This window comes from Streptomyces sp. NPDC096176 (genome assembly GCF_044763255.1).
GTDB lineage: Bacteria > Actinomycetota > Actinomycetes > Streptomycetales > Streptomycetaceae > Streptomyces.
Map to the genome: position 1 here is coordinate 1 of NZ_JBIWFV010000003.1, position 54,026 is coordinate 54,026.

Here is a 54,026-nt window from a genome sequence, read left to right on the forward strand (position 1 = left end):
CTTGGTCGAGAACCCGTCTACCAGGAGCTTCGTCGTTCCGTACAACCCAAGCCCACCAACGCCCCCGCACTGCAGTCAGGTTGGAAAGGGCTCACTGGCCGAGTACATCGAGACGCACTGGGCGCCAGGGCGCGGAGGTGCTCCGAAGACCCAGGACAGTCAGGAGCGGAGAACGCGTCTCCATATCGTCCCGCACCTGGGCCAGCTTCCGCTCAGGAGTATCGCCGCAACGGATCTGCGGGCGTTCATAACCAAGTTGGAGTCGACAGTCTCGTCAGTCGACTACCAGCGCAGCATCCTGTCCGAGCTCTCCTCCATTCTGGAAGCTGCCGTCGACGACAAGCGCCTCGCGCGCAACCCGATGCACGCGAAATCCGTGCGGTGGCCCAAGTCGCCACGGGAGCAGCGCCACGCGTGGCCGATGGATACGGCACTGCGAGTCCGCGATGCCATCAACGAGCGGAGCAGCATCGCCGTCGTAGTCGGCCTGGGGTGCGGACTCCGCCAGGGCGAGGTGTTCGGGCTCAGTCCGGAGGACGTCGACTACGAACGCGGCCTGCTTCACGTTCGGCGCCAAGTACAGGCGATTCACGGAAGGCTGTACTTCACCCTGCCGAAGGGGAAGAAGATCCGCACGGTGGATCTGCCCCGCTCGGTAGCCGAGGAGCTGAAGCGTCACATCGAAGCGTTCCCGCCGGTAGAGGTGGAGCTGCCGTGGGGGAAGCCGGAGGGGGAGAGGAAGAAGTCCTCCCTGCTGCTCACCACGCGCTTCGGCAACGCCGTCGCGGTGAACACATGGAACACCTACACCTGGAAGCCAGCCTTGGCGAAGGCCGGCGTCATCCCGCCACGTGCCGAGGGGGCGAAAGCCTGGCAGTGGGCGGCGGCCCCGAAGGACGGTTTCCACGTGCTTCGGCACACCTACGCCTCGATCATGCTGGAAGCCGGAGAGTCCGTCGTGACCCTGGCTCGGTGGCTCGGACACTCCTCGCCGGCGATCACCCTCGGTTACTATGCTCACTTCATGCCGGAAGCTGGCAGCAAGGGGCGCGGCACCATCGACCGTCTGCTTGGGGAGCGGGGAGACCGGCTCGCCGGCCGAAACTCCCCAGATTCTCCCCAGCGCCGTTGACCGGTGATTCCTGCCTCTACGCCCCGGAGAAGTCGTCCGTGGATTGTAAGGCTGAAGAGATGGGTGGCCTGGGAAAGTGCTGGAAGAGGTCGTAGCGACCCGCTATGTCACGCCTTTGCGTGAAGGCGGCTCGCTCCCCGGGATCGTCGAGGCCGACGATCTCGGCACGTACGTCATGAAGTTCACCGGGGCCGGGCAGGGCCGCAAGACCCTGGTCGCCGAGGTGATCTGCGGACAGCTCGGGCGACGGCTGGGACTGCGGGTGCCCGAGCTCGTCACCATCCAGCTCGACCCCGTCATCGGTCTCTCCGAGCCCGACCAGGAGGTGCAGGAGCTGCTCAAGGCCAGCGGCGGTCTCAACCTGGGCATGGACTTCCTGCCCGGCTCGCTCGGCTTCGATCCGCTCGCCTACGAGGTGGACCCGGCGGAGGCCGGCAAAGTCGTCTGGTTCGACGCGCTGATCAACAACGTGGACCGCTCGTGGCGCAACCCCAACATGCTGGTGTGGCACGGGGACCTGTGGCTGATCGACCACGGAGCCACGATGATCTGGCACCACAACTGGCCGGGCGCCGCCGCCTCCGCCGCCAAGCCGTACGACGCCTCCGACCACGCGCTCGCCCGTTTCGGCCCCGATGTCGCCGCTGCCGCCGCCCAACTCGCGCCGCTGGTGACCGAGGAGCTGCTCACCGAGATCACCGCGGAGGTACCCGGCGAGTGGCTGGTCGACGAGCCGGGCTTCGACTCGACGGACGCCCTGCGCCTTTCGTACGTGGAGGCTCTGCTGCCGCGCGCCGCCACCATCCACGAGCGCATCACCCTCGGCGCCCCCACGAAGTCCAGGCCTTCCCAGGCACCGGGCTGGCTGACCGACCACCTGGCCCCGTGGCCGCACCCGACGAAGCAGAGCACGAAGGACACCGCCCAGTGAGCGACCGCGACGTTTTCGAGTACGCCCTGCTGCGCGTGGTCCCGCGGGTCGAGCGCGGGGAGTGCTTCAACGCGGGCGTGGTGGTCTACTGCCGCGCGAAGTCCTTCGTGGCTGCCCGCACCCATCTGGACGAGACCAAGCTGAGGGCGCTCGACCCGCAGGCGGACGTGACCGGCGTACGGGCCGCCCTGCATGCGGTCGAGGGCGTCTGCCTCGGCGGAGAGGACGCCGGGCAGGCCGCCCGCGACGACGCCGGCCGCCGCTTCCGGTGGCTCATCGCGCCGCGCTCCACGGTCGTGCAGCCGGGGCCGGTGCACACCGGGCTCACGCTCGATCCGGAGGCGGAGGTGGAGCGGCTGCTCGACCTGCTGGTGCGATGAGGAGCCACAAGCGATCGGTGTGACATGCGCCGTTGATCCGCGGTGCCGTTGACACCGAGTGCCAGGGCTTCTAGCGTCCTGTCTGCCGAAGGTACTAAGCGGTTGCTCAGCGAAGGAGCCGTGAGCGGTCGCCGGCACAGGATTGACGGGCTTCAAGGGCGAGGAGAACCAGAATGTCCACCACCGAGCAGCGTGTGGCTGTCGTCACCGGGGCCGCACGCGGCATTGGCGCCGCCACCGCGGTCAGGCTCGCGGCCGAGGGCCGCGCCGTAGCCGTACTCGACCTCGACGAGGCGGCCTGCAAGGACACCGTGGAGAAGATCACCGCGGCCGGCGGCAAGGCCCTGGCGGTGGGCTGCGACGTCTCGGACGCCGGGCAGGTGGAGGCCGCGGTGGCCCGGGTGGCGGCCGAGCTCGGCCCGCCGACGATTCTCGTCAACAACGCCGGTGTGCTCCGCGACAACCTGCTCTTCAAGATGAGCGAGTCCGACTGGGACACCGTGATCAATGTGCACCTCAAGGGCGCCTTCCTGATGGCCAAGGCCTGCCAGAAGCACATGGTGGACGCCGGCTTCGGTCGTGTTGTCTCCCTCTCGTCGTCCTCGGCGCTCGGCAACCGCGGCCAGGCCAACTACGCGGCGGTCAAGGCCGGCCTGCAGGGGTTCACCAAGACCCTCGCCAAGGAGCTCGGCAAGTTCGGCATCACCGCCAATGCCGTGGCCCCCGGCTTCATCGTCACCGAGATGACCGCGCAGACCGCCGCCCGAGTGGGCATGGGATTCGAGGACTTCCAGTCCGCGGCCGCCTCCCAGATCCCCGTCCAGCGCGTCGGCCGGCCCGAGGACGTCGCGAATGCGATCGCCTTCTTCGCGGGCGACGACGCCGGCTTCGTCTCGGGCCAGGTCATGTACGTGGCCGGCGGACCGCTCAACTGAATCGGGGTACGACGGACATGGCAGCAGCACAGGCAGCAGGGGCCGAGCAGGCGCCGGACAGCGGCAAGGTCGCGCTGATCACCGGCGGCAGCAGGGGCATCGGATACGGCGTCGCCGAGGCGCTCGTCGCCCGCGGCGACCGGGTGTGCATCACCGGCCGCGGCGAGGAGGCGCTCAAGGAGGCCGTGGAGCGGCTGGGCGCGGACCGGGCCATCGCTGTGGCCGGCAAGGCCGCTGACGAGGCCCACCAGGCGGCAGCGGTCGAACGCACCATGGAGGCGTTCGGTCGCGTCGACTTCCTGATCAACAACGCGGGCACCAACCCGGTCTTCGGCCCCATGGCCGAGCTGGACCTGAACGTGGCGCGGAAGGTCTACGAGACCAACGTTATCTCCGCGCTGGGCTTCGCCCAGCAGACGTGGAAGGCCTGGCAGAAGGAGAACGGCGGTGCGATCGTGAACATCGCGTCCGTCGCCGGCGTCTCAGCGTCCCCGTTCATCGGGGCGTACGGAATGAGCAAGGCGGCCATGGTCAACCTGACCCTCCAGCTGGCGCACGAGTTCGCGCCGGTCGTCCGGGTCAACGCCATCGCCCCCGCGGTGATCAAGACGAAGTTCGCCGAGGCGCTGTACGAGGGCCGTGAGGCCGAGGCGGCGGCGGCCTACCCGCTGGGACGGCTCGGTGTGCCCGAGGACATCGGCGGCGCGGCGGCTTTCCTGACCTCCGCGCAGTCGGACTGGATCACGGGGCAGACGCTCGTCGTGGACGGCGGTATCTTCCTCAACGCGGGCGTGCACTGACGCCCAGCGGACCGTCGTGAGGCGGTTTGTTCCTGAATGATCCAAGTGCCCCGCCGGGCCACCACGTTGACCCGGCGGGGCACTGCGGTATGGTTCGCCGACCCATGGCTGAACGAGGAGCGTGCACGTGTTCTACCGGACCTGTCTGCAGGCCGCTGCAGCCCTAGCGTCCATATCTCTGCTGGCGGGATGCGGTCTTTTCTCGGACGAGGACGCCGAAGGCGAACAGAAGATCTCCGTCGGCACGACGAGCGAGCCGAGCACTCTCGACCCGGCCGCTGCCTGGGACGGCTCGTGGGAGCTGTACCGGAACGTCTTCCAGACCCTGGTCAGCTTCCCGACAGGGAGCACCACTCCGCAGCCGGACGCCGCCGACTGCCGCTTCACGGACACCGGCAGCAACAAGGTCTTCGAGTGCGAGCTGCACGAGGGTCTGACCTTCACCAACGGTGACAAGCTGGACGCCGCCGCGGTGAAGCACTCCATCGACCGCATCAGGACCATCGATGTCGCCGGCGGTCCCAAGGGCCTGCTGGGTGCGCTCGACAAGGTCGAGACGACCGGCGACCGCATCGTCACGTTCCGTCTCAAGACGTCCGACGCGACGTTCCCGTTCATCCTGGCCACGCCGGCCATGTCGATCGTGCCGCCCTCCGAGTACCCGGCCGACAAGCTTCGCGACGACGGCAAGCTGACGGGCTCCGGCCCGTACGCCCTGGAGTCGTACAAGAAGGGCGACCGGGCGGAGCTCACCCGCTTCGCCAACTACAAGGGCTTCGCGAAGATCAAGAACGATGCGGTCACCATCCGCTACTACGGCGACTCCGGCGTCATGATGACGGCGCTGAAGGAACACGAGATCGACGCGATCAACCGTGGTCTGACCGCGGAGCAGGTCGTGGAGCTTCAGGAGAAGAAGCCCGAGAACGACCATCTCCAGCTCGTCGAGACCGTCGGCGCCGACATCCGCTACCTCGTCTTCAACCCTGCAGACCCGAACGCCGGCAAGCTGGCCGTGCGCCGCGCGATCGCGCAGATCGTCGACCGCGGAGCGCTCGTCGAGAAGGTCTACAAGGGCACGGCGGAACCGCTGTACTCGATGGTGCCCAAGGGCATCGCCGGGCACACGACCGAGTTCTTCGACCGGTTCGGCGAGCCGAACGTGACCAAGGCGGAGGAGATCCTCACCGGCGCGGGGATCACCGAGCCGGTCGCGCTGACGTTCTGGTACACCACCGACCGGTACGGTTCCGCGACGGAACCGGAGTTCGCCGAGCTCAAGCGGCAGCTCGAGGCCACCGGCCTGTTCAGGATCACGCTCCAGGGCAAGCCGTGGGCGGACTTCCAGAAGGGCTACCAGAACGGGCAGTACCCCGTCTTCGGCCGAGGCTGGTTCCCGGACTTCCCGGACCCGGACAACTTCATCGCGCCGTTCGTCGGACCGAACAACGTCCTCGGCACCCCGTACGAGGCGCCCGAGATCTCCGAGCAGCTGGTGCAGTCCCGGCGCGAGAGCGACCGCGGAGCCGTCACCAAGCAGTTCGAGCGGGCCCAGGAGATCCTCGTCGACGATGTTCGCCTGCTGCCGCTGTGGCAGGGCAAGCTGTACGTGGCGGCCAGCGAGGAGATCGCCGGCGGTGAGCGCGCCCTCGATCCGCAGACCGTCATGCAGGTCTGGGAGCTGCACCGCAAGGCCAGCTGGTAGGCCGCCTGTCAGTGCCGCCGGGTAGGTTCTGAGATCTCGGATCCGAGATCTCGGAACTGACCATTCACCGGAGGTTGTTGACGTGACCGACACCGACATGCTGCCCGAGTCCTGGCGCGGCGTTCTCGGCGAGGAGCTGCAGAAGCCCTACTTCAAGGAGCTCACCGAGTTCGTCGAGAAGGAGCGGGCGAACGGACCGGTGTACCCGCCGAGCGCGGAGGTCTTCGCCGCGCTCGAGGCCACGCCGTACGACCGGGTGAAGGTGTTGATCCTCGGACAGGACCCGTATCACGGAGAGGGCCAGGGGCACGGCCTCTGCTTCTCCGTGCGTCCGGGCGTCAAGACCCCGCCCTCCTTGCGGAACATCTACAAGGAGATGCAGAGCGAGCTGGGGCACCCCGTCCCGGACAACGGCTATCTGATGCCGTGGGCGCAGCAGGGCGTCCTCCTGCTCAACGCGGTGCTCACCGTCCGGGCCGGCGAGGCCAACTCGCACAAGGGCAAAGGCTGGGAGAAGGTCACCGACGCGGTGATCCGCGCGGTGGCGTCCCGGCCCGACCCGGCGGTCTTCGTCCTCTGGGGCAACTACGCGCAGAAGAAGCTGCCGCTCATCGACGAGGAGCGGCACGCGGTCGTGAAGGGGGCGCACCCCTCGCCGCTGTCCGCGAAGAAATTCTTCGGCTCCCGTCCGTTCACCCAGATCAACGAGGCGGTGGCGGCCCAGGGGCACGAGCCCATCGACTGGCGGATCCCCGACATCGGCTAGCACCGCGTCTGTCGCGTGTCGAATGCGCGGGAAGTTCTCACACACCGTTTTCGCGTGTCGTTTCGCGCACCCGGCTGACAGGCTCGGGCACGTGCCCGAGCCTGTGGGGGATTGTCCTCGGTGACGGCTAGCGTCGGGGATCAAGGACATCCGCGCTTCGCCGTGTCGACGAGGAGGCCACAGTGATGGAGCAGCAGGAGGCGCCCGAGGATGTCGTCATGACCCGGATCGGTCAGGCGATGATGCTCCTGCACGGTGGCGACCGCGAGGAGGCCCGCAACCGCTTCGCGCTGCTCTGGGCGGAGATCGGGGAGCACGGGGACGCGTTGCACCGCTGCACCCTCGCCCACTGCATGGCGGATGTGCAGGACGACCCCGCGGACGAACTGGCGTGGGATCTGCGTGCCCTGTCGGTGGCCGACGGACTGAGCGAGGAGCGGCTCGGCCGGTACCCGCAGGCCCTCGCGGTGCGGGCCCTCTACCCCTCGCTCCACCTCAATCTCGCGGCGGACTACGTCAAACTGCACCGTCCGGCCGAAGCGCGCTGCCACCTGGAGCGGGCCCGCGCGTCGACGGACGCCCTGGTGGACGACGGATACGGCCATGGCCTCCGCGCCGCCATCGACCGGCTGGAGCGCGCGCTGCGAACCGGCTGACGGGGCTGACCGGCTGACCGGACGCGGTCGTCGTCACTCGCCCGTCGCGCCGTCGATGTGCTCGCGCAGAAGGTCGGCGTGGCCGTTGTGGCGCGCGTACTCCTCGATCATGTGAGTGAGGATCCAGCGCAGGCTGAACCGTTTGCCGCTGCGGCTGAGCGACGCGCTCACGTCGTCGAGACCGTGGGAGGCAGTGACCATGCGGGCGTCCGCGACCTGCGCGAGCCAGGTCGCGTGCGCCTCGGCCCAGGTGTCCTGGTCCGTGACGTGGAAGTCCCCGTCCAGGTCCTGCTCGGTGGAGTAGAGGTCCGGGAGGTCCTCGTCGTCCATGATCTCGCGGAACCAGTAGCGTTCGACCTCGGCGAGGTGGCGTACGAGACCCATGAGCGTGAGCTCGGACGGCGCCAGCGACGGTGTGCGCAGCTGTGCGTCGTCCAGTCCCTCGCACTTCATGATCAAAGTCTCGCGGTGGTAGTCCAAGAACCCTGTGAGCATGTCGAGTTCGGACGCGGTCGTGGACGGCTCGGTACGTACGTCGGTAGTCATGACGATCATCTTGGAGCACCGGCGCCCCGCACTGCCATGCCTTATTCGCTTCTCCGGAGCAGACAGGAGGGCCGGTGCCTCCGACCTTCGACGGCATCATCGGGCCGACGTCCACCGAGGCGCACGTATGCTGCCGGAGCACAGTCGGCGCACACGGAAACGGGTGCGCACGTCGGCGCACTCGAAAACGGGCGCGCACGAAAGACAGCCGGCTCGGCACCCGCCGGTCGGGCAGGCGAGGGGGACACAGTGAAGGTCGGCTGCATCGGGCTCGGCGACATCGCGCAGAAGGCGTACCTGCCGGTGCTCACCACCCTGCCCGGAGTCGAACTGCACCTGCAGACCCGGACGCCGGCCACCCTGATCCGCACCGCGGAGACGCACCACCTCCCCGCCGGGCGCTGCCACAGCGACCTCGACGCACTCCTCGCCGAGGGCCTCGACGCGGCTTTCGTCCACGCGCCGACCTCGGCACACGCCGAGATCGTCTCCCGGCTGCTCGAGGCAGGCGTCGCGACCTATGTCGACAAGCCCCTTTCGTACGAACTGGCCGAGTCCGAGCGGCTGGTGGCGCTCGCGGAGGAGCGCGGCACCGCCCTTGCCGTCGGCTTCAACCGCAGGCTCGCCCCCGGCTACGCCCAGTGCATCGAGCACCCGCGGGACCTGATCCTGATGCAGAAGAACCGTGTCGGCCTCCCCGAGGACCCGCGCACACTCGTCCTCGACGACTTCATCCACGTCGTCGACACCCTGCGCTTCCTGGTCCCGGGCCCCGTCGAACACACCGATGTGCGGGCGCGCATCGTCGACGGGCTGATGCACCACGTCGTCCTCCAGCTCTCCGGTGACGGCTTCACGGCCATCGGCACCATGAACCGTATGAGCGGCTCGACCGAGGAGATTCTCGAGGTGTCCGGGCAGGAGTCGAAGCGCGAGGTCCGCAATCTCGCGGAGATCGTCGACCACAAGGGCCAGCCCAGCGTCCGGCGGCGCGGTGACTGGGTGCCCGTGGCCCGCCAGCGGGGTATCGAGCAGTCGGTGCACGTGTTCCTCGACGCCGTACGCGCCGGCAGGGTACTCAGCGCACAGGACGCCCTGCGGACTCACGAGCTGTGCGAGAGGGTGGTGCTGCAGGCCCTGGAGCAGGCCGCCTGAGGGAACGCACGCCCCCCGCGGCCCCCAGCGCCACGAGCAGCGCCGCCGACGCGTACACCGGCCAGTCGCCGTACCTGACGTACAGCGTCTCGCCGGTCACGAGCGGGACCGCGTAGACCTCTGCGGTGCTGCGGTCCGTGCCGAGCGGACCGCCGACCTGTTCGCCCCCCGCCGCGTGCACCGCGCTCACACCGGTCAGCGTGGCGTGCACCGTCGGGCGGCCGCTCTCCGCCGCTCGCAGCGCCGCCAACGAGGCGTGCTGCTCGGGAGCCCAGCTGTCCTGGAAGGACGAGGTCGCCGACTGGGCGACCAGCACCTGGGCGCCGTCCCGGGTCAGCCTCCTGCTCATGTCCGCGAACGCCGACTCGAAGCACACCAGCGGGCCCAGCCGCAGAGCGGTGCCGTCACCGGGCAGCGTCATCACCACGGGCGTGCGCCCGCGCAGCCGGTCCTCACCCGCGGCTCTGCCGACCGACGTGACCCAGCCCAGCAGCGAGCGGGCCGGGATGTACTCCCCGAAGGGGACGAGCCGCATCTTGTCGTACCGGTCCCCGGTCAGGCCCTCCGGGCCGACGAGCATCGAGCTCTTGTAGATACCGGCCGGGCCCGACGCGCCCTCGCTCCGCGCGTCCACGTTGACGAGGACCGGTGCCCCCACCTCACGCGACAGGGCCGCAAGGCGCTCCGCGAGATCCGGCCGGAGCCCGAGATCCGCCCCGACGCTGCTCTCGCCCCACACCACCAGGTCGAGATCGCGGCCCGCCAGCTCGCGCGTGAGCTGCTCGCCCCGGTCGAAGCGCCGCTCCACGCTCCCGATGCCACCGACGACGCCGGGCTGGACCACCGCGATCCGGGCCCGCCCCGACTCCTGCGGCTGAGGCGCCCAGAGCCACGCGGAGGCCAACGTCGTCGCGCACAGAGCCGTGCCCGCAACCGCCGGCACCCGGGAACTGCGGACCGCCGCCAACAGCACCGCCACCGTGTTGACCGCGACCACCAGCAGGCTCACCAGCCATACGCCGCCCACGGACGCGAGCCGCAGGGCGGGCGGCACCTCCCACTGGCTGGCGCCCAGCAGACCCCACGGCCCGCCGAGCCCCTCCCACGACCGGGCCAGCTCGATCATGAGCCAGCCGGCCGGGACCACCGCGACGGCGGCCGCAGCGCGAGCCGTGGACGGTGTTCCACCGAGCATCGACCGCACCAGCGCGCCCCAGGGCGCCCACAACAGCCCCAGGAACGCGGCCAGCACAACAAGGAACACATGCAGGCTCGGCAGCAGCCAATGGTGCACGGTGATCATGAAACCGGCGCCGCCGAGCCATCCCTCCACCGCCGCTCGGCGAGCAGACGGCGCCGTACGCAGCAGGAGCATCCACGGGGCCAGGGCCAGATAGGCGAACCACCACAGCGACGGCTCCGGGAAGGCGAGCGACGGCAGGGCCCCGGCGGCAACTGCCGCGGCGCCGCGGGCTCGCCGCGAACGCAGGAGTCCCGGTGGCTGCCCGGCATGCTGCCGGGGCCCCTGCCTGCGCCGCAGTGCCTGGCCGGGTCCGGCACCGTGCCCGCGCCCCCGCGCGTGCCACGTCCGCCGCACCCGCCGGCCACCCGGAATCCGCATGGAGCGCCTCCTCGCCCGGCTCAAGGGGCCACGAGCCGTCCACCACCAGTGTGCGCGAGGATCCGCACGGGCGAACAGTGCGCCTCCTGTGCCTCAGGCGTCGTCCGGCCCCCCACCCGCCCGTCGCCACTTCTCCTCGATCACCACGGAACGCAGCCGCCAGCCGGTGTCCGTACGCGCCAGACCGAAGCCGTAGCGACCGCCCGAGACGAAGTCGTCGCCCGACTCGAGCCGCATCGGATTGATGTAGTCGGCCCGCACCTCGGCGCGGTCGCCCGGGTATCCGCCGAGGTCCTGGATGCTCACCCGCCGGTTGACGATGAGGTGCTGACGAGCGGTGAAGAGGCGCATCGTCCGCGAAAGCCATTCGGCCACCTCGGCGGCCGGGCCCTCGATCCCGCCCGAGCCGCGGTAGTCGGCGCGTCCGTCCCGGGTGAACAGTGCTCGATAGGTGTTCCAGTCGCCGTCGTCGACGGCCACGGCATAGCTGGTGACGAGGTCGTCGACGGCCAGCCTGTCCATCACGGTCGCGAGATCCACGCGCTGCGTCATCGGGTCAGTCTCGGGCAGGCGGGGTGCCAGGCCAAGAGCCGTGCACACCCGTCACCCTCCTGGTGGCGGCAACCGGCCATACTCCACCCATGCGCATCGATGTCGACCCCGCCCACTGCGACCGTGACGTCTTCTACCGGCTGATGACCGCCACTGTTGTGCCCAGGCCCATCGCCTGGGTGTCCACCACGTCCGCGGAAGGTACCGACAACCTCGCACCGCACTCCTTCTTCACGATCTCCTGCGTGGCGCCACCGGTCGTCCAGTTCACCTCGGTCGGACGCAAGGACTCGTTGCGCAACATCGAGGAAACCGGCTCGTTCGTGGTGAACTTCGCGCCCGAGCCGTTGTTCGAGCAGATCAACGCCACCGCGACGGATTTCCCCCGTGGGGTCAGCGAGTTCGACGCGGTCGGCATCGCGAGGGAGCCGAGCCTCCGGGTGAGGCCGCCGCGCGTCGCGGCGTCACCCGTGGCCCTGGAGTGCGAACTGCACAGCACCGTACGGCTGGGCGACTCGACCGTCGTCTTCGGCACAGTGGTGCACGTCGCGGTCGCCCCCGATGTCATGGCGGACGGCCACCCGGAGGTGACGCGGCTGGCGCCGCTGGCCAGGCTCGGCAAGGACGAGTGGGGCACGCTGGGCGAGGTGCGCGAGATCTCCCGTGTCCCGTACGCCCGGTGGCAGGCGGGCAAGGCCTGAACGCCCGGGCCGGCAGCCGGCGGGTTCAGCGCCCGGCGGCAGAGCGCGTGGCGAGCTGAGCGACTGATGCCCCTGAGGCCGTCGGCTCCTCAGGTCCTGACGGTCCGCAGGACGACGAACTTCGGGTCGCCCGCCACCACTTCGCAATTGCCGAACATCCGCCGCAGCCGCACGTGGTACCCGAGGTGGCGGTTGCCGACGACCCAGAGCTCGCCGCCCTCGCACAGCGCACGGCGTGCGTCGGCGAACATCCGGCGGGCAGCCGTGTCGGTCGTCGCCCGGTGCGAGTGGAACGGCGGGTTGTTCAGCACACGGTCGACCGAACCGTCGGGGAGGGCGGACAACCCGTCGCCCACGAGGAACTCGGCTTTGCCGCCGGGCACGTTGTCGTGGAAGGTGGCTTTCGCCGAGGCCACCGCGGAGTACGACTCGTCGACGAACGTCAGGTCCGCGTCCGGGTTGGCCAGGGCCGCCGCGGTGCCGACCACCCCGTTGCCGCAACCCAGGTCGACGACCCGCTCCGGGCCCCTGTGCTGCGGCAGATGGCGCAGGAAGAAGCGGGTGCCGATGTCGAGGCGCTCCGCGCAGAAGATGCCCGCGTGGTTCGTCACCGTGCGGCCCGCGAGCGTGCCGATGTCGGACGGCAAGGCATACCGCAGCGGCCACGGGCTGGTGACGCGGGCGAGCTTCGGGTCGGGGGTGCAGAAGATCAGCCGGGCCTTCTTCACCGCGAGTGACGTCCTGGTCGGCCCGAGGATGCGCTCGAACAGCTTGAGCGTGGACGTGTGGATCTCCGTGACCATGCCCGTGCCGACGACGACGGTGTCCGCATGCACGGAGGACGCGAGGCGGTGCAGCTGGTCCTCGAGCAGGGCGAGACTCTTGGGCACCCGCACCAGAAGTACGTCGATGCGATCCGGCGGCGTGTCCCTCGCGGTGAGCAGCCGCACGCTGTCCGCGGCGAGGCCGTTGCGCGCCAGATTGCCGCGGGTCGCCTCATGGCAGAGGAACGAATCGGTGATCTGCACGGGGCGGTGCGCCGCGAGCGAGGTGGCGAGGGCGCCCCACCGGTCGCCGACGACGGTCACCGTGCCGGACAGGTCCGTCGGCGCGGAGTCGCCGGTGCCGTGCAGGTGCCGCAGCAGGTACTCGTCTGCGGCGTCCCAGGCGCGGAGCGTGTCGCGGGGGTCCTCGGGGAAACGGGCGAGCTCGAACGTGCCCCATGGCGTGGTCAAACGGTTCATCGTGCACTCAGGCTAGCCGAGCGCGGACGGGGTGCCGCGCGCGCTCGGGCCGCGCAGCGGTGCTGAGCGGGGTGCCGCACGCCTCGGCCGCGTAGCCGTGGCGGGGTTGCCGTGTGCCTCAGGCCGCGTAGCCATGGTGAGGGGTTGCCGTGTGCCTCAGGCCGCGTAGCCGTGGTGGGCGCCGACGCCGCGCCATTCGATCAGGTGCGGATCGTCGAGCAGCATGTCCGCGTCCTCGAGCCCGGCCCGCCGCAGAAACTCGACGAGATCCCTGTCACTGCGGGCCAGTCCGACGATCTCACCGCGCACGGTGACGCGCCGCCCGCCTCCCGGCGACGGCGGGTGCACGACGATCGGTGCCTGCCAGGCCATGCCCCCAGAGTGCTCCGACGGCGAGATGATCGCAGCCCGGTCCATGGACCGGGCCGCAGCTTCCGAGGCCCGGGGGATCAGGGCCGGAGGGGAAGGCCCTACGCGGCCGGTCGTACGTCCTCGAGCGCAGCGGCGGCCCACTCCACAACCAGCGCCTCGTACTCCGGACGCCGGTCCTCGGGCAGTGTGCCGTCGGCCCACAGCTCTCGGATGCGTGCGTTCAACTCGGAGGCGGACGTGGTTTCGGATTCGGACTCGCTGGGAACGGGGGACATGTTTTCAGGCTACGGCCTGGCTCTGACGGACGTCGCCCCCTCGAACGGGCGGCTCAGCCGGCCGACTCGCCGGCGTGCGGGCTCAGCACATCCGTTCCGACCAGGATGAACAGCAGGATTCCGAGCAGAATCCGGTAGATCACGAACGGCATGAAGCTCTTCGTAGTGATGAATTTCATGAACCAGGCGATCACCGCGTAGCCCACTCCGAAGGCGATGATCGTCGCGAAGACGGTCGGCCCCCACGCCACATGTCCCTCGCCCGCGTCCTTGAGTTCGAAGAGCCCGGACGCCAGCACGGCCGGGATCGCCAGCAGGAACGAGTAACGGGCGGCCGCCTCACGGGTGTAGCCCATCAGCAGACCGCCGCTGATCGTCGCACCCGAGCGGGAGACGCCCGGGATCAGCGCCATCGCCTGGCAGACGCCGTAGATCAGACCGTCCCGCACGCTCAGGTCCTTGAGCGTCTTGCGTTCCCTGACGACCCGGTGCCGGCCGCCCGCCTCGTCACGGGCGGCGAGCCGGTCGGCGATGCCGAGGACGATGCCCATGACGATCAGGGTCGTCGCGATGAGCCGCAGATCACGGAAGGGGCCCTCGATCTGGTCCTTGAGCGTGATGCCCAGCACACCGATCGGGATCGAGCCGACGATCACCAACCAGCCCATCTGGGCGTCGTGGTCGCTGCGCATCGCCTTGTCGGTGAGCGAGCGGAACCAGGCCGAGAGGATCCTCGCGATGTCCTTGCGGAAGTAGATCAGCACGGCCGTCTCCGTGCCGATCTGGGTGATCGCGGTGAACGCGGCCCCGGGGTCGTGCCAGCCTGCGAAGGCCGCGGTGAGCCGCAGATGCGCGCTGGAGGAGATGGGGAGGAACTCCGTCAGCCCCTGGACCAGCCCAAGGATGAACGATTCGAACCAAGACATGAAAGTTACGCCACCCAAGAGCTGATCACGGTCTGTCAGACGCGCGCGAAGCACATGACCTGTGAGACACGACTCACGTACGTCATCGGGCCGGCGCCGGGTGGCAGCGTAGCGTCCCAAAATGAAGGGCTCGTAGGGGGCCCTGCGGGAGGCCCCGCAGCGTCGTCACGAAGGACCGGTCGGCGACGGGTCAGTGGTCGGCGCCGCGGACCCGGTGGCGGGTCAGTGGTCGGCGCCGCGGAGCCGGTGGCGCTTGGCCCAGGCGACCGCGGCCGCCGCCAGTCCGGTCACCACGATGAAGCCCATCGCGATCAGGAACGCCGGCGACGTCGGCGAGCCGGCCCGGCTGCCGGCCACAACGTACGCCGCGGTGTTGGGGATCGAGCCCAGACCAGTCGCCAGGAGGAACGGCAGGTAGCCCATGCGGGACACGGCCGCGCAGTAGTTGGCCGCGGCGAACGGCACCCCTGGGAACAGCCGGATCGCCAGCATCGAACGGAAACCGTGCCGGCTGAGCTGTCCGTCTGCCGCCTTCAGCCAGCGGCCCCGCAGGAGTGGCCGCAGCGCCTCCTGGCCGAGCAACCGGCCCAGTGTGAAGGCGATTCCGGCCCCCAGCACCGTGCCCGCGATCGCCGCCACGAGCCCTGCCTGAGAGCCGAACAGCGCGCCCGCCGCCAGATTCAGGATCGGCCGCGGCACGAACGCGGCGGTGCACACCCCGTAGCCGACACCGAACAGCACCACGGCCGCCGCACCGCTCAACTGTGGTGGCCAGCCTGCCGAGAGCAGCCTCTGCGGCTCGTACAGCACGACCGTCACCGCCGCGGAGGCCAGCAGCACCGCGAGCAGCGCCAACCGCGACCAGGGCGAGAACAGGGCCCTGGTGCAACGGATGGCGAGAGCGGATGCCGGCCTGGGGACGGGGTCGAACATTCGGGGAGACTAACCGACAGCCGCCTGTGATCGCCGTAATCTGTGCCGTATGACGCAGGCCGTACCGCGCAGCGAAGTCGCCGACACCGTCATGGAGCGGCTCGTGAGCGTGTACTCCGCCGCCGCGGACGCCGCCAGAGCGGCGCAGGCAGCCGCGTACATGAAGGGCGTCGCTCCCTTCCTCGGCATCCCCGCTCCCGAGCGCCGCGCGCTGTCCCGCACGGTCCTCGACGGAACGCCGCGGCCGGCCGAGGCCGACTGCACGGCGATCGCGCTGCGCTGCTGGGCCCTGCCCGAACGCGAGTACCACTACTTCGCCGCCGACTATCTGCGCCGCCATGCCGGCCGCTGCTCCTCCGGCTTCCTGCCGGTGGCTCGCCGACTCGTCGTGACGGTGCCCTGGTGGGACACCGTCGACGTACTCGCCGTCCATGTCGTCGGACCCCTCGTCGCCGCGGACAAGGCTCTGCGGAGTGTCATGGACGAGTGGATCGACGACGAGAACCTGTGGGTAGCCCGCACGGCACTCCTTCACCAGCTGCGCTTCCGGCAGGCCACCGACAGCCAACGCCTGTTCCAGTACAGCCTGCGCAGGGCCGACCACACCGACTTCTTCATCCGCAAGGCGATCGGCTGGGCGCTGCGGGAGTACGCCAGGACCGATCCGGACGCGGTGCGGGACTTCGTCGCGGGAGCACGCGACCGTCTCTCGCCGCTGTCCGTCCGTGAGGCGACCAAGCACCTCTGACGGACGCCGGCGGCCGAACTGGCCCACCGGGAAAACCATTCGACCCGGTCCCCGGCGTGCGCGATCATCGACGCATGTTCCGGTACGCCTTCCTCGCAGCGCCGTCCGCAGTCGCGGACGCGCCGAAGGCTGCCGCATTCCTCGCGGCTGCAGCTGCTGCCGCAGTCGCCGCTGCCGCAGTCGCCGCTGCCGCGACCGCCGTCGCCGGTGCCGCAGCGGCACTCCTCGACGGCGCCCGAAGCTGACCCTTCCCGGACATTCCGGCGGACCCCACAGGGGGAGGGTCGGCCAGGCCCAGGGGTCCCACACACTTCGAGTTCCGGGAAGGAACCAGCTCGCCATGCCCAAGACGGCATACGTGCGGACCAAGCCGCACCTGAACATCGGCACCATGGGCCACGTCGACCACGGCAAGACCACGCTGACCGCCGCCATCACCAAGGTCCTCAGCGACCGGGGCACCGGCACCTTCGTACCCTTCGACCGCATCGACCGGGCGCCCGAGGAGGCCAAACGCGGCATCACCATCAACATCGCGCACGTCGAGTACGAGACCGACACGCGCCACTACGCGCACGTCGACATGCCGGGCCACGCCGACTACGTGAAGAACATGGTCACCGGCGCCGCGCAGCTCGACGGGGCGATCCTCGTCGTCTCGGCGCTCGACGGCGTCATGCCACAGACCGCGGAGCACGTGCTGCTCGCCCGCCAAGTGGGCGTCGACCACATCGTCGTCGCCATCAACAAGGCGGACGCCGGCGACGACGAGCTGACCGACCTCGTCGAGCTCGAGATCCGCGAGCTGCTCACCGCCCACGGGTACGGCGGCGACGCGGCACCTGTGGTGCGGGTGTCCGGGCTGCGTGCGCTGGAGGGCGACCCGCGCTGGACGGCTGCCGTGGAAGCGCTGCTCGACGCCGTCGACACCTATGTCCCGATGCCCGTCAGGTACACGGACGCGCCGTTCCTGCTCCCGGTCGAGAACGTCCTCACCATCACCGGGCGCGGCACCGTCGTCACCGGCGCCGTCGAGCGGGGCACCGTACGGGTCGGCGACCGCGTCGAGGTGCTCGGCGCGGACACCGAGACGGTCGTCACCGGTCTGGAGACCTTCGGCAAGCCGATGGAGTCCGCCGAGGCCGGGGACAACGTCGCGCTGCTGCTGCGCGGGCTGCACCGCGACCAGGTGCGGCGCGGGCATGTCGTCGCGGCGCCGGGCAGTGTCGTCCCCAGCCGGCGCTTCACCGCGCAGGTCTACGTCCTGTCCGCCCGCGAGGGCGGCCGGACCACCGCGGTCTCCACCGGTTACCGGCCGCAGTTCTACATCCGCACCGCGGACGTCGTCGGCGACATCGACCTCGGCGAGGTGGGCGTGGCACGGCCGGGCGACACGGTCACGGTGACCGTCGACCTCGGACGGGAGGTACCGCTTGAGCCGGGGCTCGGTTTCGCCATCCGTGAGGGCGGCCGCACGGTGGGCGCGGGGACGGTGACGACCGTGTTGTGAGGGGGCGGGGGCGCGGGGCGGGACAATGGGCCGGTGAACGAGCCCATACCCGTCCTGCGCGCCGTCGACGGCGGCACCGCCAAGCTCATGCCCGACGTGGACCGGGACCGGGCCTGGCTGCTGACTGTCGACGGCGCCCCCCAGTCGTACGTCGACCTCGACGACCCCATACACCTCGAGTTCGAGTACGTACGCAGGCTCGCCCACGTCGTCGACTGCGCCGCAGCCGAGGGCGAGCCGCTGTCGTTGCTGCACCTCGGGGGCGGCGCACTCACCCTGCCCCGCTACGTCGCCGCCACCCGGCCGGGATCCCGGCAGGACGTGGTCGAGTACGACGCCGGGCTCGTCGCCCTGGTCGCGGAGCATCTGCCGATGCCGGCGCACTCCGGTGTCACGGTGCACGGGGCGGACGCGCGGGCCTGGGTGGAGGACGCGCCCGCGGACTCGGTCGACGTGCTGATCGCGGACGTCTTCGGGGGCTCCCGCGTCCCGGCGCACCTCACCACGGTCGCGTACGCGCGGGCCGCCGAGCGGGTGCTGCGTCCCGGCGGCATCTACGCAGCGAACCTCGCCGACGGCGCTCCGTTCGCCTTCCTCCGCTCCCAACTGGCCACGTTCGCCGAGGTGTTCGCCGAACTGGCACTGATCGCGGAGCCGGCGGTGCTGCGCGGCCGCCGCTTCGGCAACGCGGTGCTGCTGGCGTCGCAGTCCCCGATCGACACGGCGTCCCTGGCACGCCGGACGGCGTCGGACACGTTTCCGGCGCGGGTGGAGCACGGGGGTGGGCTGGCGCGGCTGATCGGTGACACGGAGCCGGTCGAGGACGTGTCGGCGGTGGGCTCGCCGGAGCCGCCGGGCGGTGCGTTCACGGTGGGCTGACGCGGTCCGCTGCGGGGCGCCCGGTCGGCGGCTCCGCCCTTGAGGCCCGGGGGCCCGCCGGCTCCGCCCCCGGACCCCCGCGTCTCAAACGCCGGCGAGGTTGGAGTTGCCGGGAAACGTCAGCCCGTCCGGGGCTACCTCCCACGGCCACCAGGCAGTAGGGGGAGATTGAGGACACCGCGCGAAGCGCGGTGTGGGGCCGGGGGGTGCGGGGCTTGCCCGCCACGTGGCGGAGCCGCGCATCGATACGGCGGGAAGGGGCGGGGGGGAAAAGCGCCCCGCAGGGGCCCGCTCCCTACTGCCGAGGCGCCATGACCGCCGGTGGCGGGCACGGCGACGGCTCCGCCGCCACCGCGCCCGCCACGGATGCGCGGCCCGTCGGGGTCAGCCGGCCGACGCGTCGCCCGCCAGCCGTACCGTGCTGAGGATCTGCTGCATCGTCGCCTCGGGCACCTCGTCCGGCACGCCCGTGTTGGAGTAGAGGACCCAGCTGGCGAAGTCGCCCTTGGGGTTCTTGAAGCTGAACGCGATCGACTTGCCGTCGGTCGAGCACTTGTTCTTCTTCTTGACGCCGAGGGCCGTGGCGGTGGCGACGCTGCCCTTGAGGCCGGACTTCGTCGTGTAGTCCTTCGCCTCGGTGATTTTCAAGGTGCCCTTGGGCTCGGTCTGGGCGTAGCCCGCCCAAACCCAGTTGCCCGCCTCGTTGTAGGCGGCCTCAGCGGTGTCCTTGGCGCCCTTGCCGCCCTTGGTGCCGGTGGTGGCCATGCCGTAGTCCTCTTCGGAGCCGTCCTTGTCGGAGTCGAAGAGGCACCACTTGCTCTTGTAGTGGGCCGGGGCGGTCATGACGACGACAGGCGAACCGTCGCCCGCCTTCTCGTCCTCGAAGCCGGTGGCCACTCCGGAGCCCGCGACCTCCCACTCCGGCGGCACGTCGAACTGTGTGCCGTGCTTGGGGTTGGTGACGACCTTCCAGCCGGCGATGGTGGGCTTGGCGCCGTCACCGCCGCGCGGGTTCTCGGTCGGCGCGGGCGCCGGGTCCTCGGTGTCCTTGGACTTCTCGGGCTCGGCCGACTTCGAGGCGGAGACGTCGGCGCCCTTGTCGGACGTCTTGTCGTCGTCCTTCAGTACGACGACGCCGGTGATCACCGCGGTCGCCACGACGGCCGTGGCAGCGACGATGGCCACGATCGTCGTCTTCTTCTTGTCGTCGCCGGACGGCGGCTGCGGGGCTCCCGGCATCTGGCCGGGAACCGCGTACTGCGGCGCGGTCGGCTGCTGGTACGGATTGGGCTGCTGATACCCCGGTTGCTGGTATCCGGGCTGCTGATACGGATTCGGCTGCTGGTACCCCGGCTGCTGGTACGGGTTCTGGTCCTGCGGGTTCTGCTCGCCCCCGGGCGGCTGCTGTCCTGGCCACATGGCGAGTAACCATAGAGGGGTGGGTTCGGCACTTCTACGTCCGGCCCCTGTCAGGGGATGGTCAAAGAGTTCTACTCATGGGTAACATCGCGCCATGAGCGACGCACAGATGTCCGTCGGCGAGTTGCTCGCCGCCACCGTTCCCATGGTCCGGACCCTCAAGCTGGAGTACCTGGAGACCACGGCCGAGCGAGCGGTCCTCCGCCTGCCCGACGAGCCCGAGTACCACAACCACGTCGGCGGGCCGCACGCCGGGGCGATGTTCACCCTCGCCGAGTCCGCGAGCGGCGCCGTCGTGCTCGCCGCCTTCGGCGACCAGCTCGGCCGCGCGGTGCCGCTTCCCGTGAAGGCCGAGACCAGCTACAAGAAGCTCGCCAAGGGCGTCCTCACCGCGACTGCGACGCTTGGCCGCCCCATCGCCGACGTGGTGAAGGAACTGGACGCGGGGGAGCGCCCCGAGTTCCCGGTGACCGTCGACATCCAGCGCGCGGACGGCGCCGTGACCGGAGACATGACGATCATCTGGACGCTGCGCCCCAACAGCTGAGACCGGCTCCGGCCGGCCGGGCCGCCCCGACACCCGAGAGGTGCCAGGGCGGCCCTTCGCGCTCCGCACCGCACCTGGGCGAGCAGGTAGGCTGCCCGGCGTGCGCCGACAGGGGCGCACGCCGGGCGACGGCCCAGTGAAACCGGAAGGAACCGGCGTTGCACGTCCAGGAGTGGCTCGAGACCGTCCCGGCGGTCAGCATCTACCTCCTGGTGGGGGTTGTCATCGGGCTCGAGAGCCTCGGTATCCCGCTGCCCGGAGAGATCGTTCTCGTCAGCTCGGCGCTGCTCGCCTCGCAGCACGGCGACATCAACCCGTACATCCTGGGCTCCTGCGCGACGGCCGGCGCGATCATCGGCGACTCGATCGGTTACGCCATCGGCCGCAAGGGCGGCCGGCCACTGCTGGCCTGGCTCGGCGCGCGGTTCCCCAAGCATTTCGGCGAGGCGCAGATCGCGATGGCGGAGCGCTCGTTCGAGAAGTGGGGCGTGTGGGCGGTGTTCTTCGGCCGCTTCGTCGCCCTGCTGAGGATCTTCGCCGGACCGCTCGCCGGTGTTCTGCGGATGCCGTACTGGAAGTTCCTCATCGCCAACGTCTTCGGCGGGATCCTGTGGGCGGGCGGCACGACGGCGGTCGTCTACTCCGTCGGTATCGTCGCCGAGGCCTGGCTCAAGCGGTTCTCCTGGGTGGGGCTCGTGCTTGCGGTGCTGATCGGCGTCACGTCGATGCTGGTGCTCAAGAGCCGCGCCAAGAAGGCAGCGGCGTCGGCCCCGGCAAAGGCGCCCGAGGCGGAGCCCGTTCCCGTCTCCGTCGCGGACTGATCGCCGTCCGCGGAGTGTGCGCGGCCCCGGCCCGGATCGCGCGCACTCCGCGGACGGGTCAGGCCTGGTGCGCCTCGCGGTGCTGTGCGGCCAGATCCAGGTAGACCGCAGCGTTGAGCTTGATCCCCTCCTGCTCCTCGTGCGTGAGCTCGCGTCGCACCTTCGCGGGCACCCCGGCGACCAGTGAGCCCGGCGGAACGTGCATCCCCTGCGGTACCAGCGCCTGCGCCGCGATCAGCGAGCCGGCGCCGATGTGCGCGCCGTTGAGGACGGTGGCGCCCATGCCCACGAGAACATCGTCCTCGACCGTGCAGCCGTGCAGGATCGCGTTGTGGCCGACCGAGACGCGTTCGCCGACGGTGACCGGGAAGCCGGGGTCGACATGAACCGTGCAGTTGTCCTGGATGTTGCTCTCCGCGCCGATCACGATCGGTCCGGAGTCGGCGCGCAGCACTGTCTGGTACCAGACGCTCGCTCCCGGGGCGAGGGTGACGTCGCCCATCACCACCGACGTCGGCGCGGTGAACGCCTCCGGGTGGACCGTCGGCTCTTTGCCGCCCACGCCCGCAACCAAAGCCCGCTCCGTCATGCCGTCTCCCTGAAACTCGCCGTCCGTCGCACCTCCCTGCACCGTAAGCGACCGGTTCGCGCGGCATGCTGCAGGGGTCGGGCCGGCGCCCCGGTGCGGCTGCAACGCCGGCCGCCTGCGGCGAACCCGCTTGGGGTGAACGTCACAGCACGTCAGGCGCATTGGACCGGCAGGGCCGACTACCGTGAGCGCGTGCCGAAGAACAGAAACACGTTCTCATCGCCGGCCGCCTGGGGGCGCCGCGTCCTCGCGCGCGCCGTGCACCGCTGCTGGCGGTGGGTGCAGGACGCGGGCGCCGTGACGGCCGAACACCCCGGCAGGCTGCGTTTCCGGCGTCTCGGAGCCGGCACGCGGCTGGCCTTCCCGCAGGGCACCGTCTTCGGCGAGCCGTGGATCGAACTCGGGTCGCACTGCATCATCGCCGAGCAGGTGACCCTCACCGCAGGAATGATGCCCGGCCTCGACCTCGGGCCCGACCCCATCCTGACCCTCGGCGACGGCGTGGTCCTCGGGCGGGGCAGCCATGTCATCGCCGACACGCGCGTGTCCATCGGCTCCGACACGTACTGCGGCCCGTACGTCTACATCACCTCGACCAACCACAGCTACGACGACCCGCACGAACCCGTCGGCAAGCAGTGGCCGCGCATGGAGCCCGTCGAGATCGGCCCGGGCTGCTGGCTCGGTACGGGCGCGGTGATCCTGCCCGGAGCCCGGCTCGGCCGCAATGTCGTCGTCGCCGCGGGAGCGGTCGTACGGGGCGAGGTGCCCGACCATGCGGTGGTGGCCGGCGCGCCCGCCCGTGTCGTGCGCCGCTGGGACGAGGCGGAGGGCTGGCAGCCGCCGCTGCGCACGCCCGCACCGGTGCCGATCCCCCAGGGCGTCACGCCGGAGCAGCTGGTCGCGCTCGCGGACCTCGAGGGCGAGTTGTCCGAGCCGGCGGACGATCGGTTGGGCCCGGCGGATCGGGTGAGCTCCGTGGCGGAGCTGGAGGAGCGCTGATCAAAGGGGTGTTCAGCCGCTCGCGAGAAGTACCGTGCCCACCAGCGCCAGCCCGGCTCCGGCGGCCTGGACCGTGCGCAGACGCTCCTTGAGGATCAGCAGCGCGGCGAACACCGTCACCACCGGGTAGAGGTTCGCGAGCACAGCGGCGACGGTGACCGGCCCGTTCTGCGCGGCGATCGAGTAGGTGGCGTTGGCCGCGACATCGGCGAGGCCGACGAAGGCGAGCGCGGGCAGGGAGCGCAGCACGAGCCGCAGGCCGCCGTCCTCCGGCAGGGCCCGGCCGCCGCGTTTCACCGACGCGTACAGGGCCGCTCCGCCGACGACGACGTTGGTGACGCGCTGGACGAACAAGGCGAGGAACAGTCCGGTCGGCGTGGTCGACGCCTCGGCGATCAGCGCCAGTACGGCTCCGAACCCGAAGGCCGCGACGAGCGTCATGAGGACGGCCTGCCGCTGTACGAGCGCTCCGCGCAGCTCGGGGCCGCCCGCCAGGACGATGCCGGCGACGGCCACCGCGATTCCCGCGAACTGCAGCAGCCCCGGCCGCTCGCCGAGGACGAGGCCGACGCAGACCGGGACGGCCACGCCCAGCGACCCGAGCGGCGACACCACACCCATCGGGCCGAGCGCGAGCGCCTTGTAGAAGCACAGCATCGCCACCGGGCCCACCACGCCGGCTCCCACCGCGTACCAGAGCCGCGGTCCGGCCTCGGAGAAGCCGCCGGTGGCGACCACGATGGCGCCGAGCACCACCACGGCGACGGACTGGGAGACGACGACCACCGTGAGCGCGGGAGTGCGTCGCGTGAGCAGCCCGCCGCCGAAGTCGGTCGGCGAGCTCACCCTCGTCGTCGACGGTCAGGCCCACGCCGTGCCCGCCGGCACCTCGGCCACCTGCGAGGCGAACGTGCCGCACGCCTACCGCAACGAGGGCAGGGACGTGGTCGAAGTGATCATGGCCGTCTCCGTCCCGCCCGTTCGCTGAGACGCCCGACATGCCACGGGGGCACGGCTGTTAGCGTGCGGGTATGCGCGCACCCATCGGCGACTTCGACCATGCCGCCCCCGCCCCCGACTGTCTCGACGTCCTCGTCGCGCCGGTTGCTGCAGCCGTACGCGCATGGCACGGCGACATCCCCGCGGAGCAGATCGTCTACGTCGACACCGATCCGGACATCGCCGACACCGCCGTGTTCGTCGAGCACTACGGTCGTGAACTGCTCGAACAGTCTGCGAACTGCGTCGTCGTGGCCGGCAAGCGCGGCGGCGAATCCACCCTCGCCGGATGCCTCGTCCTGTCCCATACACGCGTCGACGTCAACGGCGCCGTGCGCAGGCGACTGGGCTCCCGCAAGGCCTCGTTCGCCTCGATGGACACAGCGACAGGAACGACGGGCATGGAGTACGGCGGCATCACGCCCATCGGCCTGCCCGGCGACTGGCCGCTGCTGGTGGACTCCGCGGTCGTCGACACCGAGTGGGTACTCATCGGCAGCGGACGCCGCCGCGGCAAACTGATCGTGCCGGGCAAGGCCTTCGCCGACCTGCCCGGCGCGGTGGTCATCGAGGGCCTCGGCGTCTGACGCCGGCGCCCCGGGACTCAGCCCAGCTTGGGGATCTCAATCGCGGGGCACCGGTCCATGACCATGTCCAGTCCCGCCGCCCGGGTGCGCCCGTACGCCGCCTCGTCGATCACACCCAGCTGGAACCAGACCGCCTTCGCGCCGATCGCGACCGCCTCGTCCGCGACGGCCCCCGCCAGCGCCGAATTGACGAACGTGTCCACGACGTCGACCTGGAAGGGGATCTCGGACAGCGAGGCGAATCCCTTCTCCCCGTGCACCGTCTCCGCCTTCGGATGCACCGGAACAATGCGCTTGCCGTAGCGCTGCAGCACGGCGGCGACACCGTACGCCGCCCGCGCCTCGTTGTTGGACAGGCCCACCACGGCCCAGGTGTCGCCCGTGCCGGTGAGGATTCTGCGGATCGTCTCTGCGTCTGCGTACATGCCAGGAGAACGGGCGGGTGCCGTGCACCATTCCCGGTGGCGTAACGCCTTCCGCACGACGCATAGGGTGGCGGGATGCAGGAGCAGTACCGGACGGTCGCCCGCGAAGGTGTCCACGAGATCGAGATCAACCGATCGCGCTTCATGTGCGCGCTCGCCCCCGCCGCGACCGAGCATGAGGCACAGGCCTTCGTCGCCCGGATCCGCAAAGAGCACCCGACCGCCTCGCACAACTGCTTCGCGTACGTCCTCGGCGCCGACGCCGCCGTGCAGAAGGCGAGCGACGACGGCGAGCCCGGCGGCACCGCGGGTGTGCCCATGCTCCAGATGCTGATCCGGCGCGAGGTCCGGTACGTCGTGGCCGTCGTCACCCGTTACTACGGAGGCGTCAAGCTCGGCGCGGGCGGACTCATCAGGGCCTACGGATCGGTCGTCGGCGAAGCGCTCGACGCACTCGGCACGGTCGTCCGCAAGCGGTACCGGCTGGCCACCGTCACCGTCGAACACCAGCGGGCGGGCAAGCTGGAGAACGATCTGCGCGCCACCGGGCGGCACGTGCGCGAGGTCACGTACGCGGACGCGGTGACCATCGAAATCGGGGTGCCCGAAGCGGACGTCGACGCCTTCCGGGCATGGCTGGCGGACGCCACCGCCGGTACGGCCGGCCTGGAACTCGGGGGCGAGGCGTACGGAGATGAGTGAGGCCGCCCGCATTGTCCGACCCCACCGATACGCTCACCGATCATGAGACTCCTGCACACGTCGGACTGGCACCTGGGACGGTCGTTCCACCGGGTGAGCATGCTCGACGCCCAAGCCGCGTTCCTCGACCACCTGGTGGCGACGGTGCGTGAGCGCGACGTGGATGCGGTCCTGGTCGCGGGAGACGTATACGACCGGGCCGTGCCGCCGCTCGCCGCCGTGGCCCTTTTCGACGACGCCCTGCACCGGCTCGCCGACGCCGGTGTGCCGACCGTGATGATCTCCGGCAACCACGACTCGGCGCGCCGGCTCGGCGTCGGCGCCGGTCTCATCCGGCGGGCAGGGATCCACCTGCGTACCGACCCCGCCGGCTGCGGCACCCCCGTGCTGCTCGCCGACGAGCACGGGCCGGTCGCCTGCTACGGCCTGCCGTACCTCGAACCCGCCCTGGTCAGGAACGAGTTCAGGACCGAGAAGACCGCGCACGAGACCGTGCTCGCCGCGGCGATGGGGCGGGTGCGGGACGACCTCGCGACCCGCGAGGACGGCACCCGGTCCGTCGTCCTCGCGCACGCCTTCGTCCTGGGCGGCGAGGAGAGCGACAGCGAACGGGACATCACCGTCGGCGGCGTCGCGGCCGTCCCCGCCGGGGTCTTCCACGGCGTGGACTACGTCGCGCTCGGGCACCTGCACGGCTGCCAGACCATCACCGAGCGCGTACGGTACTCGGGCTCGCCCCTCGCGTACTCCTTCTCGGAGACCGACCACCGCAAGACGATGTGGCTCGTGGACCTCGACGCGGCCGGCGGCGTGAGCGCCGAGCGCGTCGACTGCCCGCGGCCGCGCCCCCTCGCCCGGCTGCGCGGACCGCTCGAGGAACTCCTCGACGACCCCGCCCTGGAGCGCCACGAGGACTCGTTCGTGGAGGCGACCCTCACCGACGCCGTGCGGCCCGCCGACCCGATGGCGCGGCTCGCCGAGCGCTTCCCGCACACCCTGCACCTCGTCTTCGAGCCGGAGCGGACGGCGCAGGAGGGCATGGCGTCCTACGCACAGCGCCTGCACGGGCGCAACGACCAGCAGATCGCGGAGGACTTCGTCGCCCATGTGCGGGGCGGCAACGGCCCCGACGACGGCGAGCGCGCCGTTCTGCGCGCCGCCTTCGAGGCCGTGCGGGTCGACGCCGGGGTGCGCGAGGTGACCGGGTGAGGCTGCACACCCTGGCCGTCACCGCCTTCGGCCCGTTCGGCGCCACCCAGGAAGTCGACTTCGACGCGCTGGCCAGCTCCGGGATCTTCCTGCTCCACGGTCCCACGGGAGCGGGCAAGACGTCCGTCCTCGACGCCGTGTGCTTCGCGCTGTACGGGGCGGTGCCCGGCGCCCGCCAGAGCCCGGGCGCGTCGCTGCGCAGCGACCATGCCCAGGTCGGCACACCGACCGAGGTGCGCCTCGAACTGACTGTCGGCGGGCGGCGTTTGGAGGTCATGCGCCGTCCCGCGCAGCCCCGTCCCAAGGCACGCGGCACCGGCTTCGTCACCGAACGCGCGCAGAGCGTCCTGCGCGAACACGACCCGGCGAGCGGCGAATGGCAGGCGCTCAGCAAGTCCCACCAGGAGATCGGTGAGGAGATCACCCAGCTGCTCGGGATGAGCCGCGAGCAGTTCTGCCAGGTCGTGCTGCTTCCGCAGGGCGACTTCGCGCGCTTCCTGCGCGCCGACGCGGAGGCACGCGGCAAACTTCTGGGGCGGCTCTTCGACACCCGCCGCTTCGCCGCCGTCGAGGACCGTCTCGCCGAACTGCGGCGCGCCGTGGAGCAGCAGGTGAAGGCCGGCGACGAACAGCTCCTGGCGATTGCCCACCGCATCGAACAGGCCGCAGGCCCGGCGGCCGACGGATGGCCGGTGCCCCAGCAGCAGCCCGGCGACCCCGGCCTCGCGGCGGCGGTCCTGCAGTGGGCGGCCGTGGCCCGCGCCGGCGCCCGGGAAAGGCTCGACATCGCCGAGACCGGCCTTGCCTCGGCGGAGAGCCGGCAGGCCGCGGCCCGTCTCGAACTCGACGCAGAGCGCGAACTGGACCGGCTCCAGCGCCGGTACGCGGACGCGCGGGCGCGCTCACAAGCGTTGGAAGCACGCAGGGACGAGCAGGAGACCCTGCGCACCCGGCTGGAACGGGCCCGTAAGGCCGCGCTCGTCGAACCGGCGCTGCGCGTGCGCGACAACGCCGAGCACGAACACCGCTCGGCGGCGGCGGAGCGCGAGCGGACCCGTGCCGGCCTCCCCGCCGAGCTCACGGACGCCGGGGCGGACCAACTCATCGGTGCGGAGCGTGCGCTGCGCCAGGAGATCGGCGGACTGGACGCCGCGCACCGGGCCGAGAAGCGCGCCGCGGACATCACACGCGAGCTGGCCGACCTGGACCGGCAGGCCAGGGCGGACGACGACATCCTCGCCGAGGCGGCGGGCTGGCTCGCCGAATGGGACGGCGTCCGCCGCGATCACCAGGAACGGATCACGGCGGCGCAAGAGGCGGCCACCCGCGCCGAGCACCTCGCGGGCCGGCTCGCCCCCGCCCGTGACCGGCTGCGCGCGGCCCGCGAACGCGACGAGCTCGCCGCACATGCGCAGGACGCGGAGCGGCGGCTGCGCGCACTGCACGACCGGGCGAACGAGACCAAGGCCGCCTGGCTCGACCTCAAGGAGCGCCGACTCCAGGGCATCGCCGCGGAGTTGTCGGCGGCGCTGGTGCCGGGCGAGGCCTGCGCGGTCTGCGGTTCCGCCGAGCACCCGGCTCCGGCACGCGCGGGCGCCGGGCACGTCGACCGTGCCGCGGAGGACGCCGCCTACCAGGACCACGCCGCGGCAGAGCAGGCGAAGGCGGAGGCAGAGCGCTCCCTGGCCGTTCTCGAGGAGGCCGGTAGCGCGGCGGCATCGAGGGCACGCGGCGCGGACCCCTCGCGCGCCGGAGTGCCGCGCGGCGGCGCCACGGCCGACCAGGCGGTGGTCGCAGGCGGTGTGGAAAGCGCACCTCACCGCACCGCCCTCGGGGCGGCCGCCCTCCCGGAGACGGGTGCCGGTGCCGTCCCCGCCCCGAGGCTCGGTGAGGAGCCCACAGTTGCCGCGCTGCGGTCCGCCGTCGACGAGTTGGAGCGTGAATACGCCGACGCACGCGGCCTCGCGGCAGGTATGCACAGCGCCAGGGAAACCCTCGCCCGCGCCGAGCGGGAGTACGAGAAGCGGGTCGCGGCCCGTCAGGAGGCGGAGCGGCGCGCCGCGGCCCGCACTTCGCGGCGGGAGGCGCTCGACCAGCAACTGGGCGCGCTGCAAGACGAATTGACCCGGTCACGGGGCGGTTCGGACAGCGTCGCGGAGCGCGCGGCCCTGCTGGAGAGCCGGGCCGGTCGGCTGTCGGCCGCGGCGGACGCCGTACGCGCCGTCGACAGCACGTCCCTGCGCCTGGAGGAAGCTGACGACCGACTCGCCGACGCGGCGTTCCGCGCGGGCTTCGACACGCCGTCGGCGGCGGCCGCGGCTTTCGTGCCCGAGTCCGAACAGCGAGAGACCCAGCACCGTATCGACGCCTGGCAGGCGGAAGCGGCAGCCGTCGCCGACAGGCTCGCCGAGGGCGGCGCCCGCGCCGCGGCCGACCGGCCGGCCGCGGACCCCGAGACGGCCCTCACCGCCCACGACGCCACCGAACGGGCGCTGCGCGACGCCGCCTCCGCGCTCGCCGCCGCCCGCGCCAGGTGCGCCGAAGTCGACCGGCTGTCCCGGCAGGCGGAGCAGGAGACACTCCGCCTGGGCCCGTTGCGTGCGGAGTACGGCCAAGTGGCCGGGCTCGCCGGCCTCACCGCAGGCACCTCCGCCGACAACGAACGCAAGATGCGGCTCGAGTCGTACGTCCTCGCGGCCCGTCTGGAACAGGTCGCGGCTGCCGCCACCGTACGGCTGCAGCGCATGTCCTCCGGCCGGTACACCCTCGTCCACTCCGACGCCCGCACCGGCGGGAAACGCGCCGGCCTCGGACTCCACGTGGTCGACGCCTGGACCGGCAGGGAACGCGACACGGCGACCCTGTCCGGCGGCGAGACGTTCTTCGCCTCGCTCGCCCTCGCGCTCGGACTCGCCGACGTGGTCACCGACGAGGCGGGAGGCATGCGGCTCGACACCCTCTTCATCGACGAGGGTTTCGGAAGCCTCGACGACCAGACCCTGGACGAGGTGCTCGACGTCCTCGACTCGCTGCGCGAACGGGACCGCAGCGTCGGCATCGTCAGCCACGTCGGCGATCTGCGCCGCCGTATCCCCGCCCAGCTGGAGGTCGTCAAGGACCGGTCCGGCTCCGCGGTGAGACTGCGGGCGGGGGCGGCGCTCAGCGGCTGATGGGTCGGCGTGGCAGGCGAGAGGAGTGCACGACGCTCGTCGTCACGGACCCGAGAGCGCCGATCCTCCCCGAGACCTCTTCGAGGTGGCTCATCGAGCGGGTCGCGACCTTCAGCACGAAGCAGTCGTCACCCGTGACATGGTGCGCCTCGAGTATCTCGGGCGTCGCGTCCAGCAGGGCGTGGAAGGGCTTGTCGTTGCCGTTCGGACAGCGCAGCCGCACGAACGCGAGGATCGGCAGCCCGAGCCGTTCCTCGTCGATCACGGCCGAGTAGCCCTTGATGACACCCGCATCCTCCAGCCGCCGCACCCGCTCGGTCACGGCGCTCGCCGACATGGACACGGCCCTGGCCAGCTTTGTGAAGCCGGTCCTCCCCTGCGTCTGGAGGACTTCCCGGAGCGGTATTTTCAGCCCGTCCGGGGGTATCTCCCACGGCGGCCAGCCCGTAGGGGGTGATTGAGGACACCGCACGGAGCGCGGTACGGCGTCCGGGGCTTGCCCGCCACGCGGCGGAGCCGCACATCGGTACAGCGGGAAGGGGCGGGGCGGGGGAACAGCCCTGCAGGGCCACGCCCCGCCGCCGCGCCCCCGCGTCACAGCTTCGAGAGCTCGTCCACCAGGTCGTCGAGCCCCAGCGAGCCCTGCGAGAGCGCCGCCATGTGCCACGCCTTCGCGTCGAACGCGTCGCCGTGCGCGCGCCGCGCGTTCTCGCGACCCAGCAGCCACGCCCGTTCGCCCAGCTTGTAGCCGATGGCCTGCGCCGGCATCGACAGGTAGCGCGTCAGCTCGCTCTCCACGAAGTCCGAGGGCCGCCCGCTGTGCTTCCCGAAGAACTCCTGCGCCAGCGCGGGCGTCCACCGCTCGCCCGGGTGGAACGGCGAGTCCGCCGGGATCTCCAGCTCCAGGTGCATGCCGATGTCGACGATCACCCGGCAGGCCCGCATCATCTGCGCGTCCAGGTAACCGAGGCGCCGCTCCGCGTCGTTCAGAAAGCCCAGCTCGTCCATCAGGCGCTCCGCGTACAGCGCCCAGCCCTCCGCGTTCGCGCTGACCAGACCGACCGACGCCTGGTACCGCGAGAGCCGGTCGGCCACATGCGCCCACTGGGCGAGCTGGAGGTGGTGACCCGGCACGCCCTCGTGATACCAGGTCGACACAAGGTCGTACACGGGGAATCGCGTGGCGCCCATCGTCGGCAGCCACGTCTGGCCCGGCCGGGAGAAGTCCTCGGACGGGGCGGTGTAGTACGGCGCGGCGGCGCCGCCGGGCGGGGCGAGGCGGGACTCGACCCGCCGTACCCGCTCGGCGAGTTCGAAGTGGGTGCCGTCGAGGGCCTCGATCGCCTCGTCCATCAGCTCCTGGAGCCAGACCCGCACCTCCTCCTCGCCCTCGATGTGCTCCCCGTGCTCGTCGAGGTGGGCGAGAGCCTCCCAAGGGCCCGACCCGGGCAGGATCTTGTCGGCTTCCTTCCGCATCTCGCCGATCAGCCGGTGGTATTCCGACCAGCCGTAGGCGTAGGCCTCGTCCAGGTCGAGGTCGGTGCCGTTGAAGTACCGTGACCAGCGGGCGTAACGCTCGCGGCCGACCGTGTCCGGCGCGTCAGCGACGGCGGGTGCGTACACGTCCCGCACCCAGTCGCGCAGCTCGTTCACCGCCCGGGTCGCCGTACCGGCCGCGGTGTCCAGCTCGATGCGCAGGGACGCGGGGCCGGCCGCCGCGAACTCCTCGAACCAGCCGCGGCCGCTGCCGCCCCCGCCCCACTCCGTCAGCTGCTCGATGAACGTCGTCGTCGCACGCGGGCCGCCGAACAGCTTCTTGTCGAGCCCCAGGGCGAGCGACTCCCGGTAGCCCTGCAGCGCCGCCGGTACCGCGCGCAGCCGCTCGGCGACGGCCGACCAGTCCTCCTCGGTCTGAGTGGGCGTCACGGTGAACGTCTCACGCACCGAATGGGCGGGCGAGTGGATGTTGCTGACCGCCCGCAGGCCCTCTTCGGCGTCGTGGACGGCGAGTTCGGCGGAGAGGCGCTCCCGCAGCAGACGGCCGCAGCGGCGCTCCTCGTCGCTGTCGGCGCCGGGCAGTTTCTCGGCCGCGTCGAGCCGGGCCAGGGTCTCGCGGGCGAGGTCGGCGCGCGCGTTCTGACCGGCGGGTGAGAAGTCGGGGAGAAGCCCCGAGCTCTCCTTGATTCCCAGGTAGGTGCCGAGGGTCGGATCGAGTTCGATGAGTGCGTCGACGTAGCTGTCGGCGACCTGACGGGGCAGCGCGCTGCTGGAAGTCTCTGGCATGGGCCCATCCTCGTACGAAGGTGGTCTCCGCGTCACCGTCATCGAGCTTTGGACGCCTGACATCGAGGGGCCGTCGGGGCATGCGGCGGCAATGGGCATCGGAGGCCGCCGCGGCAGGAGTCGGCGATCATCTGTCGCCGGTCGACGCCGCCGGCGGCATCAACGGTCCGCACTCCCACTGCTGGAAGATCAAGCGGGTCTCCACCCGGGCCACTTCGCGCTGCGAGGTGAACTCGTCGATCACCAGGCGCTGCAGATCCGCCATGTCCGTCACCGCCACGTGCACCAGGTAGTCGTCGGGTCCGGTGAGGTGGAACAGCGCCAGCGACTCGGGAAGCGCGCGGATGCGTTCGACGAACGGTCCGATCAGTTCACGCCGGTGCGGCCGGACCTGTACGGAGAGCAGCGCCTGCAGCCCCCGCCCCAGCCGCGCCGGGTCGAGCGACAGCCGGTGGCCGAGGATCACGCCGGAGCGGCGCAGCCTGGTCACCCGGTCCAGACAGGTGGAGGGGGCGACGCCGACCTCCGCCGCGAGCTCCCGGTAAGTGGTCCGGGCGTCGTTCTGCAGCAGGCGGAGAATCTGCAGATCTATCGGGTCCAGTGCGACAGAATCAGCCATCTGTCGAACGTAGCACGGTGAGGAATCGCTACCTCCCGGTAGCTGTTCACAGTGCGGCCATGGAGAACGCAGCCTCGGCCGCGCCCGAGACCCGGGCCCTGGCCACCCATGCCGTGCACGCCGGACGCGAGGATCTCGCTGAGCTGGGACTGCACGCCCCGCCGCTGGACATGTCGACCACCTACCCGTCGTACGACGCCGCCGGCGAGGCCGCGCGGATCGACGCGTTCGCCACCACCGGAGCCCGGCTGGAGGGGCCGCCCGTCTACGCGCGGCTGGACAACCCCACCACCGCCCGGTTCGAGACGGCGCTCGCCAAGCTCGAGGGAACCGAGAGCGCCGTCGCGTTCGCCAGCGGCATGGCGGCCCTGACCGCCGTGCTGCTGGTGCGCGCGAGCATGGGCCTGCGCCACGTGGTGGCCGTCCGGCCTTTGTACGGCTGCAGCGACCATCTGCTGAACGCGGGCCTCCTCGGCACCGAGGTCACGTGGACCGACCCGGCCGGAATCGGCGAGGCCCTGCGGCCCGACACCGGCCTGGTCATGGTGGAGACACCCGCCAACCCGACGCTCGCCGAAGTGGACCTGCGAGCCGTACGGCACGCCTGCGGCTCGGTGCCGCTCCTCGTCGACAGCACCTTCGCCACCCCGGTGCTCCAGCGGCCCGCCGAGCACGGCGCCCGGCTGGTGCTGCACAGCGCGACCAAGTACCTCGGCGGCCACGGCGATGTGATGGGCGGCATCGTCGCCTGCGACGAGGAGTTCGCCCGCAAGCTGCGCCAGGTGCGTTTCGCGACCGGCGGCGTGCTCCACCCGATGGCCGGATACCTGCTGCTGCGCGGACTCGCCACGCTGCCGGTGCGGGTGCGGGCCGCCTCCACCACCGCCGCCGACCTCGCCCGCAGGCTTGCCACCGACCCCCGCGTCGCTCGTGTCCACTACCCGAGCATCGGCGGGGCCATGGTCTCCTTCGAGGTGTACGGGAACCCGCACGACGTGATCGCCGGCGTACGGCTGATCACGCCGGCGGTCAGCCTCGGCAGCGTCGACACCCTGATTCAGCACCCGGCCTCCATCAGCCACCGCATCGTGGACGTGGATGACCGGCGAGAGGCAGGCGTCAGCGACCGGCTGCTGAGGATGTCGGTCGGGCTCGAGGACGTCGAGGACCTGTGGCGCGATCTGACCGAGGCCCTCAGCGCTCGGCCTGCTCGGTCCATCCGGTCTGCCGGGACTGCCCGAGGTGGGAACGCGAACGGACGGGAGCCGCATCCAGTCGGGCTGTGACCACCAGGGTCCCCTCCTCGATCTGGTAGTCCAGCGGCAGTCGGAGGCCGCGCATTGCCGCCACCATCGCGGTGTTGGATGCCTGGGTGACGGCGTAGACGCTGCCGCAGTCGGCCTCGGCCGCCAGGTCCACCAGGCGACCCAGCAGTTGCGAGCCGATGCCGCGCCGCTGCCATTCGTCCTCCACCAGCAGCGCGACCTCGGTCTCCTCGCCGTCCCACAGCAGGTGGCCGAGGGCGACCAGCCGCCCGGAGGCGGTCTCGACCGCGAGGGTGCGGCCGAACCGCGGGCTCAGCAGATGGTTGAGATAGCGGTCGGCGTCCTGGATCGGCCCGTGGTAGCGCAGGCGGAGGGTGTGCTCGGAGCACCGCTCGTGCATGGCGACTGCTGCCTCGAGGTCGTCCTGGTCGGCGCGGCGCACGGTGATCTCGTTGCCCTCGGGGAGGGTGAGGACGTCCTGGCTGCGGGGGACACGGGGGCCGAGGCGCGCGTCCAGGTCGACGAGGGCGCGGGCGCGCGCGAACTCGGTGGGAGTGAAGGGCAGGTAGGCGCGCTCGACGGTGATCGCGCCGCCGTTCGGGTCGCGCAGATGCATGACCGTCTCCTCCAGGACGCCCTCCACCGGAGGCATCTCGCCGGTGGACCGGCCGGTGGGGGAGAGGGCCGGACGGGAGCGGATGGTGCAGCGGCCCAGCAACTGCCTCAGCGCCAGCGGAAGTTCTGCCGTATCCAGCGCGGTGCGGGTGGCCAGGTGGAGCACCCGGGTCGGGGCGTCGACGAGGTCATGGGCGTCGGCACGCTCGGTCCAGGTGCCGCTGCCGCCGGCCCGGGCGATCTCGCGGGCGAGCTGATGGGCCTGGAGGGACGCGGGGGCGCGCAGCAGGAACTCGTCGACGGTCCCGTCGGCGAGCGGGTGGGTCTGCAGCGTCAGGATGTCCACGTCGAGGGAGGCGAGGGCCGCGCAGAGGGCGGCGAGGCTGCCGGGGGTGTCCTGGGCGGTGGTGCGCATCCGCCACAGGGCGGTCTCGCGCGGCCCGTCCTGATCCATGCCGTCCGTGTCCGCCCTTTGGTCGAGCGCGGCTGCCGTCTTGGTGGCGGGCGGCGCATGACTGTGGCGTCGTGCCCACCATGTGTGGAACGCGGCGGTCGCGGCCAGTGTCGCGGCGGAGGCGATGAGCAGAAACGGGCCGTCGGGGGTGTGCCCGATCAGCTTGGCGACGGTGTCGGCGACCGCAACGGCGGTGAACATGGCGGCCAGTTCGACGAGGTCCCGCCGCCAGTGGTGCGGGCGGCGGGCACTCTTCGCAGAAGTCACATCTGTCATGTCTTCACTGTGACCGGCCGGTGTTGCGCGATCACGAACGCTTTGTGACTGATGGGTTAAGCGCCGTTCTGGAGCGCTGTGGGTTGTTTTTGGCTGTTTCTGCCGTGGAGCGTTCGCTTCCGTGATGCAAGGCGGTCAGTGAGGCGGGACGGCAGTGCGTTGACCGGCGCCGGTGGGCTGCCGGGCACGGGGGTGTCGGCAGCCGGTCGCCGGCTCCGGTCAGCGGCTGCCGTCCAGCACCACGCGTGCGACGAGCGCCGGGTCGTCGCTCATCGGGACGTGACCGCAGCCGGGCAGCCTGACCAGGCGGGCCCGGGGAATGATGTGCTTGGCGCGCACGCCCTGACGGCGCAGCAGCAGACGGTCCCGGCTGCCCCAGGCGATGGTGACGGGAACGTCGCGGACGTCGTCGGTGAACAGCACACCACCGCCGGCGGCGAGCGTCTGGTGGAAGCCGGTGGCCCCGCGCAGGGCGCACGTCTCGGCGACGGCCGCCTCGGGTGAACGGCGGCGGGGCCGGGCGTAGATGGTGCTCACCAGCGCCATCCGTCCCGCGGCGGACCGGGACAGCCGCTCGATCACCGGCAGGGGAAGTGAGCGTGCGCCCACACGCATGGCCCTCAGGGTGGCGAAGGCGTAGCGGCGCTCGGCCTCCGTCCAGAAGCCGGCCGGGGACAGCGCGGTCACCGACCTGACCAGCTTCTCCCGTCCCAACTCGAGGGCGAGCAGCCCGCCGAGGGAGTTGCCCGCGACATGGGGGCGCTCGATACCGAGCGCGCCGCAGAGCGCGCCGAGCGCCGTCGTCACCGTCGTCAGGTCGTACGGGACGCCCTCGGGCAGCGCGGCGGACGTGCCGAAGCCGGGCAGGTCGACGGCGACGACCTCCCGTTCCGCAGCGAGTATGTCCATCACCGGCTCCCAGGCCTGCCAGTGGTGGCCGATGCCGTGCAGCAACAGCAGCGGCTCGCCGATGCCCCTGCGCTCGTATGTGACGGACAGCGTGCGGCTGCCCCGGGCGGTCTCGATGGGGACCGAGATCTCTGCGGCCATGGCTGCACGCTTCCTTTGGTTGAGATAGACGCACTGTCAGTAACAATTACCGTTCGGTAGCTTCCAGTTCAAGAGGCCGGGCATCAGGACCCCGTCACTGTGCCGCGCGCCGCACCGGATCCTGCTGGACAGCCGACGCCGCGTCGGCTGGGATTGAAGGGTGGCAACCGACATCGTGACCGACCTCTTCGAAGAACACCGGCCCGTCCTGACCGGAGTCGCCTACCGGATGCTCGGTCGGATCGCCGACGCGGAGGACGTGGTGCAGGAGGCGTGGCTGCGCTGGTCGGCCGACGAGCGTGCCGATGTACGGGAGCCGCGCGGCTACCTCGTACGGATCACCACACGCCTCGCCATCGACCGGCTGCGGCACGTCCGGTCCCGGCGCGAGGCGTACGTCGGCCCCTGGCTTCCCGAGCCCATCGCCACCGACTTCGGCCCCGCGGTGCCCGACACCGCCGAACGGGCTCTGCTCGCCGAGTCCGTCTCGTTCGCCGCCCTCGTCGTCCTCGAATCCCTCTCGCCCCTGGAACGCGCCGTGTTCGTGCTGCGCGAGGCGTTCGGCTTTCCGTACGCGGAGATCGCCGCCACGCTGGAGAAGTCGGAGGCGGCCGTGCGCCAACTCGCCGGACGGGCACGCAAGCACGTCGATGAACGCAAGCACCGCTACGACGTGGACCCGGCCGAATGCCGCGCCCTCACCGAAAGATTCCTGGCCGCCGCGGCCGGCGGCGACATGGAAGGGCTGCTTTCCCTGCTCGCACCGGACGTGCGCCTTGTCGGCGACAGTGGCGGCAAGGCCAAGGCCCCTCTGCGGGTCATGCAGAGCGCGGACAAGGTGGGTCGCTTCCTCTTCGCGGTCTCCCAGGAGCCGATCCCGGACGTGGACTTCCGCTTCGTCGAACTCAACGGCGCGCCGGCTCTCCTGGTCCTCTCCGGCGGGAAGCCGGACAGCGTTCTGCAGATGGAGGTACTGGACGGACGTATCCAGTGCGTCTACATCATCAGGAACCCCGACAAGCTCGTCGCCCTCGCCTCGCTCGGCACGGTCTGAGTCCCCCTCGTCGCACCTTGGCCCCCGCGGGTGCTCTTCGGCCCACGGGGTTCCTGTGCTGCCCGCGTGTCTGGTGCGGCTGCCGCGCGCCGCAGTACGAAAGGCGCGTGAACGCTCAGCGAAGCCGGTCCGTTCCGTTGCGTTACCCAAGAGCATTGGTCTTGACCAAGGGGGAGGCCCGTCCTATGGTCGCAGAGATAGTGCAGGAACCTTTAATAAACAAGGGCGCGGAAAAGCCGCCGCTGACACGGCGATTGCGGAGGATCAGGGTGGGGACCACGCAGCTGGAATCTGTGCCGGAGCCTAAGTACTGGCACCTCAAGACCGTGCTCGCCGAAGCACTCGACACCGACTTCTCGGTCGGCGAGATCCTGCCCAACGAGCGCGACCTCGCCGCACGCTTCGGCGTCGCCCGCGCCACCCTGCGCCAGGCGCTCGAGCAGCTCGAGCTCGAAGGACGCCTCCAGCGCCGCCGCGGCGTCGGCACGACCGTCGCCCCGCCGCGCATGGGCGTCGATGTGACCACGTCGAGTCACGACTGGCCCGGCACAGGCCACGACGCCTGGCAGGCCGCGGAATGCTCGGTGTCCGTGCCGCCCGCGGCCGTGGCCCGAGTGCTCGACACCGAGGCCGACGAAGAAGTGCACACGGTGCGCCGGCTCCGCGCCAGCCACGGTCAGCCCGTCGCGGCCGAGATGCTGTACGTTCCGCCCTCCTCCGTCCCCGACCTGCCGGCCATCGAGGCGCCGTCCGGACCCGCGCTCGCGCGCAGTGTCCTGCGCGAACTGCAGCGCCTCGACCTCGAGGGCCAGGACCGCGCGGTCGAACTCGGCTCGGCCGGCGCCGTCGACGCCAAGGAACTGGACCGCCTGCCCGGCGCGCCGGTCCTGGTGGTCACGACCCGGTTCTTCTCCGAAGGGCGCACCGCCGCCGTCTCGGTCGCTACGTACCGGGCCGACACCTGCCGCCTGACCTTCGGCGACTCGGGCGACCTCGAGATAAGCCACCACGGCCAGGAGCGCCGCGCCTCCTGACCCGGGCGGCCTGAGCGATCCTTCGACCGGGCGGCCCGTGCGGCCCGGACGAACCGGGCAGTCCTGTCGGCCCGGTCGACCCCGTCGGCCCGTCGCTCACTCAGCGGCGGGCCGTCGCCGTTCCCTCGACGGCGAAGAGCTGCTCCTCCACATGGTCCAGCGCGAGCCGCAGCGCGCCGGTCGCGACGGCCGCCTCACCCAACAGGGACAGCGTCACCCGCGGCGGCCGCAGGCAGTACCGGGACAACTCGTCGCGCAGCGGCGGCAGCACGCCGTCCAGCCCGGCCGCCCAGCCGCCGATCACCACCAGCTCCGGATCGAGGGCGAGTACCAGCGCCGCCACATCGTGCACCAGCCGCTTGTTGAACCGTTCGACCGCCGCGAGAGCTCCCTCGTCGCCGCTCTTGGCGAGCGCGAACACATCCGCGACCGCCTGTTCGTCGAGGGGATGCAGCGGCTCACCCGTCGTCGACAGCAGCTTCTCCGGCGTCTCGTCACGGCCCAGCAGGTGCAGCGCCCCGATCTCACCGGCAGCCCCACCGTAACCGCGGTGCAGCCGACCGCCGATCAGCGAACCGGCACCCGGACTCAGGCCCGCCAGCACGAACACGATGTCGTCGGAGTCGGTCGCCGCGCCCTTCCAGTGCTCGGCGACCGCGGCGGCGTTGGCGTCGTTCTCCACGAGCACCGGACACCGGAACGACCTGCGCAGCCGCTCGCCGAGCGCCAGCCCCGTCCAGCCGGGCAGCGCCGTGGACAGCCGCACCGTCCCGTCGGCCTCGACGATCCCCGGCGAGCCGACGCCCACCGCGCGCAAGCTGCTCCGCGCCACGCCGGCTCGTCGCAGCACATCGGCGACGACCGCCCGTACCCGCTCGAGCCGGTCGTCGGCACCCGCCGTCTGCGACACCTCGCGCGATCCGGCGCCGATGATCCGCCCGTCGAGCCCCGACAGCAGCGCCGCGACCCGGTGCGCCCCGATCTCGACCCCCAGCAGATGACCGGCCTCCGCGCGGAACCTGAACCGCCGTGCCGGCCGCCCCTGCCGGCGCGCCTCGCCCTCCTCTGGAACGCTCTCGACGACGAGCCCCGCCTCGATCAGACCCTCGACGACACCCTCGACCGTCGGCCGCGACAGACCCGTGATCCGCGTCAGATCGGTCAGCGTGGAGGAGTCCGTGCCACGCAAGGAATGGAGTACCACCGCGGAGTTGATCCGCCGCAGCAGCGAGGGATCTCCGCCGGTCAGCCGCCCCACGTGTGTCCTCCCAGCTCGTGCCCGTGTTGGCCGGATCGTACTCGCTGCCGGTCCCGTGCCGCGCGACGGGCACGGAGCCGTGGCGGCACGGGGTGGGTGACGGTGCGCCAAGTGTCAGCGGCAGCCGGTTCAATGGAGGTATGACCACGGCACAGCATCTCGCTGCGATCGACCTGCTGCGCGGCCGGGCCTTCCCGGCACAGCGCGACAGGTCCGAGTTCGGCGACAGTGGGCCCGGCTATCACCTCGCGGAGTTGCGCACGGAGGCGGACGGGGCATGCCTCCCGGGCGACGCGGCGGTCGAGCTGTGCGAGGCCGAGTGCGAGGCGCTCGCGTTCGCGTTGAGTACCCGCTGGGGGGAGGGGCAGCGGTTCAGCCTGTGGTCGGCGTCCGTCAGGAGCATCGCGGGGGAGGGGATTCCGCAGCCGTGGGAGCGGCTGAGCCAGTGCGCCGACGACGTGCAGACATGGCGTGCGGAGGGTCACTGGATAGCAGTCGCCGTCGCGCGCGCGGAAGGTGAACGCGAGTACCGGCTGATCGTTGTCGTCACCGATGTCGACCCGCCCTGAAGCGCGCACTCAGAGCGACGCTTCCCGCAGTCTGCCGTACTCCTCGGCCATCGTCTGCAGCGTCCAATGGGCGTTGAGGCCGCTGGGGTTGGGCAGTACCCACAGACGGGTGTCGCCGATCGTCCGCTGCTGCGGTCCGATCCGGGCGGTGCGCTCCCCGAACGCCGTGCGGTACGCGGTCACGCCGACGACGGCCAGCCAACGCGGCGTCAGTCGCTCCACCTTCGCCGTCAACAGCCGCCCGCCCTCGCGGAATTCCTCGGCAGTCAGCTCGTCGGCCCGGGCGGTCGTCCGTGCCACCACGTTGGTGATTCCCAGGCCGTACGAGAGCAGCTCGCGCTGCTCGGACGGCAGAAGCCGGCGCGGGGTGAAGCCCGACAGGTGCAGGACCGGCCAGAACCTGTTGCCGGGCCGGGCGAAGTGGTGACCCGTGGCGCCCGACATCAGGCCCGGGTTGATGCCGCAGAACAGCACGGAGAGACCGTCCGCGACCACGTCCTCGATGACGCGGTCGCGGGCGGCTTCCAGCTCGGCGGGGGTGGGGCGGGTCAGAGGATCGCGCCCGGGGTGTAGCCGGCGGCCTCCGGGTACTGCTTGGCGATCTCCTCGATACGGGAGACGATCACGGCCACCTGGTCGCCCGCGGCGCCGGTGAACGACAGCTTGTCCGCCATCAGTTCGTCGAGCTGGGCCCGGTCCAGCGGGATCCGCTCGTCGGCGGCCAGCTTGTCCAGCAGCTCGTTGCGCTCCGCGCCCTGCTCCCGCATGGCGAGGGCGGAGGCGACCGCGTTCTCCTTGATCGCCTCGTGCGCGACCTCACGCCCGACACCGGCGCGGACCGCGCCCATGAGGACCTTGGTGGTGGCGAGGAACGGCAGGTAGCGGTCGAGTTCACGGGCGATGACCGCGGGGAACGCGCCGAACTCGTCGAGCACCGTCAGGAACGTCTCCAGCAGACCGTCGAGCGCGAAGAACGCGTCCGGCAGCGCCACCCGGCGGACCACGGAGCAGGACACGTCACCCTCGTTCCACTGGTCGCCGGCCAGCTCGCCGGTCATCGACGCGTACCCGCGCAGGATGACCATCAGGCCGTTGACGCGCTCGCAGGAACGGGTGTTCATCTTGTGCGGCATCGCGGACGACCCGACCTGGCCCGGCTTGAAGCCCTCGGTGACCAGCTCGTGGCCGGCCATCAGGCGGATGGTCTTGGCCACCGACGACGGGGCGGCGGCGAGCTGCACCAGCGCGGAGACGACGTCGTAGTCGAGCGAACGGGGATACACCTGGCCGACCGACGTGAACGCGGTGCCGAAGCCCAGGTGCGCGGCGATGCGCTGCTCCAGATCCGCGAGCTTCGAGGCGTCACCGCCGAGCAGGTCGAGCATGTCCTGCGCGGTGCCGACCGGGCCCTTGATGCCGCGCAGCGGGTAGCGGCCCAGCAGGTCCTCGAGGCGGCCGTAGGCGACCAGCAGCTCGTCGGCAGCGGTCGCGAAACGCTTGCCGAGCGTGGTGGCCTGGGCGGCGACGTTGTGCGAGCGGCCGGCCATGACCAGCTCCGCGTACTCGCCGGACAGCTTGCCGAGGCGTGCCAGCACGGCCACCGTACGGTCGCGCACCAGCTCCAGCGACAGCCGGATCTGCAGCTGCTCGACGTTCTCCGTCAGGTCCCGGGAGGTCATGCCCTTGTGGACTTGCTCGTGACCCGCGAGTGCGTTGAACTCCTCGATCCGGGCCTTCACATCGTGGCGCGTGACCTTCTCGCGCTCGGCGATCGACGCCAGGTCGACCTGGTCGAGCACGCGCTCGTAGTCGGCGAGCGCCGCATCGGGCACCTCGATCCCGAGGTCCTTCTGCGCGCGCAGCACCGCGAGCCAGAGCCGGCGCTCCAGCTTCACCTTGTGCTCGGGGGACCAGAGGACGGCGAGCTCCGCGGAGGCGTAGCGGCCGGCAAGGACATTGGGGATGCGAGGCTTCGCAGACACGGCAGTCACGTGTCCTGATTCTACTGGCGGTTTCTGCAGGTCGGCGCCGCGCCCTCGGTTGTACCTTGCTACGAAGCCGTCGCGTCGCTACGCCTCGGCGGACGGCGGCTCGAAGGGCAGCAGGTCGGGACGCTTCGCCGGACGGCCGTCGCCGGAGGACCGGCCGGTCAGCCGCCGCCCGAGCCACGGCCCCAGATGCCTGCGGGCGAACTGCGCGTCGGCGACCCGCCGCGCTGCCCATCCCGTGCGCAGGGCGGGCGGCAGCAGCGCCTGCCAGTCGTGCTCCGCGTCCATACCGAGTCCCTGCCACACCGCCTCCGCGACCCTGCGGTGCCCCTCGGCGGTCAGATGCAGCCGGTCCACGTCCCACATGCGCTGATCCCCCAGCGCCTGAGAGCGGTACAGGTCGACCACGATCGCCCCGTGCCGGGAGGCGAGCGAGTCGATATGGGCGAACAGCTGCTCCATCCGCGGACGGAAGCGTTCCATCACGGGGCCCTGGCGGCCGGGACTGCGCATCAGCACCAGCTGCTTGCACGACGGCGCGAGCTTCTCCACCGCCTCCTCGAGGAGTCCGCACACCCGCGCCATGTCGCACTTGGGACGCAGTGTGTCGTTCAGTCCGCCGACGAGGGTGACAAGATCGGCCTGCATGGCGGTCGCGCGGCCGATCTGCTCGTCGACTATCTGGCCGATCAGTTTGCCGCGCACCGCGAGGTTCGCGTAGCGGAAGCCGGGCGTACGGGCCGCCAGCCGGCCGGCGAGCACATCCGCCCAGCCTCGGTAGGAGCCGTCGGGCAGCAGATCGGACATGCCCTCGGTGAAGGAGTCACCGATCGCGACAAAACTGGTGTATCTGGCATTCATCTCCATGGCGCAGCGATCCTACCGCGCGGTAAGGTCCGTCGGTTCCTTACCCGGAGGGGAGCTTTCGTGAGTGACGCGCTGCTGAACGCGCTGGCCGAAGTGCTGGCCGAAGTGGTGACCCTGATCGACACCTGCGACGACGACGTGCTCGACCCGGACACCGCGGTGAAGTGGCTCGAGTCCACCGGCTTCCTTCTGGACAGGTTGCCGCCGGCCGACCGCCGCGAACTCGCCAAATGTGTCCGCAGGGCGGCGGACCGCCACCCCGAGGGCGCTTGGCGCGCCGACCTGCTGCGGGTGCCCGACGGCTTCGGGCTCGACGACGACCAGCACGAGCTGTACTGCGACGCCATCGAGCACGTCGTCGCGGAGTTCACCGAGGCCGTGAGGGAGGTCGACCCGGCCACGCCGGTACCGACCTGCCCCGGCTGGACCATGGGCGACCTGGTCAGGCACCACGGCACGACCCACCGCTGGGCCGAGCACGTCGTGCGGACGCACACCGCCGAGCCGGTCTGGGCGCGGGACGTCCCCCTCGACCTGCCGACCGAGCCGTCGGCGCACCCGCACTGGATGGCCCGCGGCGCCGAGGCCTCCCTGCGTACGCTCCGCAAGGTCGACCCCGACCTGCCGATGTGGTCGTACGGCGCGGACCAGCGGGTCGCCTTCTACCCGCGGCGGCTGCTCTTCGAGGCGGTGATCCATTACGCGGACGCGCTGCTCGCCCTGGGGCGCGAGCCGCGCATCGCGCAGGGCACGGCGGTGGACGGCATCGAGGAGTTCCTCGAGAACGTGCCGCGGTACACGTGGATCACCGAGCGGCTCGCATCCCTCGACGGCGGCTCGATCCGCCTGCTCGCCCGGGACACCGGCGCCGCCTGGTCGGTCACCTTCGGCGGCACCGGGTTCTCGTGGACGAAGCGGGCCGGGGCGGAGAGCGACGCCGACGCGACGGTCTCGGCCGATGCGGCGGACCTGTTGCTGCTCGTCTACGGCCGCCGACGGTCGGACGCGGAGTGCTTCACGGTGACGGGCAGGCGCGCGGTGCTGGAAGGCTGGCTGACCGCGATGGCGATGTAGCCGGGGGCGGGCGCCCTCCTACCGGGCTCCCGCCCAGGCCGTGGCAAGCCCTCGCCCACACCTTCCCTACAGGCTTCGCTCGGGCCCGGTGGCGCGCGGTGCCCTCCCTCGGCCGGGCGGGCTGAAGGTGTCGGGCATCCCCAGCCCCGCCGGTGATTGAGGCGCGGGGTTCGGGGCGGGGCACCGACAAGGCGGGCGCGGCCCGGGGCTCGAGGCCGGCGCCCCCGGGCCACGCCGCCGCCCCCCGCCGTGTCAGCCCGGCTTGCCCACCAGTTCCCGCAGGATGTCCTCCATCGTGACGAGGCCCTCCGGGTTGCCGTGCTCGTCGAGGACCGCCGCCAGGTGCGTGCGGCTGCGTCGCATGGCCGTGAGCACGTCGTCGAGCGGTGTCGTCGCCCGCACGCGTGCGATGGGACGCAGGGCCGCGACGGGGAACGCCACGTCCCGAGGCGCAGCGTCGAGCGCGTCCTTCACATGGAGGTAGCCCAGGATGCGCCGGCCCTGGTCGACGACCGGGAAGCGGGAGAACCCGGACTCCGCGGAGAGCCTCTCCAGCTGCTCCGGCGTCGTCCCGGCCTGCGCGTACACGACCCGCTCGATGGGCATCACCACGTCCCGAACCGGCCGGCTGCCGAGTTCGAGGGCGTCCCGGAGCCGCTCTGCGGAGCGGTCGTCGAGGAGCCCGGCGTCGCCGGAGTCCTGGACGAGGGCGGCCAGTTCGTCGTCGGAGAAGGTCGCCGACACCTCGTCCCTGGTCTCGACCCGCAGCAGCTTCAGCAGACCGTTGGCGAAGGCGTTGATCATGAAGATCACCGGCTTCAGCGCCTTCGCGAGCGCCACCAGCGGCGGGCCGAGCAGCAGGGCGCTGCGCAGCGGCTCCGCGAGAGCGATGTTCTTCGGGACCATCTCGCCCAGCAGCATGTGCAGATACGTGGCGAGCGACAGGGCGATGACGAACGAGATCGGGTGGACCGCCCCGTGCGGCACGCCCACCGCGTCGAAGACCGGTTCCAGCAGATGCGCGATGGCCGGTTCCGCGACGATGCCGAGGACCAGGGTGCACAGCGTGATGCCCAGCTGCGCGGCGGCCATCAGCGCGGAGACGTGCTTCAGGCCCCACAGGACGCTGCGCGCCCGGCGGTTTCCGGCCTGTGCCTCTGGTTCGATCTGGCTGCGGCGCACGGAGATCAGCGCGAATTCCGCGCCGACGAAGAAGGCGTTGACGACGAGCGTCAGGAGGCCGATGAACAGTTGGATCGCGATCATCGTCCCGCCTCCTCGATGTCGATGTCTTCGGCCGGGTCGTCGACCGTGGCCGGTGCGTGCAACAGGACCCGCGCGGCTCGCCGCCCGGAGGCGTCGAGCACGTCGAGCTGCCAGCCGGCCATGTCGATGCTGTCGCCCTCGGCGGGAATGCGCCCGAGTTCCGTGGCGACCACTCCGGCGAGCGTCTCGTAGGGGCCGTCGGGCACCCTCAGCCCGATGGCCGCGAGCTGGTCGGTGCGCGCGGCACCGTCGGCGGACCACAGGGCCCGCCCGTCGGCATCCTCGCCCGCGGGGGCCAGGTCCGGTGTCTCGTGCGGGTCGTGCTCGTCGCGTACCTCGCCGACGACCTCCTCGACGATGTCCTCCATCGTCACGACCCCGGCGGTGCCGCCGTACTCGTCGATGACGACGGCCATCGTGGACCGGCCCTGCAGCCGGTCGAGCAGCCGGTCCACGGTCAGCGACTCCGGGACGAGCACCGGCTCGCGCAGCAGTTCGCCGACACGCAGGCGGGGACGGTGCTCGGCGGGCACGGCCAGCACGTCCTTGATGTGGGCGACGCCGACGACGGTGTCGAGGCTGCCCCGGTAGACGGGGAAGCGGGACAGGCCGGTGGCACGGGTCGCGTTCGCCACGTCCTCCGCGGTGGCCTGCACCTCGAGAGCCGTGACCTGCACGCGCGGGGTCATCACGTTCTCCGCGGTGAGCTCGCCCAGACCGAGCGTGCGGACGAACAGTTCGGCCGTGTCGGCCTCCAGCGCGCCTTCCTTGGCGGAGTGGCGGGCCAGCGCGATGAGTTCCTTGGGGCTGCGCGCGGAGGCGAGCTCCTCGGTGGGTTCCATGCCCAGGCGGGTCACGATGCGGTTCGCCGTGTTGTTGAGATGGGCGATCAGAGGGCGGAACGCGGCGGTGAAGATCCGCTGGGGGGTGGCCACGACCTTGGCGACGGCCAGCGGGGCGGAGATGGCCCAGTTCTTGGGGACCAGCTCGCCGACGACCATCAGCACGACGGTCGACAGGGCTGTGCCGATGACCAGCGCGGCGGACGATGCCACGGTGGGGGAGAGGCCGAGGTCCTCGATCGGTCCGCGGATCAGTTTCGCGACCGAGGGTTCGGCGAGCATGCCGACGATCAGATTCGTGACGGTGATGCCGAGCTGCGCTCCGGAGAGCTGGAACGTGAGGCTGCGTACGGCCTTGAGCGCGCCCGCGGCGCCTCGTTCGCCGCGTTCGGCGGCCCGTTCGAGTTCGCTGCGTTCGACCGTCGTGAGGGAGAACTCCGCCGCGACGAAGGCGCCACAGGTGACGGAGAGCAGTACCGCCACGAGGAGCAGAAGCACTTCGGTCATCGGTTCACCTCCGTCCCAGGATCGGGCAGGGAGAGGAGGATTGCGCGATGTCGGCTACTGGGAGGCTCGCCCATGGACGGACGCTCACACCTTTCGTACGGGGAGTGGACAGTCTCTCCATGGTAAAGGAGCGGCAAAACACTCCGCGCGGCGGTGGTGCTCAGGCGAAGGGCTTGACCCAGCGGCGCCAGTGGTCCTCGCGCCGATAGCCGGCGGAGGCCCATGCCCTGTGGGCCCGCTCGTTGGCCTCGAGCACCATCGCGTCGCCGCGCCGGCCACCGGTCGCGGCGAACCGCTTCTCCGCCGCGTCCAACAGCGCCGTGGAGATGCCGCGCCGACGGTGGGAAGGGAGCACGGCCAATCGGTAGAGGGAGCAGCGCCAGCCGTCGTAGCCGGCGATCACCGACCCCACGAGCACGCCGTCCGACTCGGCCAGGATGAGCGCCTCGGGGTCGCGGGTGATCAACCGGGTGACGCCGTCCACGTCGTCCGTGATGCTGGTGCCCTCCGCCGCCTCTTTCCAGAAGGCGAGAACCGCCTCGGCGTCATGGGGTTCGGCGGTGCGAAGCTGCAGGTCGGTCATGGCAAGTAAGCCAAGCACGCGCGCCGCCGGACCCGCCACCGGCTTTCGCGGTGCGGGACGGAGCGGCGGCCGCCCTTGCGGGTGCTAGCAGTCACGCGCTAGCTTGATGACGTGGCGAAGACTCAGCTGAACGTACGCGTGGACGAGACCACGGCGGATACCGCCCGCCGGCGGGCCTTGCAGCGTGGCGTGAGCGTGAACCGCTACATCGAGGAGCTCGTCAAACAGGACGCCGGCGAAGCGGGACGCACTTTCGTGGACGCGGCGGCCGACTTCATGAAGCAGTACGAGTCGGTTTTCGCGGAGGAGTTCGGCGAAAAGCACCGCTGACCGGCCGGATCCCACCGTCTGGCAGGATGCACGGCTGATGACCGGACACCTGGACTGCGTCCGGTGCGGCGGAACCGTCGCCCCCGACGGCCACTGCTGGCATTGCGGTGAGGCGCAGCCCGCCTTCCGCTCCCATCTCGAGATCACGGCCCGCGACGGTTCTGCCGGAGTCACCGACCGCGGCAGGCACCGCGGCATCAACGCGGACGCCATGGCGCTGACCATGACCGGCCCGTGGACGATCGGGGTCGTCTGCGACGGTGTGTCCATGTCGCCCCGAGGCGAGCGAGCCGCACAGGTCGCGTCCGAGGTCGGGCTCACGACCCTGGCGGCCCGGCTCGCGGAGGGCGTCCTGCCGGAAGTCGCCCTCGGCGACGCCGCCGTCCGTGCGGGCCGCGCTGTCGCCGCCCTCGCCACGTCGCCGGATGCCGCGCCGGCCTGCACGTACGTCGCGGGCATCACCGGCCCCGAGGGCTTCTTGAGTGCCTGGATCGGAGACAGCCGGGCCTACTGGCTGCCGGACGAGGGACCGGGCATGGTGCTCACCGACGACGACAGCGGCGAGCACGGGGCCCTCTCCGCATGGCTCGGAGCCGACGCGGACGAACCGGCCGCGCGCATCCGGAGCCACCGGCCGCAGGTCCCGGGCCGGCTCCTTCTGTGCACCGACGGACTGTGGCGCCATGTGCCGGACGCCGACGGACTGCGTGCCGTCCTCGACCGCCGCCGGCACACGGCGCCGGTCGACAACAGCCTTGTGGACGAGGCAAGATCACTCGTCGGGCATGCCCTGGCCGCCGGCGGACAAGACAACATCACCGCGCTGCTCATCCCCGTCGCGGGCGGAGTGTCGAACCCCGGGCACCCCTACCGATGAACACCCCCTACCCGTGAGACGCATCCCCACATGGACAACGACGAGCCCTCCGAGACACCGTCACATGACCACATGAACCTGCGGATCGACCTCGCCTGGCTGCTCATGGTCGCCGAGCACAAGACCCCCGGCGACCCTCAGGTCACCGACTGGGGCGCACTCGTCGCCGCCGTCAGCCGCCACGAGGCGGAGATATTCGGCGTGCCCGTCTACAGCGACCCGCACGCCCGCGCCGCCGCCCTGCTCCAACTGCTGCTGCACGTGCCCGCGCTCGAACGCTCCAACGCCATGTACGCGTCGGCCGTGGCGTACGGCTACCTCGTCGCCTGCGGCATCAAGGTCGTCACCTCGCCCGAGCAGGTACGCGACCTGGCCCGGCTGGTCAAGGAAGGCAAGGCGGACGTCGGGCGCATCGCCGACGAGCTGCGCCAGTGGAGCGAGTGACGACGCCCCGCCCGCGCGCCGAGTGACGACGCCCCGGCCGGCAGGGCGCCCCCTAGCGGGTCGGATCCTGGCCGGCCCCGCGCCGGTCCTCGTCATGCGGACGGCGGGCGACCCCCAGGACACAGGGCGACGTCGGCAACTGGAGCCCGCCGTCCGGCACGCGGAACCGCCGGTACTCTCCCAGCTCGAAACCGGCCGCCTCGATGGCGGCGACGGTGTCCCGTGCGGTGTGACAGCCACCGAAGAGCCGTGGCCACACCGTGCGGTCCAACGCCCGCTGAGTGCGCGCGAGCCCGCGCCCCTCGGCCAGTTGATGCTCGAAGAACCGCAGCTCGCCACCCGGCCGCAGCACCCGTCTGATCTCCGAGAGCGCCCGCGGCAGATCCCGTACGGTGCACAGCACCAGCGATGCCACCGCCGCGTCGAAGCCTTCGTTCTTGACCGGCAGCGCCTCGGCCGCACCTGGCACCACGTCCACCGGGACGTCGGCGTGCAGCGCCGCCTCGACGGCCAACTTCCGCAAGGTGCGCTCCGGTTCGAGCGCGACCACTTCCGAGACGGCCCTCGGATAGTGGCGGAAGTTCAGGCCGTTGCCCGCACCGATCTCGATCACCCGGCCGGACAGCCCGTCCAGCAGCTCGGCGCGGTAGGCGGCGATCCCGCCCTTGAGGTCCGCCGTCACGCTCAACTTCGCGTAGAACCGGGCGAACAGCGGATGATGGACGGCGTCCCGGGGGACCTTCGTGCTGCACAGGGGCATCAGTGCCTCCCTGGGAAGGACGGGCCGGTCACCGACATTCTCCCCCCGGCAACGGCGGATCAGCCGTCCGAGCCCGCCACGAAACAGAATTCGTTGCCCTCCGGGTCGCGCAGCACCTGGAAGCGGCCGTAGTCGTCGGGGACGATCCCCCCGACCCGCACCGCGCCCAGCCGCACGGCCTCGTTAGCCGCCGCGTCGACATCGCCCGCGTCCAGGTCCAGATGAAGCCGGTTCTTGACCGTCTTGCCCTCCGGCACACGCTGGAAGGCGACACGGACGAAGTCCGGCGGATCGATGTACGACCAGTCCTCGGAGCGGTCCACCGGATCGCCGCCGAGGAGCGAGGCCCAGAAGCGCACCAGCAGGGCGGGCTCGTGACAGTCGAGGACGATCTCGTCGATCCGTGCGCGCATGGGGTCAGCCTACGGCGGCGGCGAACGCCCGCGCATCCCATCGGCCCCCGAGGCGTGGCGCCAGCCATCCCTCGGCCCGCTCCCTGAACTCCGCGGGCGCCAGCGCACCGGCACCCCCGGGGACGGCCCCCAGCAGCGGCGCGCCCGCCGCGTCCGGGAGGTCCGAGAGATTGCAGCGCGCCGCCAGATCCGGATCCGCGGGCCAGCTGCCCACCACCACGCCCAATTGCTCCAGACCCCGGGCGCGCAGCGCCTCTGCGGTCAGGGCCGTCATGTTCAGGGTTCCGAGACCGGCCGGGGCGACCACGAGCACGGGCGCGCCCAGCTCGGTGGCCACGTCCGCGAGGGTGGCGCCCTCGTCGTCGAGCTGCACGAGCAGACCGCCGGCGCCCTCGACCAGCACCAGGTCGTGCTCGGTCGCCAGCTTCCCGGCCGCCTCCGCGACCTGCCGCGGCCGCACCGGGGCGAGCCCGGCCCGCCGGGCGGCGGTGGCGGGCGCCAACGGCTCGGGAAAACGGCCCAGTTCGACGGCAGTCACCTGCCCGGCGAGCCGCCGCACCACGTCGACGTCGCCGTCCTCGCCCGGCGCGACCCCGGTCTGCGCGGGCTTCACGACGGCGACGGAACGCCCTTGCGCCACGGCGACGGCTGCGACAGCGGCCGTGACGACGGTCTTGCCGATCTCGGTCCCGGTTCCGGTGACCACGATCACTGCCATGTGCTTCTGTGTCCTCTGCTCGTTCCGACTGCGTTCGCCCGTCCGGGGCGTCCCCGGACGGGCGCCCCGCGGGGCACGTCAGCCCGCCGTCGCCGCCGCGCGGACCGCACCGCAGACGCGGGCGAGGTCGTCGTCGTCCGTCACGTACGGCGGCATCGTGTACACGAGGTCGCGGAACGGGCGCAGCCACACGCCCTCGCGTACCGCCGCCGACGTCGCCGCGGCCATGTCCACCTCGTGGTCCAGCTGTACGACGCCGATGCCGCCGAGTACCCGTATGTCCTTCACGCCCGCTTGCCCGGCGACTTCCGCGAGGCCCTCCCGCAGGCCCGCCTCCAGCCGCTTGACCTCCTGCTGCCAGTCCTGGCCGAGCAGCAGGTCGATCGACGCGCACGCGACGGCCGCGGCCAGCGGGTTGCCCATGAACGTCGGGCCGTGGGCCAGCACGGGGACCTCGCCGCGCGAGATGCCGTCGGCCACCCGCGACGTGCACAGGGTCGCCGCCATCGTCAGATAGCCGCCGGTCAGTGCCTTGCCCAGGCACATCACGTCCGGCGCGACACCGGCCTGCCCGGCCGCGAACAGCGTGCCCGTGCGGCCGAAGCCGGTCGCGATCTCGTCGAAGACGAGCAGCACGCCGTGCTCGTCGCACGCCTCGCGCAACACGCGCAGATATGCGGGGGAGTGGAACCGCATGCCGCCCGCGCCCTGGACCACCGGCTCCACGATCACCGCGGCGAGTTCGTCCGCGTGCCGGGCGATCAGCGCGCGCAGCCCGTCCGCGTACGACTCCTCGTACTCGGCCGGCGGCGCGTCCGCGAAGATCTGCCGCGGCAGCACGCCCTGCCACAGTTCGTGCATCCCGCCTTCGGGGTCGCAGACCGACATCGGCTGCCAGGTGTCGCCGTGGTAGCCGCCGCGCCACGTCAGCAGCCGCTGCTTCGCGGGCCGGCCCACCGAGCGCCAGTACTGCAGGCACATCTTCACCGCGACCTCGACGGACACGGAGCCGGAGTCGCAGAGGAAGACGTGCCGCAGCGGCTCGGGGGTGATCTCGACCAGCCGGGCGGCCAGTCGCACGGCGGGCTCGTGGGTGAGCCCGCCGAACATCACATGGCTCATCCGCCCCAGCTGCGTCGTCGCCGCCTCATTGAGGACCGGGTGGTTGTAGCCGTGCACGGCCGACCACCAGGACGACATGCCGTCGATCAACTCGCGCTGCCCGTGCACCTCTTCGGCGAGCCGCAGCCGCACCCCGGAGGCGGACTCGACGACCAGCGGGTCCGTACGGCCCGGCATCGGGCCGTACGGGTGCCAGACGTGAGCACGGTCCAGGGCACGCAGCTCGTCCGGGGTGAAATCAGGCATTGGGCGCGAGATCCGTTCCGGCGCCGCGACGGCGGACCGCGACCAGGTCCGTACGGGCAGCGGGGACTTCGGTGTCCTGTTCCGCCACCGGTTCCGCCGGGTCGGCCGCCCCTTCGCTCGAGCAGCCGCCTTCGCCGCCGTCCCCGCAGACCGAGCCGCAGCCACCGCCCGCGCTCCGGTGCTCGGGCAGCGTCGTGGTGTCCGTGCCCTCCACCTCGAAGCCGGCGTCCGCGATCATGTCGAGGTCCGCCTTGCCCTCCTGGCCCTCGCTGGTGAGGTAGTCGCCGAGGAAGATCGAGTTGGCCAGGTGCAGGGCCAGCGGCTGCATCGAGCGCAGATGCACCTCGCGCCCGCCGGCCAGCCGCACCTCGACGTCGGGGCAGACGAACCGCACCATCGCGAGAATGCGCAGACAACGCTGGGGGGTGAGGTGCCACTCCTTGGCGAGCGGTGTGCCCTCGAACGGGATCAGGAAGTTCACCGGGACCGAGTCGGGGTCGAGCTCGCGCAGCGAGAACACCACGTCGACCAGGTCCTCGTCGGCCTCGCCCATGCCGGCGATCAGCCCGGAGCACGCGGAGAGGCCCGCCGCGTGCGCCTTGGTCACCGTGTCCACACGGTCGGCGTAGGTGTGCGTGGTCGTGATGTCCCCGTACGTCCCCTCGGACGTGTTCAGGTTGTGGTTGTACGCGTCGGCGCCCGCGTTGCGCAGCCGTTCGGCCTGGCCGTCGGAGAGCAGACCCAGACAGGCGCACACCTCGACGCCCTCGTTCTGTTCCTTGATGGCCTCGATGGTCTTCGAGACCCGGTCGACGTCGCGGTCCGTCGGACCGCGGCCGCTCGCGACCAGGCAGACCCGCTTGGCGCCGCCGGCCACACCGGCGGCCGCGGCCTGCGACGCCTCGTCGGGCTTCAGCCAGGTGTATTTGAGGATCTCGGCCTTCGACCCGAGGCGCTGCGAGCAGTACGAGCAGTCCTCCGGGCACAGGCCCGACTTCAAATTGACGAGGTAATTGAGCTTCACCCGACGTCCGAACCACTGGCGGCGCACCTTGCCGGCCGCGGCCACCACTTCGAGCAGATCGTCGTCGGAAGTCGCCAGCACGGCGAGCGCTTCTTCACGGGTCGGCAGCTCGCGCCGCAGCCCCTTCTCCACCAGCGTGTTCAGCAGGTCCATGGCGCTGATCCTGACGTACGGCACATGCCCGGGCCAAGGAGGAACTCCACAACAGCGCCGGTTTGAGGTGTGTGCATGGCCACACCCGATCCCTCCTC

The 54,026-nt window shown here is 71.3% G+C and carries 59 protein-coding genes; 30 read left to right on the top strand and 29 right to left on the bottom strand.

Annotated features, from left to right (window positions below; translation table 11 throughout):
• Window position 1: 1 nt before the first annotated feature.
• The 8 genes from ACIQ7Q_RS08660 (at window position 2) to ACIQ7Q_RS08695 (ending at window position 7,305) form a co-directional block, all read left to right on the top strand.
• Entirely contained in the window at window positions 2-1,132 is a 1,131-nt protein-coding gene (locus tag ACIQ7Q_RS08660; protein ID WP_403858037.1) for a tyrosine-type recombinase/integrase, read from the top strand.
• Between the two features lie 76 nt (window positions 1,133-1,208).
• Window positions 1,209-2,063, top strand: a complete 855-nt coding sequence (locus ACIQ7Q_RS08665; protein ID WP_403858039.1) for a HipA family kinase — start codon at window positions 1,209-1,211, stop codon at window positions 2,061-2,063.
• On the top strand, window positions 2,060-2,443 hold the full coding sequence (locus tag ACIQ7Q_RS08670) for a DUF3037 domain-containing protein (RefSeq protein WP_356634304.1): 384 nt from the start codon (window positions 2,060-2,062) through the stop codon (window positions 2,441-2,443). Before ACIQ7Q_RS08665 ends, ACIQ7Q_RS08670 begins: the two co-directional genes overlap by 4 nt.
• 173 nt (window positions 2,444-2,616) lie before the next feature.
• Window positions 2,617-3,378, top strand: a complete 762-nt coding sequence (gene fabG / locus ACIQ7Q_RS08675; protein WP_403858041.1) for a 3-oxoacyl-ACP reductase FabG — start codon at window positions 2,617-2,619, stop codon at window positions 3,376-3,378.
• A 17-nt stretch (window positions 3,379-3,395) separates the two neighbouring features.
• Entirely contained in the window at window positions 3,396-4,178 is a 783-nt protein-coding gene (locus ACIQ7Q_RS08680) for an SDR family oxidoreductase (RefSeq protein WP_356634300.1), read from the top strand.
• A gap of 127 nt (window positions 4,179-4,305) precedes the next feature.
• On the top strand, window positions 4,306-5,883 hold the full coding sequence (locus ACIQ7Q_RS08685; RefSeq protein ID WP_403858043.1) for an ABC transporter substrate-binding protein: 1,578 nt from the start codon (window positions 4,306-4,308) through the stop codon (window positions 5,881-5,883).
• An 82-nt stretch (window positions 5,884-5,965) separates the two neighbouring features.
• Window positions 5,966-6,649: a uracil-DNA glycosylase gene (locus tag ACIQ7Q_RS08690; protein ID WP_403858045.1), complete on the top strand. Its 684-nt coding sequence runs from the start codon at window positions 5,966-5,968 to the stop codon at window positions 6,647-6,649.
• A 182-nt stretch (window positions 6,650-6,831) separates the two neighbouring features.
• A complete protein-coding gene (locus ACIQ7Q_RS08695) occupies window positions 6,832-7,305 on the top strand; it encodes a hypothetical protein (protein ID WP_403858047.1) in 474 nt (157 codons plus the stop codon).
• A gap of 33 nt (window positions 7,306-7,338) precedes the next feature.
• Here ACIQ7Q_RS08695 and ACIQ7Q_RS08700 read toward each other — a convergent pair whose 3' ends face one another.
• The gene (locus tag ACIQ7Q_RS08700; RefSeq protein ID WP_403858049.1) at window positions 7,339-7,851 is read right to left on the bottom strand and encodes a DinB family protein; all 513 of its coding nucleotides are present in this window, start codon (window positions 7,849-7,851) and stop codon (window positions 7,339-7,341) included.
• Window positions 7,852-8,100: 249 nt separating this feature from the next.
• Between ACIQ7Q_RS08700 and ACIQ7Q_RS08705 the strand changes: the two genes are divergently transcribed.
• Window positions 8,101-9,006, top strand: a complete 906-nt coding sequence (locus ACIQ7Q_RS08705) for a Gfo/Idh/MocA family protein (protein ID WP_403858051.1) — start codon at window positions 8,101-8,103, stop codon at window positions 9,004-9,006.
• Here the strand turns inward: ACIQ7Q_RS08705 and lnt are convergent.
• Window positions 8,930-10,627 carry an apolipoprotein N-acyltransferase gene (lnt, locus tag ACIQ7Q_RS08710; protein ID WP_403858053.1) on the bottom strand — a complete coding sequence of 566 codons (1,698 nt, stop codon included), beginning with the start codon at window positions 10,625-10,627 and terminating at the stop codon, window positions 8,930-8,932. The two genes, ACIQ7Q_RS08705 and lnt, sit on opposite strands and share 77 nt — an antisense overlap.
• A 93-nt stretch (window positions 10,628-10,720) precedes the next feature.
• Window positions 10,721-11,179 (bottom strand): nuclear transport factor 2 family protein, encoded by a 459-nt coding sequence (locus ACIQ7Q_RS08715; protein ID WP_403858055.1) that lies wholly within the window; start codon window positions 11,177-11,179, stop codon window positions 10,721-10,723.
• An 89-nt stretch (window positions 11,180-11,268) separates the two neighbouring features.
• Between ACIQ7Q_RS08715 and ACIQ7Q_RS08720 the strand changes: the two genes are divergently transcribed.
• Window positions 11,269-11,880, top strand: a complete 612-nt coding sequence (locus ACIQ7Q_RS08720) for a flavin reductase family protein (protein WP_403858057.1) — start codon at window positions 11,269-11,271, stop codon at window positions 11,878-11,880.
• 89 nt (window positions 11,881-11,969) lie between these two features.
• On the opposite strand, the gene ACIQ7Q_RS08725 is transcribed toward ACIQ7Q_RS08720, so the two are convergent.
• The 5 genes from ACIQ7Q_RS08725 to ACIQ7Q_RS08745 form a co-directional block, all read right to left on the bottom strand.
• Complete coding sequence (locus ACIQ7Q_RS08725; RefSeq protein ID WP_403858059.1) at window positions 11,970-13,124, bottom strand: methyltransferase; 1,155 nt, start codon at window positions 13,122-13,124, stop codon at window positions 11,970-11,972.
• 156 nt (window positions 13,125-13,280) lie between these two features.
• On the bottom strand, window positions 13,281-13,496 hold the full coding sequence (locus ACIQ7Q_RS08730) for a hypothetical protein (RefSeq protein WP_403858061.1): 216 nt from the start codon (window positions 13,494-13,496) through the stop codon (window positions 13,281-13,283).
• A gap of 98 nt (window positions 13,497-13,594) precedes the next feature.
• Window positions 13,595-13,771 (bottom strand): hypothetical protein, encoded by a 177-nt coding sequence (locus ACIQ7Q_RS08735; RefSeq protein ID WP_403858063.1) that lies wholly within the window; start codon window positions 13,769-13,771, stop codon window positions 13,595-13,597.
• A 53-nt stretch (window positions 13,772-13,824) separates the two neighbouring features.
• Window positions 13,825-14,697: an undecaprenyl-diphosphate phosphatase gene (locus ACIQ7Q_RS08740; protein ID WP_403858065.1), complete on the bottom strand. Its 873-nt coding sequence runs from the start codon at window positions 14,695-14,697 to the stop codon at window positions 13,825-13,827.
• Window positions 14,698-14,919: 222 nt separating this feature from the next.
• On the bottom strand, window positions 14,920-15,630 hold the full coding sequence (locus ACIQ7Q_RS08745; protein ID WP_403858067.1) for a TVP38/TMEM64 family protein: 711 nt from the start codon (window positions 15,628-15,630) through the stop codon (window positions 14,920-14,922).
• A gap of 49 nt (window positions 15,631-15,679) precedes the next feature.
• Here ACIQ7Q_RS08745 and ACIQ7Q_RS08750 point away from each other — a divergent pair, with 49 nt between their 5' ends.
• From ACIQ7Q_RS08750 to ACIQ7Q_RS08765, 4 genes are all read left to right on the top strand, one after another.
• Window positions 15,680-16,378, top strand: a complete 699-nt coding sequence (locus tag ACIQ7Q_RS08750) for a DNA alkylation repair protein (protein WP_403858069.1) — start codon at window positions 15,680-15,682, stop codon at window positions 16,376-16,378.
• 74 nt (window positions 16,379-16,452) lie between these two features.
• Window positions 16,453-16,623 (top strand): hypothetical protein, encoded by a 171-nt coding sequence (locus tag ACIQ7Q_RS08755; protein ID WP_403858071.1) that lies wholly within the window; start codon window positions 16,453-16,455, stop codon window positions 16,621-16,623.
• Window positions 16,624-16,718: 95 nt separating this feature from the next.
• Window positions 16,719-17,888, top strand: coding sequence for an elongation factor Tu (gene tuf / locus ACIQ7Q_RS08760; protein WP_403858073.1), 1,170 nt, complete (start codon window positions 16,719-16,721; stop codon window positions 17,886-17,888).
• A gap of 33 nt (window positions 17,889-17,921) precedes the next feature.
• Window positions 17,922-18,767 (top strand): spermidine synthase, encoded by an 846-nt coding sequence (locus ACIQ7Q_RS08765; protein ID WP_403858075.1) that lies wholly within the window; start codon window positions 17,922-17,924, stop codon window positions 18,765-18,767.
• Between the two features lie 384 nt (window positions 18,768-19,151).
• Here the strand turns inward: ACIQ7Q_RS08765 and ACIQ7Q_RS08770 are convergent, their stop codons facing one another.
• A complete protein-coding gene (locus tag ACIQ7Q_RS08770; protein ID WP_403858077.1) occupies window positions 19,152-20,186 on the bottom strand; it encodes a hypothetical protein in 1,035 nt (344 codons plus the stop codon).
• A gap of 94 nt (window positions 20,187-20,280) precedes the next feature.
• Between ACIQ7Q_RS08770 and ACIQ7Q_RS08775 the strand changes: the two genes are divergently transcribed.
• Window positions 20,281-20,733 carry a DUF4442 domain-containing protein gene (locus ACIQ7Q_RS08775; protein ID WP_403858079.1) on the top strand — a complete coding sequence of 151 codons (453 nt, stop codon included), beginning with the start codon at window positions 20,281-20,283 and terminating at the stop codon, window positions 20,731-20,733.
• Between the two features lie 158 nt (window positions 20,734-20,891).
• Entirely contained in the window at window positions 20,892-21,554 is a 663-nt protein-coding gene (locus ACIQ7Q_RS08780) for a DedA family protein (RefSeq protein WP_403858080.1), read from the top strand.
• Between the two features lie 58 nt (window positions 21,555-21,612).
• Here ACIQ7Q_RS08780 and ACIQ7Q_RS08785 read toward each other — a convergent pair whose 3' ends face one another.
• Window positions 21,613-22,143: a gamma carbonic anhydrase family protein gene (locus ACIQ7Q_RS08785; protein WP_403858082.1), complete on the bottom strand. Its 531-nt coding sequence runs from the start codon at window positions 22,141-22,143 to the stop codon at window positions 21,613-21,615.
• Window positions 22,144-22,335: 192 nt separating this feature from the next.
• Between ACIQ7Q_RS08785 and ACIQ7Q_RS08790 the strand changes: the two genes are divergently transcribed.
• On the top strand, window positions 22,336-23,145 hold the full coding sequence (locus ACIQ7Q_RS08790) for an acyltransferase (RefSeq protein ID WP_403858084.1): 810 nt from the start codon (window positions 22,336-22,338) through the stop codon (window positions 23,143-23,145).
• A gap of 12 nt (window positions 23,146-23,157) precedes the next feature.
• Here the strand turns inward: ACIQ7Q_RS08790 and ACIQ7Q_RS08795 are convergent, their stop codons facing one another.
• Window positions 23,158-23,991, bottom strand: coding sequence for an EamA family transporter (locus tag ACIQ7Q_RS08795; RefSeq protein ID WP_403858086.1), 834 nt, complete (start codon window positions 23,989-23,991; stop codon window positions 23,158-23,160).
• Between ACIQ7Q_RS08795 and ACIQ7Q_RS08800 the strand changes: the two genes are divergently transcribed.
• Both ACIQ7Q_RS08800 and ACIQ7Q_RS08805 read left to right on the top strand, forming a co-directional pair.
• On the top strand, window positions 23,954-24,133 hold the full coding sequence (locus tag ACIQ7Q_RS08800) for a cupin domain-containing protein (protein WP_403858087.1): 180 nt from the start codon (window positions 23,954-23,956) through the stop codon (window positions 24,131-24,133). The genes ACIQ7Q_RS08795 and ACIQ7Q_RS08800 overlap by 38 nt on opposite strands.
• Before the next feature lie 43 nt (window positions 24,134-24,176).
• Window positions 24,177-24,731 (top strand): YbaK/EbsC family protein, encoded by a 555-nt coding sequence (locus ACIQ7Q_RS08805; protein WP_403858089.1) that lies wholly within the window; start codon window positions 24,177-24,179, stop codon window positions 24,729-24,731.
• Between the two features lie 17 nt (window positions 24,732-24,748).
• On the opposite strand, the gene ACIQ7Q_RS08810 is transcribed toward ACIQ7Q_RS08805, so the two are convergent.
• On the bottom strand, window positions 24,749-25,156 hold the full coding sequence (locus ACIQ7Q_RS08810; protein WP_403858091.1) for a CoA-binding protein: 408 nt from the start codon (window positions 25,154-25,156) through the stop codon (window positions 24,749-24,751).
• A gap of 75 nt (window positions 25,157-25,231) precedes the next feature.
• Here ACIQ7Q_RS08810 and ACIQ7Q_RS08815 point away from each other — a divergent pair, with 75 nt between their 5' ends.
• From ACIQ7Q_RS08815 to ACIQ7Q_RS08825, 3 genes are read left to right on the top strand one after another with little or no spacing between them, the layout of a single operon-like run.
• Window positions 25,232-25,858 carry a YigZ family protein gene (locus ACIQ7Q_RS08815; protein ID WP_403858093.1) on the top strand — a complete coding sequence of 209 codons (627 nt, stop codon included), beginning with the start codon at window positions 25,232-25,234 and terminating at the stop codon, window positions 25,856-25,858.
• A 42-nt stretch (window positions 25,859-25,900) separates the two neighbouring features.
• On the top strand, window positions 25,901-27,067 hold the full coding sequence (locus tag ACIQ7Q_RS08820) for an exonuclease SbcCD subunit D (RefSeq protein ID WP_403858095.1): 1,167 nt from the start codon (window positions 25,901-25,903) through the stop codon (window positions 27,065-27,067).
• Window positions 27,064-30,237, top strand: coding sequence for an AAA family ATPase (locus ACIQ7Q_RS08825; protein WP_403858097.1), 3,174 nt, complete (start codon window positions 27,064-27,066; stop codon window positions 30,235-30,237). Before ACIQ7Q_RS08820 ends, ACIQ7Q_RS08825 begins: the two co-directional genes overlap by 4 nt.
• On the opposite strand, the gene ACIQ7Q_RS08830 is transcribed toward ACIQ7Q_RS08825, so the two are convergent.
• The 3 genes from ACIQ7Q_RS08830 to ACIQ7Q_RS08840 all read right to left on the bottom strand — a co-directional run bounded on the left by ACIQ7Q_RS08830 (window position 30,227) and on the right by ACIQ7Q_RS08840 (window position 33,139).
• Window positions 30,227-30,664, bottom strand: coding sequence for an Lrp/AsnC family transcriptional regulator (locus tag ACIQ7Q_RS08830; protein ID WP_403859144.1), 438 nt, complete (start codon window positions 30,662-30,664; stop codon window positions 30,227-30,229). The genes ACIQ7Q_RS08825 and ACIQ7Q_RS08830 overlap by 11 nt on opposite strands.
• A gap of 167 nt (window positions 30,665-30,831) precedes the next feature.
• Window positions 30,832-32,520, bottom strand: coding sequence for a DUF885 domain-containing protein (locus tag ACIQ7Q_RS08835; protein WP_403858099.1), 1,689 nt, complete (start codon window positions 32,518-32,520; stop codon window positions 30,832-30,834).
• A 127-nt stretch (window positions 32,521-32,647) separates the two neighbouring features.
• Window positions 32,648-33,139: an Lrp/AsnC family transcriptional regulator gene (locus tag ACIQ7Q_RS08840; RefSeq protein WP_403858101.1), complete on the bottom strand. Its 492-nt coding sequence runs from the start codon at window positions 33,137-33,139 to the stop codon at window positions 32,648-32,650.
• A 59-nt stretch (window positions 33,140-33,198) separates the two neighbouring features.
• On the opposite strand from ACIQ7Q_RS08840, the gene ACIQ7Q_RS08845 reads away from it, so the two are divergent.
• Window positions 33,199-34,425, top strand: a complete 1,227-nt coding sequence (locus ACIQ7Q_RS08845; protein WP_403858103.1) for a trans-sulfuration enzyme family protein — start codon at window positions 33,199-33,201, stop codon at window positions 34,423-34,425.
• On the opposite strand, the gene ACIQ7Q_RS08850 is transcribed toward ACIQ7Q_RS08845, so the two are convergent.
• Together ACIQ7Q_RS08850 and ACIQ7Q_RS08855 are read right to left on the bottom strand one after the other, a co-directional pair.
• Window positions 34,334-35,749 carry a GNAT family N-acetyltransferase gene (locus tag ACIQ7Q_RS08850; RefSeq protein WP_403858105.1) on the bottom strand — a complete coding sequence of 472 codons (1,416 nt, stop codon included), beginning with the start codon at window positions 35,747-35,749 and terminating at the stop codon, window positions 34,334-34,336. The genes ACIQ7Q_RS08845 and ACIQ7Q_RS08850 overlap by 92 nt on opposite strands.
• A 219-nt stretch (window positions 35,750-35,968) precedes the next feature.
• A complete protein-coding gene (locus tag ACIQ7Q_RS08855; RefSeq protein WP_403858107.1) occupies window positions 35,969-36,799 on the bottom strand; it encodes an alpha/beta fold hydrolase in 831 nt (276 codons plus the stop codon).
• 160 nt (window positions 36,800-36,959) lie between these two features.
• Here ACIQ7Q_RS08855 and ACIQ7Q_RS08860 point away from each other — a divergent pair, with 160 nt between their 5' ends.
• Both ACIQ7Q_RS08860 and ACIQ7Q_RS08865 read left to right on the top strand, forming a co-directional pair.
• Window positions 36,960-37,853: an RNA polymerase sigma-70 factor gene (locus ACIQ7Q_RS08860; protein WP_403858109.1), complete on the top strand. Its 894-nt coding sequence runs from the start codon at window positions 36,960-36,962 to the stop codon at window positions 37,851-37,853.
• Window positions 37,854-38,122: 269 nt separating this feature from the next.
• Window positions 38,123-38,887 carry a GntR family transcriptional regulator gene (locus tag ACIQ7Q_RS08865; RefSeq protein WP_403859146.1) on the top strand — a complete coding sequence of 255 codons (765 nt, stop codon included), beginning with the start codon at window positions 38,123-38,125 and terminating at the stop codon, window positions 38,885-38,887.
• Window positions 38,888-38,987: 100 nt separating this feature from the next.
• Here ACIQ7Q_RS08865 and ACIQ7Q_RS08870 read toward each other — a convergent pair whose 3' ends face one another.
• Window positions 38,988-40,145, bottom strand: a complete 1,158-nt coding sequence (locus ACIQ7Q_RS08870) for an ROK family transcriptional regulator (RefSeq protein ID WP_403858111.1) — start codon at window positions 40,143-40,145, stop codon at window positions 38,988-38,990.
• Window positions 40,146-40,285: 140 nt separating this feature from the next.
• Between ACIQ7Q_RS08870 and ACIQ7Q_RS08875 the strand changes: the two genes are divergently transcribed.
• Window positions 40,286-40,714: a hypothetical protein gene (locus ACIQ7Q_RS08875; protein WP_403858113.1), complete on the top strand. Its 429-nt coding sequence runs from the start codon at window positions 40,286-40,288 to the stop codon at window positions 40,712-40,714.
• A 9-nt stretch (window positions 40,715-40,723) separates the two neighbouring features.
• Here the strand turns inward: ACIQ7Q_RS08875 and mug are convergent, their stop codons facing one another.
• The 3 genes from mug to ACIQ7Q_RS08890 form a co-directional block, all read right to left on the bottom strand.
• Entirely contained in the window at window positions 40,724-41,266 is a 543-nt protein-coding gene (gene mug / locus ACIQ7Q_RS08880) for a G/U mismatch-specific DNA glycosylase (protein ID WP_403859148.1), read from the bottom strand.
• The gene (gene purB, locus ACIQ7Q_RS08885; protein WP_403858115.1) at window positions 41,263-42,705 is read right to left on the bottom strand and encodes an adenylosuccinate lyase; all 1,443 of its coding nucleotides are present in this window, start codon (window positions 42,703-42,705) and stop codon (window positions 41,263-41,265) included. The genes mug and purB overlap by 4 nt, the downstream gene beginning before the upstream one ends.
• A gap of 78 nt (window positions 42,706-42,783) precedes the next feature.
• Window positions 42,784-43,569: an SGNH/GDSL hydrolase family protein gene (locus tag ACIQ7Q_RS08890; RefSeq protein WP_403858117.1), complete on the bottom strand. Its 786-nt coding sequence runs from the start codon at window positions 43,567-43,569 to the stop codon at window positions 42,784-42,786.
• A 60-nt stretch (window positions 43,570-43,629) separates the two neighbouring features.
• Between ACIQ7Q_RS08890 and ACIQ7Q_RS08895 the strand changes: the two genes are divergently transcribed.
• A complete protein-coding gene (locus ACIQ7Q_RS08895) occupies window positions 43,630-44,643 on the top strand; it encodes a maleylpyruvate isomerase family mycothiol-dependent enzyme (RefSeq protein WP_403858119.1) in 1,014 nt (337 codons plus the stop codon).
• Between the two features lie 252 nt (window positions 44,644-44,895).
• Here the strand turns inward: ACIQ7Q_RS08895 and ACIQ7Q_RS08900 are convergent, their stop codons facing one another.
• From ACIQ7Q_RS08900 to ACIQ7Q_RS08910, 3 genes are all read right to left on the bottom strand, one after another.
• Window positions 44,896-45,909 carry a hemolysin family protein gene (locus ACIQ7Q_RS08900; protein ID WP_403858121.1) on the bottom strand — a complete coding sequence of 338 codons (1,014 nt, stop codon included), beginning with the start codon at window positions 45,907-45,909 and terminating at the stop codon, window positions 44,896-44,898.
• Window positions 45,906-47,258 carry a hemolysin family protein gene (locus ACIQ7Q_RS08905; protein ID WP_403858123.1) on the bottom strand — a complete coding sequence of 451 codons (1,353 nt, stop codon included), beginning with the start codon at window positions 47,256-47,258 and terminating at the stop codon, window positions 45,906-45,908. The genes ACIQ7Q_RS08900 and ACIQ7Q_RS08905 overlap by 4 nt, the downstream gene beginning before the upstream one ends.
• Before the next feature lie 160 nt (window positions 47,259-47,418).
• On the bottom strand, window positions 47,419-47,841 hold the full coding sequence (locus ACIQ7Q_RS08910; protein WP_403858125.1) for a GNAT family N-acetyltransferase: 423 nt from the start codon (window positions 47,839-47,841) through the stop codon (window positions 47,419-47,421).
• Window positions 47,842-47,952: 111 nt separating this feature from the next.
• Between ACIQ7Q_RS08910 and ACIQ7Q_RS08915 the strand changes: the two genes are divergently transcribed.
• The 3 genes from ACIQ7Q_RS08915 (at window position 47,953) to ACIQ7Q_RS08925 (ending at window position 49,492) form a co-directional block, all read left to right on the top strand.
• Window positions 47,953-48,171 carry an antitoxin gene (locus ACIQ7Q_RS08915; RefSeq protein ID WP_403858127.1) on the top strand — a complete coding sequence of 73 codons (219 nt, stop codon included), beginning with the start codon at window positions 47,953-47,955 and terminating at the stop codon, window positions 48,169-48,171.
• A 37-nt stretch (window positions 48,172-48,208) separates the two neighbouring features.
• Window positions 48,209-49,048 carry a PP2C family protein-serine/threonine phosphatase gene (locus tag ACIQ7Q_RS08920; protein WP_403858128.1) on the top strand — a complete coding sequence of 280 codons (840 nt, stop codon included), beginning with the start codon at window positions 48,209-48,211 and terminating at the stop codon, window positions 49,046-49,048.
• A 72-nt stretch (window positions 49,049-49,120) separates the two neighbouring features.
• The gene (locus tag ACIQ7Q_RS08925; RefSeq protein ID WP_403859150.1) at window positions 49,121-49,492 is read left to right on the top strand and encodes a fic family toxin-antitoxin system, toxin component; all 372 of its coding nucleotides are present in this window, start codon (window positions 49,121-49,123) and stop codon (window positions 49,490-49,492) included.
• 52 nt (window positions 49,493-49,544) lie between these two features.
• Here ACIQ7Q_RS08925 and ACIQ7Q_RS08930 read toward each other — a convergent pair whose 3' ends face one another.
• The 5 genes from ACIQ7Q_RS08930 to bioB form a co-directional block, all read right to left on the bottom strand.
• A complete protein-coding gene (locus ACIQ7Q_RS08930; protein ID WP_403858130.1) occupies window positions 49,545-50,252 on the bottom strand; it encodes a class I SAM-dependent methyltransferase in 708 nt (235 codons plus the stop codon).
• 59 nt (window positions 50,253-50,311) lie between these two features.
• On the bottom strand, window positions 50,312-50,665 hold the full coding sequence (locus tag ACIQ7Q_RS08935) for a VOC family protein (RefSeq protein WP_403858132.1): 354 nt from the start codon (window positions 50,663-50,665) through the stop codon (window positions 50,312-50,314).
• 4 nt (window positions 50,666-50,669) lie between these two features.
• Window positions 50,670-51,383 (bottom strand): dethiobiotin synthase, encoded by a 714-nt coding sequence (gene bioD / locus ACIQ7Q_RS08940; protein WP_403858134.1) that lies wholly within the window; start codon window positions 51,381-51,383, stop codon window positions 50,670-50,672.
• A gap of 78 nt (window positions 51,384-51,461) precedes the next feature.
• Complete coding sequence (locus ACIQ7Q_RS08945; protein ID WP_403858135.1) at window positions 51,462-52,751, bottom strand: adenosylmethionine--8-amino-7-oxononanoate transaminase; 1,290 nt, start codon at window positions 52,749-52,751, stop codon at window positions 51,462-51,464.
• A complete protein-coding gene (gene bioB, locus ACIQ7Q_RS08950) occupies window positions 52,744-53,928 on the bottom strand; it encodes a biotin synthase BioB (protein WP_403858137.1) in 1,185 nt (394 codons plus the stop codon). The genes ACIQ7Q_RS08945 and bioB overlap by 8 nt, the downstream gene beginning before the upstream one ends.
• Window positions 53,929-54,026 lie beyond the last annotated feature (98 nt).

Coding starts and splice junctions, on each gene's coding strand:
- fabG (WP_403858041.1), top strand. CDS start 2,617: ATGTCCACCACCGAGCAGCGTGTGGCTGTCGTCACCGGGGCCGCACGC.
- ACIQ7Q_RS08680 (WP_356634300.1), top strand. CDS start 3,396: ATGGCAGCAGCACAGGCAGCAGGGGCCGAGCAGGCGCCGGACAGCGGC.
- ACIQ7Q_RS08700 (WP_403858049.1), bottom strand. CDS start 7,851: ATGACTACCGACGTACGTACCGAGCCGTCCACGACCGCGTCCGAACTC.
- lnt (WP_403858053.1), bottom strand. CDS start 10,627: ATGCGGATTCCGGGTGGCCGGCGGGTGCGGCGGACGTGGCACGCGCGG.
- ACIQ7Q_RS08715 (WP_403858055.1), bottom strand. CDS start 11,179: ATGACGCAGCGCGTGGATCTCGCGACCGTGATGGACAGGCTGGCCGTC.
- ACIQ7Q_RS08720 (WP_403858057.1), top strand. CDS start 11,269: ATGCGCATCGATGTCGACCCCGCCCACTGCGACCGTGACGTCTTCTAC.
- ACIQ7Q_RS08725 (WP_403858059.1), bottom strand. CDS start 13,124: ATGAACCGTTTGACCACGCCATGGGGCACGTTCGAGCTCGCCCGTTTC.
- ACIQ7Q_RS08730 (WP_403858061.1), bottom strand. CDS start 13,496: ATGGCCTGGCAGGCACCGATCGTCGTGCACCCGCCGTCGCCGGGAGGC.
- ACIQ7Q_RS08735 (WP_403858063.1), bottom strand. CDS start 13,771: ATGTCCCCCGTTCCCAGCGAGTCCGAATCCGAAACCACGTCCGCCTCC.
- ACIQ7Q_RS08740 (WP_403858065.1), bottom strand. CDS start 14,697: ATGTCTTGGTTCGAATCGTTCATCCTTGGGCTGGTCCAGGGGCTGACG.
- ACIQ7Q_RS08745 (WP_403858067.1), bottom strand. CDS start 15,630: ATGTTCGACCCCGTCCCCAGGCCGGCATCCGCTCTCGCCATCCGTTGC.
- ACIQ7Q_RS08750 (WP_403858069.1), top strand. CDS start 15,680: ATGACGCAGGCCGTACCGCGCAGCGAAGTCGCCGACACCGTCATGGAG.
- ACIQ7Q_RS08755 (WP_403858071.1), top strand. CDS start 16,453: ATGTTCCGGTACGCCTTCCTCGCAGCGCCGTCCGCAGTCGCGGACGCG.
- tuf (WP_403858073.1), top strand. CDS start 16,719: ATGCCCAAGACGGCATACGTGCGGACCAAGCCGCACCTGAACATCGGC.
- ACIQ7Q_RS08770 (WP_403858077.1), bottom strand. CDS start 20,186: ATGTGGCCAGGACAGCAGCCGCCCGGGGGCGAGCAGAACCCGCAGGAC.
- ACIQ7Q_RS08775 (WP_403858079.1), top strand. CDS start 20,281: ATGAGCGACGCACAGATGTCCGTCGGCGAGTTGCTCGCCGCCACCGTT.
- ACIQ7Q_RS08785 (WP_403858082.1), bottom strand. CDS start 22,143: ATGACGGAGCGGGCTTTGGTTGCGGGCGTGGGCGGCAAAGAGCCGACG.
- ACIQ7Q_RS08805 (WP_403858089.1), top strand. CDS start 24,177: ATGCGCGCACCCATCGGCGACTTCGACCATGCCGCCCCCGCCCCCGAC.
- ACIQ7Q_RS08810 (WP_403858091.1), bottom strand. CDS start 25,156: ATGTACGCAGACGCAGAGACGATCCGCAGAATCCTCACCGGCACGGGC.
- ACIQ7Q_RS08815 (WP_403858093.1), top strand. CDS start 25,232: ATGCAGGAGCAGTACCGGACGGTCGCCCGCGAAGGTGTCCACGAGATC.
- ACIQ7Q_RS08820 (WP_403858095.1), top strand. CDS start 25,901: ATGAGACTCCTGCACACGTCGGACTGGCACCTGGGACGGTCGTTCCAC.
- ACIQ7Q_RS08835 (WP_403858099.1), bottom strand. CDS start 32,520: ATGCCAGAGACTTCCAGCAGCGCGCTGCCCCGTCAGGTCGCCGACAGC.
- ACIQ7Q_RS08840 (WP_403858101.1), bottom strand. CDS start 33,139: ATGGCTGATTCTGTCGCACTGGACCCGATAGATCTGCAGATTCTCCGC.
- ACIQ7Q_RS08845 (WP_403858103.1), top strand. CDS start 33,199: ATGGAGAACGCAGCCTCGGCCGCGCCCGAGACCCGGGCCCTGGCCACC.
- ACIQ7Q_RS08850 (WP_403858105.1), bottom strand. CDS start 35,749: ATGACAGATGTGACTTCTGCGAAGAGTGCCCGCCGCCCGCACCACTGG.
- ACIQ7Q_RS08855 (WP_403858107.1), bottom strand. CDS start 36,799: ATGGCCGCAGAGATCTCGGTCCCCATCGAGACCGCCCGGGGCAGCCGC.
- ACIQ7Q_RS08875 (WP_403858113.1), top strand. CDS start 40,286: ATGACCACGGCACAGCATCTCGCTGCGATCGACCTGCTGCGCGGCCGG.
- ACIQ7Q_RS08890 (WP_403858117.1), bottom strand. CDS start 43,569: ATGGAGATGAATGCCAGATACACCAGTTTTGTCGCGATCGGTGACTCC.
- ACIQ7Q_RS08900 (WP_403858121.1), bottom strand. CDS start 45,909: ATGATCGCGATCCAACTGTTCATCGGCCTCCTGACGCTCGTCGTCAAC.
- ACIQ7Q_RS08905 (WP_403858123.1), bottom strand. CDS start 47,258: ATGACCGAAGTGCTTCTGCTCCTCGTGGCGGTACTGCTCTCCGTCACC.
- ACIQ7Q_RS08910 (WP_403858125.1), bottom strand. CDS start 47,841: ATGACCGACCTGCAGCTTCGCACCGCCGAACCCCATGACGCCGAGGCG.
- ACIQ7Q_RS08920 (WP_403858128.1), top strand. CDS start 48,209: ATGACCGGACACCTGGACTGCGTCCGGTGCGGCGGAACCGTCGCCCCC.
- ACIQ7Q_RS08925 (WP_403859150.1), top strand. CDS start 49,121: ATGAACCTGCGGATCGACCTCGCCTGGCTGCTCATGGTCGCCGAGCAC.
- ACIQ7Q_RS08930 (WP_403858130.1), bottom strand. CDS start 50,252: ATGCCCCTGTGCAGCACGAAGGTCCCCCGGGACGCCGTCCATCATCCG.
- ACIQ7Q_RS08935 (WP_403858132.1), bottom strand. CDS start 50,665: ATGCGCGCACGGATCGACGAGATCGTCCTCGACTGTCACGAGCCCGCC.
- bioD (WP_403858134.1), bottom strand. CDS start 51,383: ATGGCAGTGATCGTGGTCACCGGAACCGGGACCGAGATCGGCAAGACC.
- ACIQ7Q_RS08945 (WP_403858135.1), bottom strand. CDS start 52,751: ATGCCTGATTTCACCCCGGACGAGCTGCGTGCCCTGGACCGTGCTCAC.
- bioB (WP_403858137.1), bottom strand. CDS start 53,928: ATGGACCTGCTGAACACGCTGGTGGAGAAGGGGCTGCGGCGCGAGCTG.